53 protein-coding genes (2 of these 53 only partly in view) are annotated in these 57,379 nt (G+C 62.0%); 31 read left to right on the forward strand and 22 right to left on the reverse strand.

The genetic code is table 11. From position 1 onward, the window contains the following. The 4 genes from ABJ363_01515 to ABJ363_01530 all read left to right on the forward strand — a co-directional run. A protein-coding gene (locus ABJ363_01515) for a DUF2066 domain-containing protein (protein MEP4377652.1) crosses the window boundary here: on the forward strand, positions 1-477 show its final stretch. It extends 705 nt beyond the left edge of the window; 477 of the gene's 1,182 nt are visible here — the last part of the coding sequence; its start codon lies off the left edge, out of view; the stop codon is at positions 475-477. A gap of 12 nt (positions 478-489) precedes the next feature. Then, positions 490-1,167, forward strand: coding sequence for a DnaA/Hda family protein (locus ABJ363_01520; GenBank protein ID MEP4377653.1), 678 nt, complete (start codon positions 490-492; stop codon positions 1,165-1,167). Positions 1,168-1,278: 111 nt separating this feature from the next. After that, positions 1,279-3,441, forward strand: a complete 2,163-nt coding sequence (locus ABJ363_01525) for an RNA degradosome polyphosphate kinase (GenBank protein ID MEP4377654.1) — start codon at positions 1,279-1,281, stop codon at positions 3,439-3,441. Positions 3,442-3,474: 33 nt separating this feature from the next. Next, positions 3,475-4,989, forward strand: coding sequence for a Ppx/GppA phosphatase family protein (locus tag ABJ363_01530; GenBank protein ID MEP4377655.1), 1,515 nt, complete (start codon positions 3,475-3,477; stop codon positions 4,987-4,989). Between the two features lie 30 nt (positions 4,990-5,019). Here the strand turns inward: ABJ363_01530 and rnd are convergent, their stop codons facing one another. Next, positions 5,020-6,204, reverse strand: coding sequence for a ribonuclease D (gene rnd / locus ABJ363_01535; GenBank protein ID MEP4377656.1), 1,185 nt, complete (start codon positions 6,202-6,204; stop codon positions 5,020-5,022). Between the two features lie 273 nt (positions 6,205-6,477). Between rnd and aspS the strand changes: the two genes are divergently transcribed. The 8 genes from aspS to ABJ363_01575 all read left to right on the forward strand — a co-directional run bounded on the left by aspS (position 6,478) and on the right by ABJ363_01575 (position 16,055). Then, complete coding sequence (gene aspS / locus ABJ363_01540) at positions 6,478-8,274, forward strand: aspartate--tRNA ligase (GenBank protein MEP4377657.1); 1,797 nt, start codon at positions 6,478-6,480, stop codon at positions 8,272-8,274. A gap of 149 nt (positions 8,275-8,423) precedes the next feature. Next, positions 8,424-9,788, forward strand: a complete 1,365-nt coding sequence (locus tag ABJ363_01545; protein ID MEP4377658.1) for an ATP-binding protein — start codon at positions 8,424-8,426, stop codon at positions 9,786-9,788. After that, positions 9,788-10,732, forward strand: a complete 945-nt coding sequence (locus tag ABJ363_01550) for an O-methyltransferase (protein ID MEP4377659.1) — start codon at positions 9,788-9,790, stop codon at positions 10,730-10,732. The genes ABJ363_01545 and ABJ363_01550 overlap by 1 nt, the downstream gene beginning before the upstream one ends. A gap of 48 nt (positions 10,733-10,780) precedes the next feature. Then, positions 10,781-11,890 (forward strand): DNA cytosine methyltransferase, encoded by a 1,110-nt coding sequence (locus ABJ363_01555; protein ID MEP4377660.1) that lies wholly within the window; start codon positions 10,781-10,783, stop codon positions 11,888-11,890. Between the two features lie 56 nt (positions 11,891-11,946). Then, positions 11,947-12,747: an alpha/beta fold hydrolase gene (locus tag ABJ363_01560; GenBank protein MEP4377661.1), complete on the forward strand. Its 801-nt coding sequence runs from the start codon at positions 11,947-11,949 to the stop codon at positions 12,745-12,747. A 266-nt stretch (positions 12,748-13,013) separates the two neighbouring features. After that, positions 13,014-13,556 carry a VOC family protein gene (locus ABJ363_01565; GenBank protein MEP4377662.1) on the forward strand — a complete coding sequence of 181 codons (543 nt, stop codon included), beginning with the start codon at positions 13,014-13,016 and terminating at the stop codon, positions 13,554-13,556. A gap of 198 nt (positions 13,557-13,754) precedes the next feature. Next, on the forward strand, positions 13,755-15,485 hold the full coding sequence (locus ABJ363_01570) for a DUF4168 domain-containing protein (GenBank protein MEP4377663.1): 1,731 nt from the start codon (positions 13,755-13,757) through the stop codon (positions 15,483-15,485). Between the two features lie 63 nt (positions 15,486-15,548). Beyond that, the gene (locus ABJ363_01575; protein MEP4377664.1) at positions 15,549-16,055 is read left to right on the forward strand and encodes a DUF2937 family protein; all 507 of its coding nucleotides are present in this window, start codon (positions 15,549-15,551) and stop codon (positions 16,053-16,055) included. On the opposite strand, the gene ABJ363_01580 is transcribed toward ABJ363_01575, so the two are convergent. After that, complete coding sequence (locus tag ABJ363_01580) at positions 16,052-17,263, reverse strand: NnrS family protein (protein MEP4377665.1); 1,212 nt, start codon at positions 17,261-17,263, stop codon at positions 16,052-16,054. The genes ABJ363_01575 and ABJ363_01580 overlap by 4 nt on opposite strands. Before the next feature lie 172 nt (positions 17,264-17,435). Here ABJ363_01580 and ABJ363_01585 point away from each other — a divergent pair, with 172 nt between their 5' ends. The 3 genes from ABJ363_01585 to ABJ363_01595 all read left to right on the forward strand — a co-directional run bounded on the left by ABJ363_01585 (position 17,436) and on the right by ABJ363_01595 (position 20,598). Continuing rightward, positions 17,436-18,419, forward strand: coding sequence for an NADPH:quinone reductase (locus ABJ363_01585; protein ID MEP4377666.1), 984 nt, complete (start codon positions 17,436-17,438; stop codon positions 18,417-18,419). Positions 18,420-18,790: 371 nt separating this feature from the next. After that, positions 18,791-19,696: a hypothetical protein gene (locus ABJ363_01590; protein MEP4377667.1), complete on the forward strand. Its 906-nt coding sequence runs from the start codon at positions 18,791-18,793 to the stop codon at positions 19,694-19,696. Between the two features lie 62 nt (positions 19,697-19,758). Then, on the forward strand, positions 19,759-20,598 hold the full coding sequence (locus ABJ363_01595; GenBank protein ID MEP4377668.1) for a DUF1849 family protein: 840 nt from the start codon (positions 19,759-19,761) through the stop codon (positions 20,596-20,598). Between the two features lie 29 nt (positions 20,599-20,627). On the opposite strand, the gene ABJ363_01600 is transcribed toward ABJ363_01595, so the two are convergent. Both ABJ363_01600 and ABJ363_01605 read right to left on the reverse strand, forming a co-directional pair. Further along, positions 20,628-21,950, reverse strand: coding sequence for a DNA polymerase IV (locus ABJ363_01600; protein MEP4377669.1), 1,323 nt, complete (start codon positions 21,948-21,950; stop codon positions 20,628-20,630). Continuing rightward, on the reverse strand, positions 21,947-22,858 hold the full coding sequence (locus ABJ363_01605) for an ROK family protein (protein MEP4377670.1): 912 nt from the start codon (positions 22,856-22,858) through the stop codon (positions 21,947-21,949). Before ABJ363_01605 ends, ABJ363_01600 begins: the two co-directional genes overlap by 4 nt. 154 nt (positions 22,859-23,012) lie before the next feature. On the opposite strand from ABJ363_01605, the gene ABJ363_01610 reads away from it, so the two are divergent. Beyond that, positions 23,013-23,381: a response regulator gene (locus ABJ363_01610; GenBank protein MEP4377671.1), complete on the forward strand. Its 369-nt coding sequence runs from the start codon at positions 23,013-23,015 to the stop codon at positions 23,379-23,381. A 104-nt stretch (positions 23,382-23,485) separates the two neighbouring features. Here ABJ363_01610 and rpmG read toward each other — a convergent pair whose 3' ends face one another. The 6 genes from rpmG to ABJ363_01640 form a co-directional block, all read right to left on the reverse strand. Then, positions 23,486-23,653, reverse strand: a complete 168-nt coding sequence (rpmG, locus tag ABJ363_01615) for a 50S ribosomal protein L33 (GenBank protein MEP4377672.1) — start codon at positions 23,651-23,653, stop codon at positions 23,486-23,488. A 74-nt stretch (positions 23,654-23,727) separates the two neighbouring features. Then, positions 23,728-25,254, reverse strand: a complete 1,527-nt coding sequence (locus ABJ363_01620; GenBank protein ID MEP4377673.1) for a S41 family peptidase — start codon at positions 25,252-25,254, stop codon at positions 23,728-23,730. Positions 25,255-25,383: 129 nt separating this feature from the next. Next, positions 25,384-27,630, reverse strand: coding sequence for a ribonuclease R (gene rnr / locus ABJ363_01625; GenBank protein MEP4377674.1), 2,247 nt, complete (start codon positions 27,628-27,630; stop codon positions 25,384-25,386). A gap of 9 nt (positions 27,631-27,639) precedes the next feature. Next, positions 27,640-30,318, reverse strand: a complete 2,679-nt coding sequence (gene topA, locus ABJ363_01630) for a type I DNA topoisomerase (protein MEP4377675.1) — start codon at positions 30,316-30,318, stop codon at positions 27,640-27,642. Between the two features lie 64 nt (positions 30,319-30,382). Then, positions 30,383-31,504 carry a DNA-processing protein DprA gene (dprA, locus tag ABJ363_01635; GenBank protein MEP4377676.1) on the reverse strand — a complete coding sequence of 374 codons (1,122 nt, stop codon included), beginning with the start codon at positions 31,502-31,504 and terminating at the stop codon, positions 30,383-30,385. 55 nt (positions 31,505-31,559) lie between these two features. Then, positions 31,560-32,234, reverse strand: coding sequence for a glutathione S-transferase family protein (locus tag ABJ363_01640; GenBank protein ID MEP4377677.1), 675 nt, complete (start codon positions 32,232-32,234; stop codon positions 31,560-31,562). A gap of 85 nt (positions 32,235-32,319) precedes the next feature. On the opposite strand from ABJ363_01640, the gene ABJ363_01645 reads away from it, so the two are divergent. Further along, a complete protein-coding gene (locus ABJ363_01645; GenBank protein ID MEP4377678.1) occupies positions 32,320-32,775 on the forward strand; it encodes a MarR family winged helix-turn-helix transcriptional regulator in 456 nt (151 codons plus the stop codon). A gap of 1 nt (position 32,776) precedes the next feature. On the opposite strand, the gene plsY is transcribed toward ABJ363_01645, so the two are convergent. The 3 genes from plsY to ABJ363_01660 are packed head-to-tail and all read right to left on the reverse strand — an operon-like array spanning position 32,777 to position 35,781. Beyond that, positions 32,777-33,469 carry a glycerol-3-phosphate 1-O-acyltransferase PlsY gene (plsY, locus tag ABJ363_01650; GenBank protein ID MEP4377679.1) on the reverse strand — a complete coding sequence of 231 codons (693 nt, stop codon included), beginning with the start codon at positions 33,467-33,469 and terminating at the stop codon, positions 32,777-32,779. Between the two features lie 21 nt (positions 33,470-33,490). Beyond that, positions 33,491-34,798, reverse strand: a complete 1,308-nt coding sequence (gene pyrC / locus ABJ363_01655; protein MEP4377680.1) for a dihydroorotase — start codon at positions 34,796-34,798, stop codon at positions 33,491-33,493. Further along, positions 34,795-35,781, reverse strand: a complete 987-nt coding sequence (locus ABJ363_01660; GenBank protein ID MEP4377681.1) for an aspartate carbamoyltransferase catalytic subunit — start codon at positions 35,779-35,781, stop codon at positions 34,795-34,797. The genes pyrC and ABJ363_01660 overlap by 4 nt, the downstream gene beginning before the upstream one ends. Before the next feature lie 170 nt (positions 35,782-35,951). On the opposite strand from ABJ363_01660, the gene rfbF reads away from it, so the two are divergent. Both rfbF and ABJ363_01670 read left to right on the forward strand, forming a co-directional pair. Beyond that, a complete protein-coding gene (gene rfbF, locus ABJ363_01665) occupies positions 35,952-36,722 on the forward strand; it encodes a glucose-1-phosphate cytidylyltransferase (protein ID MEP4377682.1) in 771 nt (256 codons plus the stop codon). A gap of 43 nt (positions 36,723-36,765) precedes the next feature. Then, on the forward strand, positions 36,766-37,446 hold the full coding sequence (locus ABJ363_01670) for a cupin domain-containing protein (protein ID MEP4377683.1): 681 nt from the start codon (positions 36,766-36,768) through the stop codon (positions 37,444-37,446). 6 nt (positions 37,447-37,452) lie between these two features. On the opposite strand, the gene ABJ363_01675 is transcribed toward ABJ363_01670, so the two are convergent. From ABJ363_01675 to ruvX, 3 genes are read right to left on the reverse strand one after another with little or no spacing between them, the layout of a single operon-like run. After that, a complete protein-coding gene (locus ABJ363_01675; GenBank protein MEP4377684.1) occupies positions 37,453-37,974 on the reverse strand; it encodes an STM3941 family protein in 522 nt (173 codons plus the stop codon). Then, positions 37,971-38,525, reverse strand: coding sequence for a hypothetical protein (locus tag ABJ363_01680; protein ID MEP4377685.1), 555 nt, complete (start codon positions 38,523-38,525; stop codon positions 37,971-37,973). The genes ABJ363_01675 and ABJ363_01680 overlap by 4 nt, the downstream gene beginning before the upstream one ends. Beyond that, positions 38,525-38,992, reverse strand: a complete 468-nt coding sequence (gene ruvX / locus ABJ363_01685) for a Holliday junction resolvase RuvX (GenBank protein ID MEP4377686.1) — start codon at positions 38,990-38,992, stop codon at positions 38,525-38,527. Before ruvX ends, ABJ363_01680 begins: the two co-directional genes overlap by 1 nt. A 241-nt stretch (positions 38,993-39,233) precedes the next feature. Here ruvX and ABJ363_01690 point away from each other — a divergent pair, with 241 nt between their 5' ends. The 4 genes from ABJ363_01690 to gatB all read left to right on the forward strand — a co-directional run bounded on the left by ABJ363_01690 (position 39,234) and on the right by gatB (position 44,213). Next, entirely contained in the window at positions 39,234-40,817 is a 1,584-nt protein-coding gene (locus tag ABJ363_01690; protein ID MEP4377687.1) for a HAMP domain-containing sensor histidine kinase, read from the forward strand. Between the two features lie 70 nt (positions 40,818-40,887). Beyond that, complete coding sequence (gene gatC / locus ABJ363_01695; GenBank protein ID MEP4377688.1) at positions 40,888-41,175, forward strand: Asp-tRNA(Asn)/Glu-tRNA(Gln) amidotransferase subunit GatC; 288 nt, start codon at positions 40,888-40,890, stop codon at positions 41,173-41,175. After that, a complete protein-coding gene (gene gatA, locus ABJ363_01700) occupies positions 41,175-42,647 on the forward strand; it encodes an Asp-tRNA(Asn)/Glu-tRNA(Gln) amidotransferase subunit GatA (protein ID MEP4377689.1) in 1,473 nt (490 codons plus the stop codon). Before gatC ends, gatA begins: the two co-directional genes overlap by 1 nt. 18 nt (positions 42,648-42,665) lie before the next feature. Beyond that, the gene (gene gatB, locus ABJ363_01705; GenBank protein MEP4377690.1) at positions 42,666-44,213 is read left to right on the forward strand and encodes an Asp-tRNA(Asn)/Glu-tRNA(Gln) amidotransferase subunit GatB; all 1,548 of its coding nucleotides are present in this window, start codon (positions 42,666-42,668) and stop codon (positions 44,211-44,213) included. 1 nt (position 44,214) lies between these two features. Here the strand turns inward: gatB and ABJ363_01710 are convergent, their stop codons facing one another. Next, positions 44,215-45,051: a hypothetical protein gene (locus tag ABJ363_01710; protein ID MEP4377691.1), complete on the reverse strand. Its 837-nt coding sequence runs from the start codon at positions 45,049-45,051 to the stop codon at positions 44,215-44,217. A gap of 133 nt (positions 45,052-45,184) precedes the next feature. On the opposite strand from ABJ363_01710, the gene ABJ363_01715 reads away from it, so the two are divergent. The 3 genes from ABJ363_01715 (at position 45,185) to ABJ363_01725 (ending at position 48,190) form a co-directional block, all read left to right on the forward strand. Then, positions 45,185-46,117, forward strand: coding sequence for an AEC family transporter (locus tag ABJ363_01715; GenBank protein ID MEP4377692.1), 933 nt, complete (start codon positions 45,185-45,187; stop codon positions 46,115-46,117). Between the two features lie 134 nt (positions 46,118-46,251). Then, the gene (locus ABJ363_01720) at positions 46,252-47,118 is read left to right on the forward strand and encodes an SDR family oxidoreductase (protein MEP4377693.1); all 867 of its coding nucleotides are present in this window, start codon (positions 46,252-46,254) and stop codon (positions 47,116-47,118) included. 154 nt (positions 47,119-47,272) lie between these two features. After that, positions 47,273-48,190 carry a hypothetical protein gene (locus ABJ363_01725; GenBank protein ID MEP4377694.1) on the forward strand — a complete coding sequence of 306 codons (918 nt, stop codon included), beginning with the start codon at positions 47,273-47,275 and terminating at the stop codon, positions 48,188-48,190. A 343-nt stretch (positions 48,191-48,533) separates the two neighbouring features. Here ABJ363_01725 and ABJ363_01730 read toward each other — a convergent pair whose 3' ends face one another. Beyond that, the gene (locus tag ABJ363_01730; protein MEP4377695.1) at positions 48,534-49,289 is read right to left on the reverse strand and encodes a GntR family transcriptional regulator; all 756 of its coding nucleotides are present in this window, start codon (positions 49,287-49,289) and stop codon (positions 48,534-48,536) included. A gap of 511 nt (positions 49,290-49,800) precedes the next feature. On the opposite strand from ABJ363_01730, the gene dctP reads away from it, so the two are divergent. The 3 genes from dctP (at position 49,801) to ABJ363_01745 (ending at position 52,735) form a co-directional block, all read left to right on the forward strand. Next, complete coding sequence (gene dctP / locus ABJ363_01735; GenBank protein ID MEP4377696.1) at positions 49,801-50,838, forward strand: TRAP transporter substrate-binding protein DctP; 1,038 nt, start codon at positions 49,801-49,803, stop codon at positions 50,836-50,838. A gap of 71 nt (positions 50,839-50,909) precedes the next feature. Beyond that, positions 50,910-51,413 carry a TRAP transporter small permease gene (locus ABJ363_01740; protein MEP4377697.1) on the forward strand — a complete coding sequence of 168 codons (504 nt, stop codon included), beginning with the start codon at positions 50,910-50,912 and terminating at the stop codon, positions 51,411-51,413. 41 nt (positions 51,414-51,454) lie between these two features. Then, positions 51,455-52,735, forward strand: a complete 1,281-nt coding sequence (locus tag ABJ363_01745) for a TRAP transporter large permease (protein ID MEP4377698.1) — start codon at positions 51,455-51,457, stop codon at positions 52,733-52,735. 18 nt (positions 52,736-52,753) lie between these two features. On the opposite strand, the gene ABJ363_01750 is transcribed toward ABJ363_01745, so the two are convergent. The 4 genes from ABJ363_01750 to ABJ363_01765 are packed head-to-tail and all read right to left on the reverse strand — an operon-like array spanning position 52,754 to position 55,721. Beyond that, the gene (locus ABJ363_01750) at positions 52,754-53,461 is read right to left on the reverse strand and encodes a glutathione S-transferase family protein (protein MEP4377699.1); all 708 of its coding nucleotides are present in this window, start codon (positions 53,459-53,461) and stop codon (positions 52,754-52,756) included. 21 nt (positions 53,462-53,482) lie between these two features. Further along, the gene (locus tag ABJ363_01755) at positions 53,483-53,899 is read right to left on the reverse strand and encodes a GFA family protein (protein ID MEP4377700.1); all 417 of its coding nucleotides are present in this window, start codon (positions 53,897-53,899) and stop codon (positions 53,483-53,485) included. A 38-nt stretch (positions 53,900-53,937) separates the two neighbouring features. After that, positions 53,938-54,462: a 3-isopropylmalate dehydratase gene (locus ABJ363_01760; GenBank protein MEP4377701.1), complete on the reverse strand. Its 525-nt coding sequence runs from the start codon at positions 54,460-54,462 to the stop codon at positions 53,938-53,940. Continuing rightward, positions 54,459-55,721 carry an aconitase family protein gene (locus ABJ363_01765; GenBank protein MEP4377702.1) on the reverse strand — a complete coding sequence of 421 codons (1,263 nt, stop codon included), beginning with the start codon at positions 55,719-55,721 and terminating at the stop codon, positions 54,459-54,461. The genes ABJ363_01760 and ABJ363_01765 overlap by 4 nt, the downstream gene beginning before the upstream one ends. Before the next feature lie 443 nt (positions 55,722-56,164). Between ABJ363_01765 and ABJ363_01770 the strand changes: the two genes are divergently transcribed. Together ABJ363_01770 and ABJ363_01775 are read left to right on the forward strand one after the other, a co-directional pair. Beyond that, complete coding sequence (locus ABJ363_01770) at positions 56,165-56,644, forward strand: winged helix-turn-helix transcriptional regulator (protein MEP4377703.1); 480 nt, start codon at positions 56,165-56,167, stop codon at positions 56,642-56,644. After that, positions 56,641-57,379 carry the 5' portion of a nitronate monooxygenase family protein gene (locus ABJ363_01775; protein MEP4377704.1) on the forward strand. The gene runs 239 nt beyond the window's last position, so 739 of the gene's 978 nt are visible here — the first part of the coding sequence; its start codon is at positions 56,641-56,643; the stop codon falls past the right edge of the window. Before ABJ363_01770 ends, ABJ363_01775 begins: the two co-directional genes overlap by 4 nt.

A 57,379-nucleotide genomic window follows, 5' to 3' on the forward strand; every position in this document is an offset into this window, starting at 1 on the left:
CTGCGCAGTGACATCTACAGCGTGCCCGTCGGCCTGCCGGAAATGAGCGTGTTCAGTATTTCCGTTGTCGGGCAGGAGGCCGAGACCGAGGCCAGTGTATTCGCGCGCGCGGTCGGCGAGGTCCGTGAAATCATCGAGGATGAATGGAAGGCGTCGAGCGCGCTTGCCGCCGGGGACATTGCGCAATTGCGCGCCGCGGTGTCGATCACAGATTTGGAAAACTGGATCGATATTCGCGCCCGCATCACGCGGGTGCCGGCGGTCACCGATATTCGGATCATCGCCCTTACGGCCACCTCGGCGGAGATTGTAATCAGTCACCGGGGCGATGAGGCTCGGCTCGTCCGGGCGTTTGAACGATTCGACCTGATTCTCGAGGGCACCGACCCCGGTCAGGGCGACGCCGGTCCGTCGCGCGGACCTCAGGCAGGCCTTCAGGCGCTGGTGACCCACGTCGTGCGTCTCGCAGCCAACTGAGTCAGTCAATCCGTGGGTAAACAACTCGTTTTGGATCTGGGGCATCGAACCGCCCGGGGGAGATCGGATTTTCTCGTCTCCGGCAGCAATGCCGAAGCCGTTGAATGGGTCGACCGCTGGCCGGAATGGCCCGCGCGCGCGCTCGCGATCTGGGGGCCGGCGGCGTCGGGTAAGACCCATCTGGGACATGTCTGGTGCGGGGTCAGTGGCGGCACCCTGATCGGTCCCGACGACGTGCGCATGTCCGACGGATCGGAACTGCGGGCCCGCAACATGTATCTCTGCGTAGACGATGCCGATCAGCTTGCGGGCGATCGGGACAGCGAGGAAGCGCTGCTGCATCTGTACAACTATGTGCTGGAGACCGACGGCGCGCTGTTGCTCGCGGGGCGCGAGGCGCCGGCGCGCTGGAACGTCGGCCTGGCCGACCTGGCATCGCGGCTGAAGGCGCTGTCGGGGGCCGGTATTTCCGCGCCCGACGATGACCTGCTGGCGGCGTTGATGGTCAAGCTGTTTCGCGACCGGCAGTTGCGGGTCGGCGAGGATGTGGTGCTCTACCTGATGGCACGAATGGAGCGTTCCTTCGCCGCCGTTGCCGAGATTGTCGCTGCGATCGACGCGGCTGCGCTGGAGCGCGGCCGCCCGGTGACGGTACCGCTCGCGCGTGAGATTCTTGGCGATTTCGCCTGACGTCAGCCTGTCACCGAACCGTCACGAATTGCGGACATGATGTGATTTCGCTAGCCTAGCAGGCTGTTTGGTGCGCATGTATCTGTAATTCCTAACAAAAATGTGGTCTCCGTGGTCGCTGAAGACACTGAAATTTTACCCGATCCCGCATTTGGAATCGGCCCTGAGTCTCCCGAACGGTTCATCAACCGCGAACTTTCGTGGCTGGCATTCAATGAGCGTGTGCTCGAAGAGGCCGAGAACCCCGAGCATCCGTTGCTTGAGCGGGTACGGTTTTTGTCGATCTCCGCATCGAATCTGGACGAGTTCTACATGGTCCGGGTCGCGGGCCTCAAAGGGCAGGTCGAGGCCGGAATATCCACGCTCTCCCAGGAAGGCCTGACGCCGAGCGAGCAACTGGTCGCAATCAATGCGCGCGCCGGCGCGCTGATGGCGGCGCAGCAGAAAACCTGGCTCACGCTGGTTGATGAATTGCGCGCCAGCGATATTGCCGTTGTCGATCCCGACGATCTCACGCGCGACGAGGCGGCGTGGCTCGAAGATCGCTTCATGACCACGATTTTCCCGGTGCTCACACCGCTTGCCGTCGATCCGGCCCACCCGTTTCCGTTCATTCCGAACTTCGGACTGGCCGAGGCGCTGGAGCTTTACCGGCCGAGCGATAACCGACTGATGATCGGCCTCTTGCCGTTGCCCGGGCAGATCGAGCGTTTCATTCGCCTGCCGGGTGAACGGCCGCGTTTCATCCTGTTGGAAAAATGCGTCACCATGTTCCTCAACCGGATTTTCCCGGGTTTCGAACTGCGCGGCATGGGCACATTCCGGGTCATTCGCGACAGCGATATCGAGATACTGGAGGAGGCGGAAGATCTGGTCCGTCTCTTCGAATCCGCGCTCAAGCGCCGCCGCCGGGGTTCGGTCATCCGATTGACCGTGGATTCCGAGATGCCCGACGAACTGCGCCGTTTCGTAACCGAAGAGATCGGTGTCGACGAAGAGGATGTGTTCGTCCTCGACGGGATGCCGGGCCTCGACCGAACGAAGGAACTCATCGTCGACGACCGGCGCGACCTGTTGTTCGATTCGTTCAATGCACGATTCCCCGAGCGCATCCGCGATTTCGCCGGTGATTGTTTCGCGGCGATCCGGGCCAAGGACATCACGGTCCATCACCCGTTCGAATCCTTCGATGTTGTCGTGCAGTTCCTGCGGCAGGCCGCGCGCGACCCCCAGGTGGTCGCGATCAAGCAGACGCTCTATCGGACATCGGAAGACTCGCCCATCGTCAGCGCCCTGATCGAGGCCGCCGAAGCGGGCAAATCGGTCACGGCGCTGGTCGAGCTCAAGGCGCGTTTCGACGAAGAGGCCAACATCCGCTGGGCCCGCGAACTCGAGCGGGCGGGGGTGCAGATCGTCTACGGCTTCATCGATCTCAAGACCCATGCCAAGATCAGCCTCGTGCATCGCCGCGAGGGCAGTGACCTGCGGACCTACGCCCATTTCGGGACCGGGAACTATCATCCGATCACGGCTCGCATTTACACCGATATCAGCTATCTGACCCAGGATCCCAAGCTGTGTCAGGACGCGTCGCGGGTGTTCAACTACATGACCGGTTACGCCCGGCCGGAAGGACTGGACAAGGTGGCGGTCGCGCCCGTCAATCTTCGCGAGACCCTGATGGCCTGCATCGAGGAGGAGATCGAGCACGCCCAGGCCGGCCGGCCCGCCGAGATCTGGGCGAAGTTCAACAGCCTCGTCGACGGGGATATCATCGACGCGCTATATCGGGCCTCCCAGGCCGGCGTGATGATTCGCCTCGTCATCCGCGGCATTTGTTGCCTGCGCCCCGGTGTGCCGGGCCTGAGCGAGAATATCGAGGTGAAGAGCATCATCGGCCGCTTCCTCGAGCATTCGCGGATCATGGCCTTCGGATCGGGCGCGGAACTCCCGTCGCCGCAAGCCAAGCTCTACATCTCTTCGGCCGACTGGATGCCGCGCAATCTCGACCGCCGGGTGGAGATTCTGGTGCCCATCGAGAGCGGTACGGTGCATCAGCAGATTCTCGACCAGATCATGGTTGCGAATCTGCTGGATCGCGCCCAAAGCTGGGACATGGAGCCGGATGGCACGTATATCCGGACCGACACGAGTGGCGAGCAGGACCCATTCAACGCGCACAACTATTTCATGACCAATCCCAGCCTGTCTGGTCGTGGCAGCGCGCTGAAGAAACCCGGCAGCGCGCCGCAACTGCTTGCGCATCCCGACTAGGCACTTCTCGGCCCGCCGCTTCCAGCGTTAACAATGCATAGCCGCGCGTCGTCCAGCGGTGGTCCGGCGGCGGTCATCGACATCGGGTCGAATTCGATCCGGCTCGTTGTGTTCCGTGATCGCTCGCGCGCCGCGCCGGTGGTGTTCAACGAGCGGGTGACGTGCGGGATTGGCCGGGAACTCGCGGCGACGGGCCGTCTCCACGCCGATGGCGTGGCCCAGGCACTGGCGAACCTGCCCCGCTTTGCCGCGATCGTACGCAGCATGAAAATCGACGACACGATGCTGGTGGCCACGGCGGCCACCCGCGAGGCCGAGGATGGTGCGGAATTTCTCGCCCGGGTCGAGGGCATTTTCGGGCACAAGGTCGCCCAGCTGGACGGCGATCAGGAAGCCCAACTCGCCGCCAGCGGCGTCATCAGTGGACTCCCCGACGCGCACGGCGTGGCGGCGGATCTGGGCGGCGGCAGCCTGGAACTTGCGGGCATATCCGGTGGCAAGGTCGGCGAGCATGGCAGCCTGCCGCTGGGGCCGTTGCGTCTGGCGGCGTCCGGGCTGGACGGTGACGAACTGGAGGGCTACATCGACGAGGTACTGGCACGGTTCGCCTGGGTCGGTGGCGCATTGGACGGGGGTGCGATTTATGCGGTCGGCGGTGCCTGGCGTGCTCTGGCGCGGTTGCACATGGTGCAGACCAAATACCCCCTGCGGGTGATCCACAATTATCAGATGTCGGGCCGGGACACCGCCGATTTCTGTGGCGTTGTTGCGGGACTTGGCGTGGAGAGCTTGTCGCGAATCAGGGTGGTACCGCGCGCGCGCGTCGCCACCCTTTCCACGGCCGCACTGGTGCTGGAGCGCCTGATCCGGACATCGAAAGCCGGCACGGTGGTTTTTTCCGCCAACGGCATCCGCGAAGGTTCCCAGTTTGATGCGCTCGATGCAGACACGCGCGCGGCGGACCCGCTGATCGTCGCGTGTGAGCATCTCGCCGCGCGCGAGAGCCGTGCACTGGGAACGGGCACGGCGCTGTTCGACTGGGTTTCGCCTCTGTTTGAGGGGGAGGACAATGATTTGCGCCGCCTGCGCAGGGCGGCGTGCCTGTTGGCCGATATCGGCTGGCATGAACATCCGGACTATCGGGCCGAGCAGGTCTATTTCCGGATCCTGCGGCTGCCGTTGGTCGCTCTCAATCATGTGCACAAGACCATGATCGCGCTGGCGGTGTTCCGGCGTTACAGCGGCTCCAAGCGCGGTGCGACCCTGCGGGTCGCCAACGCCCTGTTGGGGCCCGATGAAACCGATTGGGCGCGCCGTCTGGGTTCAGCCCTGCGGCTGGCCGAGACCTTTACCGGCGGGAACACCGGATTGCTCAAGGGGGCGAACCTGAAGCTTGATGCCAGGCAGCTCACGCTGACCCTCGGACCCGGGCAGGCCGACCTCTTCGGAGACTTGGTGCGCACCCGCTTCGGCGCGCTGGCGAAGGCATTCGGGGTGTCCGGGGTGATCGAGGGTGAAGGGCTGCGCGAGGTGGTCGGGAAGGGCTAGGCAGCGGATGCCGCGCGTCCGGCAGGCGGGCTATTCGGCCGCTTCTTCGTTTTCGTCGCTGTCCGGCGTGACCTCGACGATCCGCACCTTGCCGTAACCGGCGGCGAGCGCGATTTCTCCCGCCTTCAGGCGCAGGGCGTCATTGCCGAAGATTTCCCGGCGCCAGCCCTTGAGTGCCGCCACATCGGCATTGTCGTCGGCCGCGATGGCTTCCAAATCGGCGACGGTCGCGATGAGTTTCTGGGCGACCTGGTTGGTATCGCATTTGAACTTGAGCAGAACCTTCAGCAGGTCCATCAGCGCGCCCGCGCCCGGTGGCAGGTCCACCGGTTCGGGGATCGTCGGCGCGTGCCCGGGCGCAACGGCCCGGCCTTCGGCGATGGCCGCCATCAGCCCCTGGCCGAGCCGGCCGCTGGCGAAATTCTTGGGGATGCCGCGCACGCGCTGCAGGGCATGTTCGTCTTCGGGCGGGCGGGCCGCGATCTGGGCCAGCACATCGTCGCGCATCAACCGGTTTCGCGGCAGATCACGCGCCATGGCCTCGCGGTCACGCCACGCGGCGACGGCCTGCAGCATGCCCAGATATTTCGGCTGGTTGCGCTTGGGCTTGAGGCGCCGCCAGCCTTCTTCCGGCACAACCTCATACAAAGCGGGATCTGCGAGCTTGACCATCTCTTCCTCGACCCAGGCGAGGCGGCCGTTCTCCTCGATCCGGCGGCGCAGCTTCTCATAGGCCGGGCGCAGATGGGTCACGTCGGCCAGCGCATAGTCCATCTGGGCGTCGGTCAGGGGCCGGTGTGACCAGTCGGTGAAGCGGCTGCCCTTGTCGGGGCGGACCTTCGTCAGCTTGGCGATCAGCGTCTCGTAGCCGACCTGGTCACCGAACCCCGCGACCATGGCCGCGATCTGCGTGTCGAACAGGGGCACGGGCGTCACACCGCCCTCGTGGTGGAAAATCTCGATGTCCTGCTTGGCCGCATGCATCACCTTGAGCACGTTTTCGTCGGCGATCAGGTCATAGAGCGGCGTCAGGTCGATGCCGTCGGCCAGCGGGTCGATGATCGCCTCGTCCTCGGGCCCCGCGACCTGCACCAGGCAGAGGATCGGCCAGAACGTGCTCTCGCGCATGAACTCGGTGTCGACGGTGATGTATTCGGCGGTGGACAGCGCGTCGCAGAAGGCCGCGAGCGCGTCGGTGTCTGAAATAACGTTCATGGGGGGCGGTTCTACAGGGTTTCTCGCGGGTGGGGAAGATGTGAAGCGGGCGGGTTTGAAACCCGCCCCTACATCATCCACTTGTTGTACCCGGTCATTTGGTCAATCCGCTTTCGACCGTAGGGGCGGGTTTCAAACCCGCCCGGGGACGCCCCGGAATGCCCGCTGTGGCCTTGACAGGCGCGGGCGATCCGTGGCCATTGGCGCGACAGGCGGCCCGCGAGCCAAAAGGGGCCGATTTCCAGCTTTTCACCAGCTTCTTCGGGACGAAACATGCATCCCTACCGAACCCATACCTGCGGCGAACTGCGCGACGAGAATGCGGGCGATACCGTCCGCCTGTCGGGCTGGATCCACCGCAAGCGCGACCATGGCAACCTGCTGTTCGTCGATCTGCGCGACCAGTACGGCATCACCCAGTGCGTGATCGACACATCGAGCCCGATCTTCGAGACCGTCGAGGGCGCGCGGCTGGAATCCGTGATCTCCGTGACCGGCCCGGTCGTGGCCCGCTCCGAAGAGACCGTCAACGCGACCATCCCGACCGGCTCGGTCGAGGTCGGCATCGACGAGGTGAATGTCGAGAACGCCGCAGACCAGCTGCCCCTGCAGGTGAATTCCGACGAGGACACGGGCGAGGAAATCCGCCTGCGCTACCGTTACCTGGACCTGCGCCGCGAGAAGGTGGCGCGCAACATCCTGCTGCGCAACGATGTCATCGCGTCGATCCGCCGCCGCATGATCGAGGCCGACTTCAAGGAATTCCAGACTCCGATCCTGACCGCGTCATCGCCCGAGGGCGCGCGCGACTATCTGGTGCCTTCGCGCCTGCACCCGGGCAAGTTCTACGCGTTGCCCCAGGCGCCGCAGCAGTTCAAGCAGCTGCTGATGGTGGCGGGCTTCGACAAGTATTTCCAGATCGCGCCCTGCTTCCGCGATGAGGACGCGCGGGCCGACCGGTCGCCGGGAGAGTTCTACCAGCTCGATTTCGAGATGGCCTACGCCACCCAGGATGACGTGTTCAACGCCATCGAGCCGGTGATCGCGGGCGTGTTCGAGGAGTTCGCGGGCTTCAACCGGGACGCGCCCTGGTCGGTCACCCCGACGCCGTTCCCGCGTATTGCCTATGCGGACTCGATGCTGAAATACGGCAACGACAAGCCCGATCTGCGCAACCCCATCGAGATCGCCGACGTGGCCGAGGTGTTCGCCGGCTCGGACTTCGAGATTTTCGCCGGCCTGGTGGAAAAGGGCGGCACCGTGCGCGCCATCCCCGCGCCGGGCGGCGGTGCGCAGCCGCGCAGCTGGTTCGACAAGCTCAACGACTGGTCGCGCGACGAGGGCGCGCCGGGCCTCGGCTACATCATCCTGGAGAATGGCGAGGGCAAGGGCCCGATCGCCAAGTTCGTGGCCGGTGAACGCCTCGAGAAGCTCAAGGAACTGGCGGGCCTGAAGGACGGCGACGCGGTGTTCTTCTCCGCCGGCGACCCGGGCGAGGCCGCCGACCTGGCCGGCAAGGCGCGGACCAGGATCGGCGAGGATCTCGACCTGATCCCGACCGGCCGCTACGACTTCTGCTGGATCGTCGATTACCCGATGTATGAGAAGGACAAGGACACGGGCAAGATCGAGTTCTCCCACAATCCGTTCTCCATGCCACAGGGCGAGATGGCGGCGCTCGACGCGGACGACCCGCTCGACGTGCTGGCCTACCAGTATGACATCGTGTGTAACGGTGTGGAGCTATCCTCCGGCGCGATCCGGAACCACCGCCCCGACATCATGCTCAAGGCCTTCGAGATCGCGGGCTACGACCGCGAGACCGTGGAGCGCGAGTTCGCCGGCATGTTCAACGCCTTCCGCTACGGCGCCCCGCCCCATGGCGGGTCGGCCCCGGGCATCGACCGCATCGTCATGCTGATCGCCGACGAGCCCAACATCCGCGAGGTCATCGCCTTCCCGATGAACCAACGCGCCGAGGATTTGATGATGGGCGCGCCCGCCGAGGTGGACGACACGCGCCTGCGCGAGCTGCACCTGAAGAAGGTGCTGCCGAAGGGCGAGAAGTAGGCAAGTACCGTTAGTCTTCCCGCTGCCAGCTTTGGCGGTAAAACTCATTCGATTGATTATCTGAGTCTTTTGGCAATCTTTGGTTGTCAATGTATTCTCACGTCAGAGACTCAACGAATTTGGTTCGCGTTTGAAAGCTGGGGGGCACCGTGACAATTACTGAGGATACCAAGGCGTCTGCAAATCCGACCAAGGCGTTCTTTGTGCGAATGATTACCCGCGACATTAGTCTTGAAGACTGCATTCTTGATCTAATTGACAACAGTATTGACGGAGCCTGGCGATCCGAAGGAAGCAGGCCAATTGGCCTTGCCCTGGACGGCGATCTTTCTGCCTATACGATTGATATTACGGCGTCGCCAACGCAATTCACCATTACAGATAATTGTGGCGGTATGAGCCTAAATGACGCGGTCGAGTATGCATTTAGCTTTGGGCGTCGGCCTCAAGAGGAAGCTGATGAGTATAGTATCGGTGTATACGGAATCGGAATGAAACGTGCCGTTTTTAAGTTGGGAACTGACATTCGAATACGCAGTACTTTCGCGGACAATGATGGAACAAGACAATCGTTCGCGGTCCCAATTAGTGTTGAAAAATGGTTGGAAAGCGACGATCCGCCTTGGGATTTTGATCTTGAGGAGGACGAACAATTAGCCGAGAACGGCGTGAGAATCGATGCCAATATTCTCACCTCCAGCGCGGCCAACGCATTCTCCAATCCCGCATTTCTTCAGAATTTGAGTAGAACGATCGCGAGGGACTATTCGCTCCACCTCAGCCAAGGGCTATCTATTCTACTGAACGGAAAGAAGATAGCTGGTTGGCAGATTGAACTGCTTGCCAGCGAAGAGTATGTGCCCGTTCGTATCTCATATGAAGACAAAGAAAACGACGACGAAGTGTCGATTGAGATAATTGGAGGCATGTCAGCCCCACCGCCGGAGGATAGTGATCCTGAAGAGGATGAGCGCGGAGATAGAAGGGATGGCTGGTATGTCGTTTGCAACGGACGGATCGTACTTGCCGCTGACAAAACTGAAGTTTCAGGCTGGGGGTCGGATGATTGGCCACAGTGGCATCGTCAGTATTCGGGCTTTTTGGGGATCATCCTTTTTTCTGCATCGAATGCGGCAGCATTACCGCTAACCACGACCAAAAGAAGCATCGATAGTTCTTCGGAAGTTTATCGACGATCAAAACCGCACATGCGGGAAATATCAAAAAGTTGGATTAATTATACTAATCAGAAAAAGCAGTCTCTTGATGAGGCCAAAGCTAAAGAGGCACAGACGACGCCCGTTTCAATCCGTTCAATTACGGAGAACAAGAAGGTCACTCTGCCCAGTTTCACCGCCCGGCCGGTAGAGCGCGTTGCAAATATCAATTACTCGGTCCCGCTTAAGGACTTAAAGCTACTAGCGAAAGCGTTTGGCCGAATTAGCATGTCATACAGAGACGTCGGAATAAAATCGTTCGAGTACTCGCTCGATGATTTGGTTGGAGAGGATTGATGGCGTCTTTCGATTCAATCAACTACAGCCTACGGCCAAGTAAAACTATTCAAAGACAACTGGTTTTTGATGGTATTCGAATGCTTAAAATTCATTTGAACTTGGATCAACAAGTGTTCGTTGGATTTGGTTCCATCTGGTTCACGGACTTTGTCATGGCGCACAATCAGCTTCTGATTAAGGACATGTACTCGATCGAAAGCGACGATATTGGGTTTCGTCGTGCTCTGTTTAATGCACCGTATTCAACGGTGTCTGTGTGCCATGGACATTCTTCGGCTATTTTGCCTGAACTGAATGAGATACCAGAAATTCGTGGCCGTCCCTGGCTAGTTTGGCTCGATTACGACTATCTTTTTGATGAGTCTGTCCGCGACGATATTCGAACGGTTATTGAGCGCGCTCCTGAAAATACGATCCTCCTCATAACGTTCAACGGTGTTGAAGGAAAATACGGCGTATCAGCAGATAGGCCCGATCGATTGCGGGAAATATTTGGTGATTTGGTGCCAGACGACCTTTCGCGACGCGCGTGTAAAGGCGAGAGAATGCAGGAAACGTTGGCAGAATTCGCACTAGGCGCGATGGCATCTTTGACGTCGGAGCTATCTCGGCCTGGAGGCTTTACACCGGCATTTCGAGTAATCTATCGGGACACGACTCCGATGGTTACTGTGGGTGGCGTTCTGCCTGCTCTCGGCGCTGCTGCGATCAGCGACGATTTCGTAGGGAAAGAAGAATGGCCTTGCCTAATTGACGAGCCCATTATTGCGCCACACTTAACTGTTCGCGAAGCGACAGTCCTTCAGTCGCTGCTGCCAAGTGATAGTAATCTATCACGGGATGCTGTTCGGGAACTGGGCTTCGATCTAGAGCCTGAACAAATACAGGCATTCCAAAAATATTATAAGCAATATCCAGCATTCGCCCAAATTGTTACTTAGTTGCGAACGGATTATTTACTATGCCAATATTGAATTTGGGTTCGGTATATGTGCTCATCCCATGAATTGAATAAGAATCCTCGCATTGTCGACCTGTTTTGTGGCGCCGGCGGGTTTTCGTTGGGTGCGCATATGGCAGGGTTTGAAGTTGCTGCTGCTTATGACATCGATCCCATTCTGACATCGTCGTTCAGGAAGAATTTCGTGTCGACTAACCTGTTGCTTAAGGACATATCTATACTTCGCGGCGATGAGGTTCGAAAGTCAGCGGGCGGGACCGTAGATGGAATTATTGGCGGGCCTCCGTGCCAAGGATTTAGTGATATTGGTCGACGTCTAACTGACGATCCACGGAGAGAGCTTCTTGGGCACTTTTTTCGAGTGGTTAGAGAAGTCAGACCGGCATTTTTTATTATGGAGAATGTACCTGGTCTCCAGTACACGGACGCGCGTGGAGTTCTAGAAATTGCGCTGAAACAAGTGGAAGAATTTTACGAAATTTTCGGGCCGAATATTTTAGATGCATCAGATTTTGGCGCGGCTACGAAGCGTTCTCGCTTGTTCGTGATTGGTATGCACAAGGGCCGAGCTGATCCTATGCAGATGAGGGATATTGTGGAGCACAAAGCTGTGCCTTCCTCAGTTGAAGCGGCGATCAGCGATCTTCTTCATTCTGTTGAAATTGGTGAGCAGGATGGATTCGATTGGTGGCGAATTGAGAAAAAGGGTAGGCCGACTGACTATGCGCGACTACTTCGATCAGTTGATAGGGAATTTACGGGACATAGGAAAACATCCCACTCGCAAAAAGTGATTAACCGATTCAACGAGGTTCCTCAGGGCGGGAAGGACATAGTTGGCCGACATCCTAGATTGGCCTGGAATGGGCTTTGCCCAACGTTGAGGGCAGGAACAGGTGCAGATAGGGGCTCGTATCAATCAGTTCGCCCGATACATCCTACAGAGGACAGAGTCATAACTGTTAGAGAAGCTGCGCGACTTCAGGGGTTTCCGGATATCCACCTTTTCCATCCAACGATTTGGCATTCGTTTAGAATGATTGGAAACAGCGTATCTCCAATAATCGCGAAGGCTATTTTGCAGGCAGTACGATCAAAGTTTGATACTGCAGAAATGCAACTTGTTGCTGCCGAGTAGACTAATTGGCAAAGATATCCTCGGAATTATTTTTCTCGTTTTATGGTCCCTTCCAAATGAACATCACCCTCAACGAAATCGACTTCCGCTACGAGCTCGACGGGCCGGAAGGCGCGCCGTGGATCGTGTTTTCGAACTCCCTGACCACCGACGTCACCATGTGGGACACGGAAGTGGCGCAGCTTGCTGATCGCTACCGCATCCTGCGCTACGACACGCGCGGCCACGGCCAGTCCTCGGGCCCGGAAGGGCCCTACAGCTTTGAATTGCTGGTCGGTGACATCATCGCGCTGATGGATGCGCTCGGTGTGGACAAGGCCCATTATGTGGGTCTGTCGCTCGGCGGCATGGCCGGTCTTGGCATGGCCATAGAGCATGGCGATCGCCTGCTCAGCCTCGCGGCGTGCGACGCGCGACCTTACGCCGACCCGGAGTGGGCGGCGCCCTGGGTCGATCGCATTGCGCTCGCCCGTGACAAGGGCATGGAGGCGCTGGTGGAGCCCACCGTCGCGCGCTGGTTCACCGAAGACTTCCAGGCCGAGGCGGCGAACGCGCCGGTGCTCGACCATGTGCGCCGGATGATCCGCGAGACCTCCGTCGAGGGCTATACCGGCTGCGCGGGGGCGCTCCAGGGTCTCAACTATCTGCCCCGGCTGGGTGAGATTTCCGTGCCGAGCCTGTTCATGACCGGCAAGTCCGACGGCAGCACGCCGCCGGCGGCCTCACAGCAGATGCACGCCGCGGTGCCGGGCTCCCAATGCGTGATTCTGGACCCGGCCTCGCACATCTCGAACCTCGAGAACCCGGCGGCATTCGACGCGGCGCTGTTTGCTCATATCGAGGCGGCGGACGCCTGACGTGAGGCGACTTAGGCCGCATAATTCTCGTCATGCCCGCGCAGGCGGGCATCCATAAACGCTGACGCATGACCGGGCATGGTCCCGTGTCTATGGGTTCCCGCCTTCGCGGGAACGACGACCGAGAGATAAAACAAGCAGCCGCAACGCGTCGACATTCGCGATGGCGGGACGAGAGATGCCCGGATCAAGTCCGAGCATGACGAGACCATGGTGCTGGCTTATTATCGTTCAACGGAACGCAATTTCCGCCACAGGAGGCACCCATGACCGGCGCACCCCGGCTCCGCCATCTCGGCATCTTCACCAACGACATGGACGCGATGCTGGCGTTCTACACCGATGTCATGGGCCTGACGGTCACCGACCGGGGCGAGTATGGCGATCCGGTGCAGCGGATTGTGTTTCTGTCGAGCGACCCGGGCGAACATCATGAGTTCGTGCTCGCCGACCCCCCGTCGGGGGACCGCGAGACCGTCCATGTGCAGCAGATGTCGTTCCTGCTCGATAATCTCGACGATCTGCGCGTGATCCACGACAAGATCGTCGCGGCGGGGATCAGCATCGACCGGACGACCACCCACGGCAACGCCTGGTCGGTCTATTTCCACGATCCCGGCGGCAACCGGGTCGAGTGCTACGTCCACACGCCCTGGTACATCCCCCAGCCCCACGCCCACCCGTTCGATCTGTCCCGGTCCAACGCGGAAATCATGGCCGAGACCGAGGCCCATTGCCGCGAGGACGGGGGCTTCATGATGGCGGCCGACCGGGAGCGGAAGATGGCCGCGATGATGGCGGCGAACTAGGGCAACAAACCCGTTTCGTCATGCCCCGACGTCTTCCACCACGTCATGCCCGGACTTGATCCGGGCATCTCATGCGCAAGCCGCGATTATCTAAAACTTTCCCAATTCTTAACGCTCCTCTAAGCCTGCCTGCGTGAGGCTGTCCCTGCGAAGCCGCGCGGTTTTTCCGCGCCAACAGGAAACAGGGGAGACGGGTCCATGACCGATCGGGTCACAGGCTGGCTGGCCGCAATTGCGGGCGCAGGCGCCGTTCTGGCAGCCATGATGGCGATGAGCACATCGGTCGCGGTTGCGCAGCAGACGGCAACCGACAATCCGCAACAGGCGCGCATGGCCCCGCCGGACATGCTGTCGACGGCTGCGCCCGGCGCCGCGGCGGGCGCCTATGATGCCCGCACCCTGGATGCCTTCGCCCGGGCGACGCGGATCGTCGGCGCGCTGCGCAACGAATACACACCCAAAATCGCGGCGGCCAACATCGCCGGGCGGCCGGACCGCGCCGAGGCCCTGTTCGACGAGATGCGCGCGCGCATGCATGACGCCATCGACGCCACGGGCCTGACCATCGAGACCTATGAGGCCATTGCGTCACGGGCCGAGCATGACCGGGCCCTGCGGGCACGGATCGAGGCGATCATGACGGGCGCCCGCCCGCCCGCCGATCCCGGCCTGGGGGTCCGGGCGCCCCAGCGCGCGCCGGTCACGCCGGTCTCGCGCGAGCCGGACGAGACCGAAGACGAGGCCGCGCTCGCGGCGGCAAGAGGCGAGATCGAGAGCCTGCATCGGCGGCTCGATACCGAGCGTTCGCGCGCCCGGGTGGCCCAGGAGCGTGCCGCGGAGGACGCGGCGGCACTGCGCCTGTCGCTCGAAGGGGCCATCGAGCGCCTCACACGGCAAATCGAGGCGCAGGTGACGGACCGGGCGCCGGACGAACAGGTTCGCGCCGAGGTCGAGGCGTTGCGGATGGCGGCGATGCGCGGTGAGCTTGCCCGCGCTGCGCTGATGCGCGAGATCCGGGTTCTGGTGCGGCAGTTCGCGTCGGCAGGGGCGGCGATGGCGGCGCTGGAGATGGATATGTCGGCGGAGCCGGCACCCGATATCGTGCCGCTCGTCCGGCTGGAGGCCCGTCCGGTGTTGCTGGCGGGGAGCGTGCCGACATTGGCGCGCGACCTGACGGCGGTGCAGTCGCGCGACGGGTTGCGGGCGCGGCTGGAGGCGGAGCAGACCCGCAATCTGACCCTGCGTGCGCGCCATGCGGCAGAGCGCGTCGCGTTGCGCCGCGAGATAGAGCGGATCGGCCGTGACCTGGCGGCCGCGACGATGGCGCTCGAGGAGATATCGCGAGCGGGATTGCAACCCGCGTCCACGGAAAATGCCAGCCCGTTGGTTGCGGTTGCCGACCCAGGCCCGGCCCGCGTTGCCGGGGCGTCCACGATCGCGGCCGCGGATCAAACCTCCGACCCCATGCATGATCGGGAAATCTATCCGGAAACGATGCAGCTGAACGTGCCCCAGGACCAGATCGATGCCGGGCCGGTCGAACTCGCACAGCCCGAACGCGTACGGGCCGAACTTCCGCGACCCGAACTCCCGCGACCCGAGCTCGATGTCCCGCAAACGGTGGCGCCGGCGCTGGAGGCGCCGATGGTGCCGGCCGCGCCGGTGATCGGGAACGGCGCGTTGCAGGCGGGAATCAGGGCCTATGAAACCAGAAACTATACCCGCGCCTACGAAGTCTGGCAGCCGCTCGCCGAGGCGGGCGAGGCGAGCGCCCAGTTCCACCTGGGCGCCCTCTATTTCGAGGGGCGCGGCGTTCCCCGGGACCTGACGCAGGCGCGGCGCTGGCTGCAACGGGCGCTGGATCAGGGGCAGGAACGGGCGCGGTTTCTGCTCGGCCGGGTCGAGACCCAGCTGGCCCGGGCCGGATAGACGAAAGGCGCGCGGGGGATTGTAGTTCATCTCTCTGCCGCAATTGTCTCTATACTCCCCGACATGCGGTGGGCATGGGCGAAAATCCTGACATTGATTGGCGCGGCGATCGCGACGCTGGGCGCGGCGTCCGCGGCGCAGGGCCCCGCGTTCGTGCAGGTCTATCTGCAGCGCCTCGGGGGCCATATCGACGAGGCCCGGCGCACGCTGGGCGAACTGTCCGATGGCGACGCGGCGCGGATCGTCGGTGACGGCCCGTCCCACGACCGGCTTGTTGGCGCTTTCGCCGAACGCCTCGGCGATCTCGAGGCATCCCGCAGCCTGATCGAGAGCGCCTCGCCATTGTGGCGCCCTGTTGCTCTGGCACTGCACGGCGACCGGGACATCGCGTCTGCGGCGGCCGAATCCTTTACCCCCGCATTACCGCTGGATGTGACGAGCCTGCTCTATGCCGTCGCCGGCCTGGTTGTCGGTCTGCTGGTTTGGGAAATTTGTCAGTGGCCTGTGAAGGCGAAGCTGCGCCGGCGCAAGGCGCGCCAGCAACGGCTCGAAAATTCGCGTGGCAGCTAGCGTGGTCGCACGAAGATGGCGCCGGCGTGAACCAGAACGAAGCCGAGGAATGCCGCGATCCAAAAGGCCGCCGAGACCATCAGATGCACCGTGTAGGTCTCATCGTGGAACGGTGCGCCGACGCGTATGAGGGCTGCAAGCGTGATTGCGATGAAGACCAGCGTGGCGATCGTCCCCGCCGTCAGTGAGCGCCCGGAATGGCCGCGGATCGCCCGGCTCATCACAGCCAGTGTCATGGTGGCGATCGCGCCGACGGTGAGGGCGTGAATGCCCGCGCTTGGCGGGACATGTGCGGGCCAGAAGATGCTCGCCGCGATGAGCGCAAGGGCGAGCGCGACCCAGCCATAGCCGATATGCAGCACCGCGAGGAGCGGCTCACGCCAGGTCGAAAGGCCCCGCCAGCGCGCGAGCCGGACGGCATGCAGGGCCGCGGCGATAGCGAGAAGGCCGCCCGTCACGGGTGATTCCGGCGCAAGAACCCACACCAGCAGGGAGATGACGCCCATGCCCAGCGCGGCCTTGTCGAAGGCGCCGAACGGTGCGGGCAACCGCTTGTCCGCCGCCTTGGCCAGCCAGTTGCGGGTGAAGCTGGGCACGACACGGCCACCGATCAGCGTGATCAGGGCCGCGAACAACGCCAGCGCCAGCCGGGTGCCGATTGGTTCGGGGTCAATTCCGGCGATCGTCTGGCCGGCATAGCCCGCATGGCTCAGCGCGTTGGCCAGGGCCAGGACCCCGATGGCCGCGACGAGCGGCAGGTTGCGCCAGTTCTTGCCGGCCGTGATTTCCCGCAACACGACGGCAAGGAACATGAGCAGGAAAGCGAGGTCGATCACCGCCGTTGCGGTTGGGCCGAGAGCGTCGGAGAACCAGATCGCCAGGCGCCCCGCGACCCAAAGCCCGGCCAGCCCGGCGAGCGGCCAGCCCTGCAACGGGAGCCGTCCCGTCCAGTTGGGAATCGCCGTCAGCATGAACCCGGCCACGACGGCCGCGCCATAGCCGAAGAGCATCTCGTGCGTGTGCCAGTTGAGGGGTGCGAGCGCGCCGGGGCTTTCGAGGATGCCGAGGAAGGCGTGCATCCAGATCAGCAGTGCGGCGACCGCCCACAGGCCCGCGAGCAGAAAGAAGGGCCGGAAGCCCTGGGACAGGACCGGCCAGCCCTGCCAGGTCCGGTAGCGCGGGACGGGTTCGTGGTCGGATTCGGACATCGGTGATCTCTGAACCTGTTGCCGGTCGGAAACGGTCGTTGGTTGTCTGCGGTCATCGTACCGCGCGCCGCCAGCCGCCATACGCGACGAATGGTCGCCGGGATGCTGGCGTTGGAACAATCGGCACATGTAACATGCGTCGCAAACAACAATTCGCCTGGGGGAAAGCATCATGCGCGCGGCATTCTATGACCGGCTGGGTTCGGCAAGAGACGTTCTGACCGTCGGCGAACAGCCGACACCGGAGCCGGGCCCGGGCGAGGTGCGCGTGAAGCTCGCTACCTCCGGCGTGAATCCGTCCGACTGGAAGGCCCGCGCGCGCGGGCGCGGGGGTGTTATCCCGTTTCCCCTGATCATTCCCCAAAGCGACGGCGCCGGAACCATCGATGCCGTCGGCGACGGCGTGGATAGCGGCCGGGTCGGACACGATGTCTGGCTGATGAACGGCCAGTGGCAGCGCCCGTTCGGGACGGCGGCGGAATATATCTGCATGCCGGAGAAATACGTGATCGACCTGCCCGCGGGCACGGATATGGCCGACGCGGCCTGTTTCGGCATTCCGTTCCTTACCGCCCATCGGGCCGTGATGTTCGATGGCGATGTCGCCGGTCAGACGATCCTCGTGCAGGGCGGGGCCGGTGCCGTCGGCGATCATGCGGTACAGGTCGCCAAGGCGAACGGCGCGCGGGTGATCACCACGGTCAGCTCCGACGAAAAGGCGGCGTATGTGCGCAACGCGGGTGCCGACGAGGCGGTGAACTACCGGACCGAGGACGTACCGGCGCGCATTCTCGAGCTGACTGACGGCAAGGGTGTGGACCGCATCGTCGAGCTGAACCTGTCGGCGAATGCGCCGAGTTACGGCCAGATACTCGCGCCGCGCGGGACCGTGATCATCTATGGCACGGTCGATGCCATGGCGAGCGTCCCGGCCCAGGACTTCATCGTGAAGGGCGCCAATCTCAAATGGTTCATCGTCTATTCGATCACCGATGCCGAACGGGACGAAGGCGTCGCGGCGCTGAACAAGATGCTTGCCGACGGGACCCTGAATACGACCATTGCGGCACGTTTCCCGCTTGCGGAAATCGCCGCCGCCCACGAGATGGTCGAAGCCGCCAAACATATCGGCAATGTGGTGCTCGATATCGGCTAGCCGTCCAGCCGGGGCCGTCCGCGCTCAGGTGACGCCATTGTGGCCGAGCAACCTGCCGCTACGCCACCAATGACCGTTCGCGACACATATGGGCCGGCAACGACAGCTATGCTCGCCTGCAAGACGATGTATTCGAAATTCATCATAACTAATTGATTTATAAGGTAATTAATTTCCTTAATTGACGTCGCGCGTGGACATCATAATGTACTGATTTTATTGAATTTAATAAGTTAACGGCACGGATGGTCCGATTTTCATAAGCCAATAATATCAATGAATTTAATATTTTAGAGGCATCTGCTAATTTTTCACTATGCAACGCGAGTCGCGCCGGGTCAGTATCCCGTCACGAGGATTGGGAGCTTGCGATGCGAAAAAACCTGGCCATGATTGGATTGCCGCTTTTGTTGGGCGGATGTGGATTGCCACCGGCGCTTTCGGCGGCGTCCTGGGCGCTTGACGGGGTCAGTTATCTGGCCTCGGGCAAGAGTGTCACGGACCACGCCATATCCGAGGTCGCGCAACAGGATTGTGCCCTGTTCAGGGCCGTCCAGGGCCGCGAGATTTGTGAGGCGGAAACGGACGATTTGCAGACCGCGGAAGGCCCGCAAACCCCGGACGCGGTAGATCCGGCCGGCGATGACCCCTGGAATGGCGATGATGCCGAATTGTTGGATGATCCCTTTGTGGTCCCGGTTGAAGTGGCTGGATTCGTTGAAGGTTTCGGTCCGGGCACGGTGGTGGTGAGTGACCGAATGACTGCACAACCGACGGCCGCGGCGTTCGTGCCGGCGGCCGCACAATGGCTTGAGACGCCTGCCTCGGCCGGCCGTTTCGCCGACGCGGCACCGAAATCCCGCCCGGCCTATCAGAACACCCCGATCTACGATATTGCGCTTTCGAGGCCACAGCCGCCGCAGCGGCCGCAATCCGATAAACCGGCCTCTGCCCTGTCCCATGCCGTTTCCCATCCCATGTCCCATGCCGTGTCCGTGGTGGGCAGCTTCAGATCCTTCGAGAACGCCACGAAACTGGCCGGCCGGTACGCGTCCCTGGGCGCCGAAGTGCGTTCGATGCGCATTGACGGTCGGGTCTGGCACCGCGTCCTGGTAGATGCGCCGTTGTCGGCAGTCCGGCCGTTGGGTGCGGAGGATGCCTGGGTTTTGCGGGTTTGCAACGCCGACGGCACCCTGCCGCCTTGCGGTTCTGTGACATTCAGCAATGCCGCGGTGGCCGCGCCGAACGGCGCCGTTCGGACGGTGCAGGTCAACTAACCGAATTCAACACGCTGTGTTGCGTGAATCCGCCGGTATTTTCCGGTTACAATGGATTCATGATGACTTTCCGGATCAAGACCCTTCGATACGCACTTGCCGGCGGATTGCTGGCGGCAGTGCTGCTTCCCGATACCGCCGGGGCGGTGGTGATCCATGCGTCACACCGCGCCTTCTATGAAATTCGCATCGGCCGCGTGGACGCGGGCTCTCAAATCGTCGACGCGCGCGGCCGCATGGTGGCGGAGTGGAGCCGCGCCTGTGACGGCTGGGCGTCCAGCCAACGCCTCGTCGTCAGCATGGCGCCCGGCGAGGGCGAACCCATAAACTCCGAAGTCGTGATGACGAGTTTCGAGGCGCTGGACGGCACCCTGTTCAGCTTTGATACCGAAACCCGGATCGGCGGTGAGACGGTCGAGGCAGCGAAAGGAGCGGCCGAACGGGCCGGGCCCGGCAAGGCCGGTCGCGCGATCTACAACGTGCCGCGTGGCATTGCGGTGGACCTGCCCGCCGATACGGTCTTTCCGTTCGAGCATACGATTGCCGTGATCGAAGCCGCGGAACAGGGACAGTCACGGGCATTCAGCCATTATTTCGATGGTTCCCAGCCCGAAAACGCGCCGATGGCGGCGAATTCACTCATTCTAGGAAAGGCACGAGACGCCGCCCGTGGCGGTGAGAATAATTTCGGCGCATTGAGCGCGCATAAATGGTGGCCTGTTCGATTGGCGATGTTCGCCAGCAGCTCAGGCAAGGGGCTCAACGAGGAACCGGAATTCGAGATGACCCAGATTCTTCAGTCCAATGGGGTCGTGCGCCGGTTCGAGTTCGACTATGGCAAGTTTTCCCTGGTCGCGGCGCTGGTCGAAATCGAAGAGATTGAACCGCCCCGCTGCAACTAGCGTTTCGTTTCAGATCGCCGGTGCGGGACTCAGCGCTTGGCGCCGGGTGTTTCGCGTTTCTTGCCGCGAATGGAGCGCCCTTTTCCGATCGCGTCGCGACCCAGTTTACCGCGGACCTGATCGATGACCGCTTCCACCTTCTTGCGGTGATCGGCGTCGGGGTCGGCGAGGTCCGGCGGGTCGGCCTCGAGTGGGTCTGCGAAATTCGATAATCCGACGCCAATCAGCCGGAACGTGCTGCCCGACGGGGCGGCACCGATCGCCCGATCGAGCAGCGGCACCGCCGCGCGATACAGCGTCTCGGCCAGCTGGGTCGGTGCGGGCAGCGCGTGGGACCGGGTCAGAGTCCTGAATTTGGATGATTTCAGCTTGAGCGTGACAGTCCGACCGGCCAGGTCGCGCGCTTTCATGCGGTCGGTGACCTTCTCGCAAAGCGGCCAGAGGCGCGTTCTGAGCGTTTCGGGGTCGGCGATGTCTTGCGAGAATGTGGTCTCGCTCGACAGGTTTTTGGGCAGCGAATGGGGTGTCACGGCCCTTGAGTCCTCGCCGTGGCTGAACCGGGCCAGGCGTTGGCCGATGGCGCCGTAGCGTTTCATCAGGCGGGCTTCGTCGTGGGCGCGTATCTGGCCGATGGTGTGCAACCCGTCCGCGGTCAGTTTTCGGTGCAGGGCCTTGCCCACCCCCCAAATCCGCGTCACCGGCAGCGTGTCGAGAAAATTCAGCGCCTCGCCCTGGCCAATGACCGCGAAACCGCGTGGTTTGTCGATGTCGGAGGCCAGCTTCGCCAGGAACTTGTTGTAGCTGAGGCCGACCGACGCGGTAACGCCGATCTCACGTTCGATCTGGTTGATCAGGCGGATCAACGACTTTGCCGGGCTCGCCTGGTGCAGCTTCTGGGTCCCGGTCAGATCGAGGAATGCCTCGTCGATTGAGAGCGGTTCGACCAACGGCGTGATCTCGCGCATCAGTTCGCGGATTTGCCGCCCGACGGCGCTGTATTTTTCCATGTCCGGGCGGATCACCGTCGCGTCGGGACAGAGCTTGAGTGCCTGGAACATCGGCATCGCCGAATGCACACCCTTGATACGGGCGATGTAGCAGGCTGCGGAAACGACGCCGCGCTGTCGGCCGCCAACTATGACCGGCTTGTCGCGCAGGGACGGGTCGTCGCGTTTCTCGACGCTGGCGTAGAACGCGTCGCAGTCGATATGTGCGATCGACAATGTGTCGAGTTCGAGGTGCGTCAGAATCCGCGGCCCAGCGCAGGCCGGACAATGTCGGGAATCGGGAGGTACCGTTGCCGCACAATCGCGGCAGAGGCCCGTGCGCGCGCCCTGGCTGCTTTCGGTCATGCCGGGACACCGATGGCAGGCCAGAGCCACGCAGCGCCCCGTACGCCGCTGGAATCGCCGTGCCGTGCCTGGCGGATCGGGGTTGAGATCGAATCGGAGAAGATATGGCCGCCGATCAGGTCGGGGAGATGCGCATAGAGACACGCGATGTTCGACAGGCCGCCGCCGAGGACGATCACATCGGGGTCGATGATGTTGATGATCATCGCGAGGCCGCGCGCCAGCCGGTCTTCAAGCCGCGCGAGGGAGGCCGTGGCGGCTGCGTCGCCCGCGGCGGATGCGGCCACGATGTCCGCGGCTGCCAAGTTATTCCCGGACTGTTCCGCGTGATCGCGTTCGAAGCCCGGTCCGGAGACGAATGTCTCGATGCAGCCGCGTCGACCGCAGAAGCAGTCGCGTCCGGGAAATTCGTCCGCGGTCATCCAGGGCAGGGGCGTGTGTCCCCATTCGCCGGCGATGGCGTTGCCGCCGGCGATGATGTGGCCCCGGTTCACAAGACCACCCCCCACGCCGGTTCCGACGATCACACCGAAGACGGTCTCCGCGCCCTGTGCTGCACCGTCCGTCGCTTCCGATATCGCAAAACAATTCGCATCGTTTGCCACCCGCACCCGCCGGTCGAGATGGTTTGCGAGGTCCCGGTCAAAAGGCCGGCCGATCAGCCAGGTCGAGTTTGCATTCTTGATCAGCCCCGTGGCCGGAGAGATCGTTCCGGGTATGCCGATCCCGACCGGTGTCGCGGTTTCGGGTGCGGGATCAATCTGCACGATGAGATCTGCGATAGCCGCGAGGGTTGCCGCGTAGTCGTCGCGCGGCGCCACCACGCGTGCGCGCGCGACCTCCGTGCCGGAATCGTCGAGCACGATTCCTTCGATTTTCGTGCCGCCGAGGTCAATTCCGATGCGCATGTCGATGGTGGTCGAGGCTAGCAGTGGACTTTTGGCCCATTATTATCCATTTTCTTCGGCGAGTCCGCGCCAGGTCGGGGGAACGGACGGCTCATGGGGATGACTATGGGAGTGTTGCCCGGCATTTGTACGCATAAACAATGTCAGGCTGGGCATGTCCAAGACCGTTCTCATCGTCGAAGACAATGAACTGAACATGAAGCTCTTCCATGATTTGCTGGAAGCGCAGGGGTATGAAACGCTCCAGACCAAGGATGGTCGCGAAGCTCTGAAGCTCGCGCGCGAACATCGACCGGACCTCGTTCTGATGGATATCCAGTTGCCGGAAGTCTCGGGACTCGAAGTCACGAAGTGGATCAAGGAGGACGAAAACCTCCGTGATATTCCGGTGATCGCCGTGACGGCATTTGCCATGAAGGGCGATGAGGAAAAAATACGCCAGGGCGGCTGCGAGGCCTATATCGCCAAGCCGATCTCGGTCTCGGAATTTCTGGAAACGGTGCAGAAATTTATCGACGCCTGACGCGGCCATTGCGCGTCGCAGCCATAATCTGTCCATGAAAAAAAGCCGCCCGATGGGCGGCTTTTGCGTTTTGACCTCCCGGCATGGCCGGGCGCGCCAATTCGCTATTTCATCTTTTCTTCCTTGAACGTCACATGCTTGCGCACGACCGGGTCGTATTTGCGCATCTCGAGCTTCTCCGGCTTCTGTCGCGGGTTCTTCTTCGTGACGTAGTAATAACCGGTGTCCGCCGAACTGACGAGTTTCACAAGGATGGTAGCGGGTTTCGCCATGGTCTTTGTCCTGTGGCTTGAAATCTGGCCGGGAAGATACCGTGCAACCCGCGCAAGTCAAGCGGTGAAGGCATTTATCGCTGTGCGACTGCCGTGTTGGCCTGGTGCAGCAGGGACGCATAGAGACCCTGATCCGCTAGTATCGCGCTCGCCAGTGCAACGTCGACATCCGGTGAGCCTCCATCGGACGGGCAAATCTGGCGCAGCCCGATCCGGTCGGCGGTGTCGGTATTGCCCGTCGCGCGCCAGTTTCCGAGCTGCCCGGCAAGCACATTTTCCCCGTCGCGCACGGCCGGTACCAGTGCCGCGGCAGATTTCAGATCCCCCCCGCCATGGGTGCACACCGTCGGCAGCACCCCCAGGTCATGAATGCGATACCCGGAAGGTGCGAGAATCCGCGACCAGGTAAGCGTGATTTCGCCATTGTTGGGCAGACGCAACACGGATTGTACCGTGCCCTTGCCGAATGAATTGGTGCCGATCACGATCGCTCGGCCCTGATCCTGCATCGCGGCGGTGACAACCTCGGCCGCGGACGCCGAGTTTCCGTTGATCAGGATCACGACCGGGCGTTTGGCGGTCTCATCGCCCTGCGATGCCGCGAATGCCTGATGGCTTCCGGGATGGCGGCCGCGGGTCGCGATGATGTTGCCGGTTTCCAGGAAAATGTCCGCGACATCGATGGAAACATCGAGCCGACCGCCCGGGTTCGAGCGGAGGTCAAGGACGAAACCGTTCGGCGGGCCGTCAGGACTGCGCATCTGGAGTTGCACGTTTCGCCGCAGGTCCTTCGCGGAGTCCGCGTTGAAGCCGATCAACCGGATGATCGCGATACCATTCTCGCGCCGCGTCTCGACAGTCTCGGGAACCACATGCTGTCGCGCCAGAGAGATTCTGATGGGCGCGGCGGCCCCAACACGCGCCACGGTGAAGGTCACGGCACTGTTGATTGGCCCCCGCAGGGCCTCGACCAAGCGGCGTTGGGTCCAGCCGTCGATCGGCTCCCCCTCGACATGCGTGATCCGGTCCTGCTCGCGCACCCCGGCCTTGGCCGCCGGGCCGCCATGGTTGACCGACAGGATCAACGCGTCCGCTTCTTCTTTGGCAATGGTGATTCCGATGCCGCCAAATCCGTCGCGAAAGGCGCGTTTCTCGGTGGCGGTTTCGGCATCGTCGTAGCGGGAAAATTTGTCCAGCGGTGACAGGATACCGTCGAACACGGCCTTGAATATCGTTTCTGCCCGCGCGTCCGCCAGGGCGGGTGAGGCCGACCGCGCCACCGCGATTGCATCGACGGTTGCCTGGCTCCAGGCCTCGGGGTCGTCGTTGCCCGGCGCGGTCAGGCGACCGACCGTCCGGTTCTGATAGCGTATTTCGATGCTTCGGTTGGCCGGACGCACATCGAGATTGGGATCGATCTGATGTAACCCGGCCAGTCCGCTGATGCTCAGATCGCGCAGCGAGACATCGGTGATATAGCGGTCGTTGATGAAGCTATAGCCGGTGTCGAACATATCGCGGCTGTAGAGTTCCGAATACTCCGGCGTGCCCTTCGGACCGATCTGGCCGCATGCGGCCAACACGAGCAGGGCTGAAACCAAAGCGGTCCGCCGAGCCGATGCAAAATATCTCATCAAGTCATTCATATACTTCACATATCGCGCGCATGGCGCCCGGGTAAAGGGCGGATGTTGATCGCCCATAAGGTATCGCAAACGAGTACCAATTGGTTAACGCCGCCGCTGTCGCTTTTTATGGCGTTTGTCGGGGCGCTTGCGGCCGGACCGGCCTTTCCGCGGGGCGCCTTGCTTTTTCTCGTTTGAAGACGCGCCACCGTCCATCAGGTCGAAAATGGATGAGCCGCGCAAGCCGTCGGCCTCCGCCACCCGAATTTCGACGGCATCGCCCAGCCGATAGGTCCCGCCACCCGGCGATTCGATTGACTGGGTGCGCGCATCGAAGCGGGGGCGGCCGCCCGGGAGCCGCGATGCTGGGATGAAGCCCTCCGCGCCTTTGTCGTCGATCGCAACAAACAGGCCCGAGCGGGTGACCCCGCGAATGGTGCCGGTGAAGTTGGCGCCGATATGGCCGGCCAGAAACGCGGCGGTATAGCGGTCATTCGCGTCGCGCTCCGCAACGATCGCGCGGCGCTCGGTTTTCGAAATATGAGCGCCGAGTTCCTCGAACCGGTTGGCCTGGTCGTCATCGAGGCCACCATCGCCCAGCCCCAGTCCCCGGATCAGCGCGCGATGGACCAGCAAGTCGGCATAGCGCCGGATCGGCGAAGTGAAGTGGGCGTAGTCGCGCAAACCGAGCCCGAAATGACCGAGATTGTCGGGGCTGTAGGCGGCCTGCATCTGCGCACGCAGGATGAGCTCGTTGACGGAGCGTTCATGTGCCTCGCCGCGGACCCGGGAAAGGATGCCGTTGAAATCGCCCGGCCGCGATATCCCGCCGCGGGGGATCTTGATGCCAAATCCGTTCAGGGCCTCGCGCAGGTCCTCCAGCTTTTCGAGCGACGGTTCGTCATGGACGCGGAACATCACGGGCTGTCCGCGCTTTCCAAGTTCACGCGCGGCGGCCACGTTCGCGGCGATCATGAATTCCTCGATAAGCCGGTGACTGTCGAGGCGGATCACCGGCACGATATCCGTGACCTGACCCTCGTCATCGAGGACGACCCGGCGTTCGGGCAAATCGAGATCAAGTGCCCCCCGGACACGGCGGGCTTCGGATAGAGCCTGATAGGCGCCGTAGAGGTTGGCGAGATGGCCCGGCTGGATGATGTCGGTGTCGGCATCGCGGGCGGCCTGGACTTCTTCATAGGTCAGGCGCGCCGCCGAGCGCATCAGGCCGCGGCGAAACTTGAACGAACGGAGGCTGCCGTCGGGGCCGACCCAGAGGTCGGCCGCCATGCAGGCGCGGTCTTCGTCGGGGCGGAGCGAACACAGGCCGTTCGAAAGCGCCTCGGGCAACATGGGGACGACCCGATCCGGAAAATAGGCGGAGTTGCCGCGTTGGTAGGCCTCACGGTCGAGCGCGCTATCCGGTGTGACATAGGCGGCGACATCCGCGATCGCGACGATGATGTGCCAGCCGCCGTCCGAGCTTCGGGTCGTGTCGGGCTCGGCGAAGACGGCATCATCGAAATCGCGCGCATCGGCGCCGTCGATCGTGATCAATGGCAGGTCACGCAGATCCACCCGGTCACCCAGAACGGGCGGTTGTGCGTTTTCCGCATCGGCGACCACGGCATCGGGGAACCGGTCCGGTATGCCGGCGCGGTGGATCGCTATCCGGCTGATGGCACCGGGGGCATCGCCGGCGCCGATATTCTCGACGATGCGTGCCTGGGTCATGCCCTGACGCCGGGCCGGCAGGGTTTCGATCACCACCAGGTCCCCGTCCGCCGCCGGGGCGTTGCCTGTCGGGGTGACGGCGAGTTCGTCGCGCCGGCCCCGATCAAGCGAGAGAATGCGGCCGCCGTCCTGCCCCGTGCGGTATTGGCCGATGATGGTTTCGGCCTCGCTCTCAGCCGCGCGCAGCGGCTTGGCGGTGTAGCGGTTGTTGCCATGCGGCGACAGGCGGGCCAGGAACCGGTCGCCGAGGCCCGGGGCCGCCATGTTGCGTGGCGCACGCAGGACCTCGATCTCGGGCAGAGGCGCGTTGGCGGCATGTTCGACGGGCCGGACCCGCAACTCGCCGTCCGAATCGACTTCGACGACTTCAAGCATCGCGACCGGTGGCAGGGCGTCGGCGGGCCGCCATCGCCGTCCCTGAACGCGTTCGATGCGACCGGCGTCTTCAAGTTCGCGCAGGCGGTGGCGAAGTTCCGTACGCTGGCTGCCCTTCAATCCGAACGTGCGGGCGATTTCGCGGGTGGGCTGGGCGTCGGCCGCCGCCCTGAGGAGGTCCAGAATCGCATCGGCATCGGGCAGGGTGCCCGCGTCCGTTTCGCTGGAATTGCGCCTGGCCAAGCCGGTTTGCTAGTCCGCGCTGGGCGCGGCGTCTGCTTCTTTGGCGGCGGCTTTCTTGGCGGCAGGCTTCTTCGCCGCGGTCTTCTTTGCGGCCGCCTTTTTCCTGGCGGGCTTTTTCGCCGGCTTCTTTTTGGCCGGCGCGGCCTTGGCTTTCGCGGCCCGGGCGGCGATGAGTTCCACGGCGACCTCGAGGGTCATGTCCTGCGGGTCGACATCCTTGGGAATCGTCGCATTGATCTTGCCGTGTTTCACATAGGGGCCGTAGCGGCCGTCATGCACGGTGACGGGCTTCTCGTCGTCGGGATGGTTGCCGAGTTCCTTGAGGGGGGCGGCACGGCCTCGACGGCCCTTGCCCTTTTCGGCCAGCACCGTGACGGCACGGTTGAGGCCGACCGTCAGCACTTCGCGCGGATCGGGCAGTGAGGCGTAGACGGTGCCGTGCTTCACATAGGGGCCGTAGCGGCCGATGCCGGCCTGGATCACGACGGCATCTTCGGGGTGCGGGCCGATGTCGCGCGGCAGCGCGAGCAGGCCCAGCGCAAGCTCGAGGTCGATTTCATCGAGGGTATAGCCATCGGGGATCGAGGTCCGCTTCGGCTTGGTTGCTTTCTTGCCTTCGCCTTCGGGCTCACCCAGCTGTACGTACAGGCCGTACGGGCCCTTGCGCAGGGTCACATCCTTGCCGGATTCCGGGTCCTTGCCGAGTTCACGCGGGCCATTGGCCAGGTCGGCGGTCTCGTCATCGCCGCCATCGACTGCCAGCTTGCGGGTGTATTTGCACTCGGGGTAGTTCGAGCAACCGACGAATGGGCCATGTTTGCCGAGACGCAGGCCGAGCCGTCCCTCGCTGCAGGCCGGACAGACGCGTGCATCGGTGCCGTCATCGCGGGTCGGGAAGAAATGCGGTCCAAGTTCTTCATCGAGTGTATCCAGAACCGAACGAACACGAAGCTCCGCGGTGCCCTCGATGGCGGCGGAGAAATCCTGCCAGAACTCGCGCAGGACGGCCTTCCAGTCGATTCGTCCGCCCGAAATATCGTCGAGGCGTTCTTCCATGCTGGCCGTGAAGTCGTACTGCACGTAGCGTTCGAAGAAGCTGCTCAGGAAACTGGTGACGAGGCGCCCCTGATCCTCAGGTATGAACCGCTTGCGGTCGAGCTGGACATAGTTGCGGTCCTGCAGGACCTGGATGATCGAGGCATAGGTGGACGGGCGCCCGATCCCCAGTTCTTCCATCGACTTGACCAGGCTCGCCTCGGAGTAACGCGGCGGCGGCTGGGTGAAATGCTGTTCCGGCGACACTTCGCGCACCGCGGCGGCCTCGCCCTCGTCGAGCGCCGGCAGACGGCGTTCGTCGTCGTTTTCGCCGCTCTCGCCGTCGCCGTTCGTCGGCTCGTCCTTGTCCTCGCGGTACAGCTTCAGGAAACCGTCAAACGCGATGGTCTGGCCGTTGGCGCGAAGCGCCAACTGCGCGTCGGACGAGCGCAGCTCCACGGCGACGCGGTCGATCTGGGCTTCGGCCATTTCCGAGGCCATCGTGCGGCGCCAGATCAACTCGTAGAGGCGGAAGAGATCGCTATCGAGGGTGTTCTTCAGGCTGGCTGGGCGGCGGAACAGATCGGTCGGACGCACCGCTTCATGGGCCTCCTGGGCATTCTTCGCCTTGGTCCGGTAAACCCGCGGTTTTTCCGGCAGATAGTCGCCGCCGAAATCCTGATCGATCAAATCGCGGCACGAGGCGATGGCCTCCTGGCTCAGGGTGACGCTGTCGGTTCGCATATAGGTGATGAGGCCGACCGTCTCGCCGTCGATCTCGACGCCCTCGTAGAGACGCTGGGCGACCCGCATTGTCTGGGAGGTGCCGAATCCGAGCTTGCGCGAGGCCTCCTGTTGCAGGGTCGATGTCGTGAAGGGCGGCTGGGGATTGCGCCGGGTGCGCTTCTTCTCGATCGATGCAATCTTGAAGCTGGCGGCCTCGACGTCGCTTTTCGCGGCGTTGGCAGCGCCTTCGTCGGCGATATCGAACCGGTCGAGCTTCTGGCCGTTCCGCTCGACGAGGCGGGCCTGGTATGGCGCGTTCTGGGCGCTGGTCAACCCGACTTCGATGGACCAGTACTCACGGGCCTTGAAGGCCTCGATCTCGGCCTCTCGCTCGCAGATCAGGCGCAGCGCCACCGATTGCACGCGCCCGGCCGAGCGCGACCCGGGCAGCTTGCGCCAGAGTACCGGCGAGAGGTTGAAGCCGACCAGATAGTCCAGCGCGCGCCGTGCGAGATAGGCCTCGACGAGTTCGTTGTTCAGGCTGCGCGGATGATTGAAGGCATCCTGGACGGCACCCTTGGTGATCTCGTTGAACACCACGCGCTTGACGTCGATGCCGTCGAGCAGGCCGCGGTCGCGCAGCAACTGCTCGATATGCCAGGAGATCGCCTCGCCCTCGCGATCCGGGTCGGTTGCGAGATAGAGGGTGTCGGCGCCGTCGAGGGCATCGACGATGGCGCTGACCTGTTTTTCGGAGCGGGCGTCGATGGCCCAGTCCATGTCGAAATCCTCATCCGGCCGGACCGAGCCGTCTTTCGGCGGCAGGTCGCGCACATGTCCATAGGATGCCAGCACGGTGTAGGCATCACCGAGATACTTGTTGATGGTCTTGGCCTTGGAGGGCGATTCGACGACGACAACGTTCATGCAGGGAGGATTCCGCTTAATCTTCGTTGGCTAACAAGGACGTTTGCATGCGATCCACAATTCGTCAGCAGGCCGCAACACGGTTGCCCGGATGCCGTTCCAAACGTCCCGCCAATTCGAGTTCGAGCAGGATCGTCCGGACGACAGGGGCGGTTAATTGGCACCGCCGCACGATTTCGTCAACCGCGACGGGCTCGGGCGACAAACATGAAATCACGGATTCACGGTTGTCGGTCCCCGAATAATCGAGATCGAGAACCACTGCGCGGGTGCGCGGCGACACGGCTTCGTCATGTGACGTCGCCGGCGAGACCATGGGCCGGACGGCCTCCAGCACGTCCTCGGCATCGCGGACCAGGACGGCGCCTTCACGGATCAGATGGTTGGCGCCGAAAGCGCGCGGATCGAGCGGAGAACCGGGGACGGCGAGCACCGCGCGGCCCTGTTCGCCGGCCAGGCGGGCGGTGATGAGAGAGCCTGATCGTTGCGCCGCTTCGACCACGATGACGGCCAGGGACAATCCCGACACGATACGGTTGCGGCGGGGAAAATGGCGTGCCTGGGGATTCAGACCCGGTGGCATCTCGCTGACGATGGCGCCGGTCTCGATAATATTTTGGTAGAGGTCGTCGTTTTCCGGCGGATAGACCACATCGATCCCGCCCGCCATGACGGCGATCGTCGTGCCATTTCCGGAAATCGCACCGGCATGCGCGGCCGTGTCGATGCCGCGCGCCAGGCCCGAAACGATTGCGACAGCCGGGTCGGCGGAGAGTTCCGAGGCGAGTAGTTCGGCGATCCGTCGCCCATTGGCCGAGACGTTGCGGGCACCGACGATGGCGATCCCGGTTCTGGCGAGCGACGCGGTGTTGCCGCGCACAAAGATTACAGGTGGTGCGTCGTCGATGGCGGCAAGCGCGGTTGGATAGTCGGGTTCACCGAGGGTCACGGCCTGCGCATTCAGTTCGTCGAGCCGCGCCAGTTCGGCATCCGCGTCGGCGGCGGTTGTTATGTTGAGGTTTCGTTTGCCCGCGCGTCCGGCGAAATCGGGCAGCGCTTCGATCGCGTCCTCGGCGGAGCCGAAATGCTCCATCAATTCGCGCCAGGTGACCGGGCCGATGCTTTCGGTCCGGATCAGGCGCAGCCGGTCGCGGCGCTCGGTTGTTGAAATCGTCTCGTCATTCACACGCGCGAGGATGGCCCGTGCAAAGATGAGCGGTCAACTCGCTGTGCCGGTCGGATTACTCCGCAGACGACATCATGGTCGACAGATAGCTGTTGCGGTCGCGCAGGAACGTCATCAGCCGGTCATGATAATCTTTTGCGACCGCCGTTCGAACCGAAGGCCGGCCTGTAAGTGCAGCCCGTAGGGACTGAGTTCTCGGCAGATTGTCGAAGAAACCGAACTCGCCAATGACATCGAACGTGTCGAAATATCGGAACACCGGACCAAGTGCCGCATCGACCAACGAGAACGTATCCCCGTCGAACCAGGGTCCGTCGCGCAGATGCGCCTCCATTTGTGTGAACTTTGCCATCAGACGCAGACGGCTCTCATCCAGTATTTCCGCGCTCGGCGCACGGTAAAACGTGGCTATGTCATTGAGTGCCGCCGAGCTGAATTCTATCCATGACCGGTGCTGGGCGCGCCTGAGCGGATCGCGCGGGTGGAGCGGTTGAGGCTGGGTTTCCTCCAGAAATTCGACGATTACGGCGGATTCAAAAATTGTTGTGTCGTCGACCCGCAACAATGGCACCTTTCCCAGCGGCGAGATGGCCTTGAACCAGTCGGGCTTGTGACCCAGATCGACATCCACGCGTTCGAACGGGACATTTTTCTCGGTCAGTGCAATCACCGCCCGTTGCACATATGGACAGAGATGGTGAGACACCAGTTTCAACGATTTCCGTGACATCGGGAGGTCTCCATGAAATAGTTTATGCAAATGCATGTATTAAACAGATACATGTAAATACATGTTTCTAAGTCAAGGATTGCGTATGGCGACATCGCCCGACGAGTTGACGGTACGCAGCTGGACACAACTGGCGCGTACATCGCGGATCGTCACGGAATCAATCGAAACCGACCTCCGGGCAGCGGGATTGCCTCCGCTTGGTTGGTATGACGTGTTGCTGGAGCTTCAGCGAGCCGAAGACCAAACGTTACGTCCGTTCGAACTCGAAGAACATCTTTTGTTGGCTCAGTACAATCTGTCACGCCTGATCGATCGTATTGCCGCCGAGGGATATGTGCGCAAGCAACCGGTCGCATCGGATCGGCGGGGACACGAAATCGTCCTGCTTCCGTCGGGCGCGGCGATGCGCGAACGCATGTGGCCGGTATATGCAGCCGCAATCGAACGGCACATCGGGAGCCGTTTGGACAAAGACGAGGCGGCAACTCTCGTCCAGATTCTGGGTCTTTTGTTGCCGCAGGGCGGCGCGGCGGACTGAATTAGGGCGTGTCGCGCGATTTTAGTCGAATGCGGGATTCTTCGCCCTTGAGGAGCCGGCGGATGTTGCCGGCGTGGCGGATCCAGACCAGCAGGGCCAGGAAGATAGCGATCCCGCCCGCCTGGGGTTCGCCGAGCCACCAGGCATAGGCCGGCGCGAGCGCGACGGCGACGAGCGCCGAAAGCGAAGAATAGCGGAACACAAGCGCGACGATGAGCCAGGTCGCCAATGCCGCGAGCCCGAGCGGCCATGTCAGGCCGAGCAGCACGCCCAGGGTCGTTGCCACACCCTTGCCGCCGCGAAAACCCAGCCAGACGGGGAACAGATGGCCGAGGACGACCGCGAGCGCGGTGAAGAAGCTGACGTCGGGGCCGAAAAAAACGTAGGGCAGGAGGACGGCGACATAGCCCTTGGTCCCGTCCAGGAACAGGGTGGCGGCGGCGAGCTTCTTGCTGCCCGTGCGCAAGACATTGGTTGCGCCGATATTGCCGGAGCCGATCCGGCGAAGATCGCCCTTACCGGCGAGTTTGGCCAAGATCAGGCCGAACGGGATGCTGCCGAGTATGTAGGCCCCGACGATCGGCGGTAGGAACCGCTGCCAGCCATAGATCAGGTTCTTCCAGTCGGGGACAGAGAATGTCGCCTGGAAGATGCTCCAGTAGAAGATGATCGGACTGGCGCCGTCTTCGACCATGCGTTGATTCCGCGGTTGGGTTTACGACGCAGTAGTATAGATGGTTCGGCCGTCGACGATGGTGCGGATCACGCGCCCTTGAACGAGCCTGCCATCGAAGGGCGAATTCTTCGATTTGGAGGTAAAGCTGTCCGGCTCGATCCGGGAGGGTCGTTCCGGGTCAAAAATCACAATATCGGCCGCCCCGCCCACATGCAGCCGGCCGACGGGCAGTTTCAGGAGTTCGGCCGGGCGGGCGGTGACCTTGCTCAGCGCCGCCGCGAGATCGAGATGGCCGTTGTGGACCAGCTCCAGGGTCAGGGCGAGGAGGCTCTCGAGCCCGGCAGCGCCGAATTCCGCCTGTTCGAACGGCAGGCGTTTCGATTCCTGATCCTGGGGAAAGTGATCCGACGCGATACAGTCGATGGTGCCGTCGGCGAGCCCGTCGACGACCGCCTGCCGGTCGTCCTCGGTGCGCAACGGCGGCGACAGCTTGGCGAAGGTCCGGTATTCGCCCACCGCCAGCTCGTTCAGCGCAAAATAGGGCGGTGCCGTGTCGCAGGTCACCCTGAGGCCGTCGGCCTTGGCGGCGCGGATCTTCGCGACGGATTCCGCGGTGGAGATATGGGCGGCGTGGTATCGCCCGCCGGTCATTTTCACGAGCGCGAGGTCACGGTCGATCATGATCGTTTCGGCCTCGCGCGGAATGCCGGGAAGGCCCAGCCGCGTCGCGAGCTCGCCCGACTGCATGACCCCGCCGTTTGAGAGGCTCGCTTCGTCGGGATGCTGCACGATCAGCGCGTCGAAGGCCTGCGCGTATTTGAGGGCCCGCGACAGGGTCTTCGCATTCGCGACGGCACTGCGACCATTGGTGAAGGCCACCGCGCCGGCCTGCTTCAGCAGGCCCATCTCGACGATTTCGTCGCTGTCGGCGTTGCGCGTCACCGTCGCGTAGGCGAATACCTTGACGAGTTTGACGTCGCGCGCGCGCCGGGCAACGAATTCGAGGACCGAGGCATCATCGATCGCAGGATCGGTGTCGGGCAGGGTGACAACGGCGGTGACGCCGCCGGCGGCTGCCGCGCGGCTGCCGCTCTCGATGTCTTCCTTATGCTCGTTGCCGGGTTCGCAGAAATCGACCCGCATATCCACGAGACCCGGGGTCAGCACCGCGCCCTCGCAATCGACGATCTCGGTGCCCGCAGGCATGCCCGTGGCAAAAATATCCGGTCCGATCGCCATGATCCGCGTGCCGTCGGTCAGGACCCCGCCCCCGGTGCTGGCGGGCGTATCAAGGCCCGACGCCGGGTCGATCACCCTGGCGTTGGTATAGGCGACTTTACCGGTCATGGGGTGGCCACGAGCCTTTCGCGCGTCAGGACATCGAGACATGCCATGCGAACCGCGACACCCATCTCCACCTGTTCGCGGATCAGGGAGCGGTCGATATCGTCGGCGACATCGGAATCGATTTCCACGCCCCGGTTCATCGGCCCCGGGTGCATGATCAGCGCGTCCGGCTTGGCGTGCTGCAGCTTGTCATAGTCGAGGCCGTAGAACTCGAAATATTCATGTACGGACGGCACGAAGGAGCCCTCCATGCGCTCGCGCTGGAGACGCAGCATCATCACGATGTCGCAGCCTTCCAGGCCCGCGCGCATGTCGTGGAAGACCTCGACCCCCAACCGTTCCATCGCCGCCGGGATCAGGGTCGGCGGGGCGATAACCCGCACCCGTGCGCCCATCGTTTGCAACAGGTAGATGTTCGAGCGCGCCACCCGGCTGTGGGCGACATCGCCGCACAGGGCGACCAGAAGCCCTTGCAGGGTGCCTTTGCGCCGCCGGATGGTCAGCGCGTCGAGCAGCGCCTGGGTCGGGTGTTCGTGGCTGCCGTCGCCGCCATTGATGACGGCACAGTTCACCTTTTCCGACAGGAGCTTCACCGCGCCCGCATTGGAGTGCCGGACGACGAGCGCATCGGCGTGCATGGCGTTCAGGGTCATCGCCGTATCGACGATTGTCTCGCCCTTTTTTATCGAGGAATTGGCGACCGCGATGTTGATGACATCCGCGCCCAACCGCATGCCCGCCAGTTCGAAACTGGTGCGGGTCCGTGTCGAGTCTTCGAAGAACAGATTGATCAGAATCTTGTCGCGCATCAGGTCGAATTTGGGGCCGCGCGCGCGGTTATGTTCCGCGTAGCGGTTCGACAGATCGAGCAGGTAGGTGATCTCGTCCGGCGACAGATCCTGGATGCCCAATAGATGACGATGTGGAAACGGGAATTCCGCTGGCTGATCTTGAGCGGAGAGGCCTGTGGTGGCTGCAGTCATTAAAGCGGGAATATAGGGACGGGACTCACGATATTGCAAGGCGTTGTTATGCACCGATGCCGGAAGCCCGCCACGGACGCTGCGGATTTCTGGCGACGCAACCCCGGCTCTGCTAGAAGGCGAGGACGGAACCGGGCGGCCATGATGCGGCCAAGGGGGGAGACCGGGCGATGAAAGCGGTGATACTGGCTGGCGGGCGCGGGACGCGTCTTGCCGAGGAAACGGAGCTTCGACCCAAGCCGATGATCGAGATCGGCGGGCGTCCGATCCTGTGGCACATCATGAAGATCTACGGGCATCACGGGATCACCGACTTCGTGATCTGCCTCGGCTACAAGGGCTACCTGGTCAAGGAGTATTTCGCGAACTATGTGCTGCATTCCTCCGATGTCACGGTCGATCTCGCGACGAATGAAATTCGCTATCACAACATGACCGCCGAACCCTGGACGGTCACCCTGGTCGACACCGGCGACGACACCCAGACCGGCGGGCGTATCGCGCGCGTGGCCGAACATCTGGATGGTGAGCCGTTCTGCCTGACCTACGGTGACGGCGTCGCGGATATAGACGTGGCCGCCAGCGTCGCCTTCCACAAGGAACAGGGCGCACGTTGCACCATGACGGCCGTGCGCCCACCGGGACGCTTCGGGGCGGCCGAAATTGAACGTGGCAAGGTGACGCGTTTCGCGGAGAAACCGCGCGGCGATGGCGGCACCATCAATGGCGGCTTCTTCGTCTGCGAGGCGAGTGTGCTCGACCTGATTGACGGCGACTCCACCGTTTGGGAACAGGCACCCCTCAACAGCATGGCCGAGGCCGGGGAGCTCGGAGCCTGGCGCCATGACGGGTTCTGGCAGCCGATGGATACCCTGCGGGAGAAAAATCAGCTCGAGGCGCTGTGGGACGCGGGCGACGCGCCCTGGAAGGTCTGGGATTGAACGCCTGCCGGCGGCGCTTAGGTTCCTGTCAGGAGTGTAGTCCATGGAAGTAAACGCCGATTTCTCCCAGCGAGTCGTGATCGATACCAATGCGCTGGATTGGATACCGTCGCCGCTCGCCGGCGTGGACCGGCGCATGCTCGACCGGGTCGGCGACGAGGTGGCCCGGGCGACGAGTATCGTGCGCTATGCGCCGGGCAGCGCGTTCTCGCCCCATACACATTCCGGCGGCGAAGAGTTTTTCGTCCTGGACGGGACCTTCTCCGACGAGCATGGCGATTACGGTCCGGGCTTCTATGTGCGCAACCCGGTGGGTTCGGCGCACACGCCATCGAGCGACGGGGGCTGCACCATTTTGGTCAAACTCCGGCAGATGGACCCCGACGATCAGGACTTCGTGCGCATCGACACGGCGAACGGTGACTGGCAGGTGACGGAACGGGATGGGGTCGAGATGCTGCCGCTCCACGAATATGGCGACGAGCGGGTCATGATGTTTCGTTTGGCACCCGGCGCGTCTGTGCCCCTGCACGGCCATGCCGGCGGCGAGGAGTTGCTGGTTGTTGAGGGCGAACTGGCCGACGAGCATGGGCGTTATCCGCAAGGTACCTGGCTGCGCAGCCCGCCGGGCACCCGCCATGCGCCGTTCAGCGATGCGGGCTGCGTAATCTATGTGAAGCTCGGCCATCTGGCCGAGGTGCGTGGATTGAACATCGACGCCTAGTGCGAGTTACGCGCTGCTGAATCGGTCGTGGTAGCGCTCGGTCTCGCGCTGGACATCGTCCAGTCGTCGTCCGAGGAAAGTGGCCGGGATGTTGACCGGCGACTGGGAAATCCCGGCCAGCGCGCGCACCATCCAGCGCCGGTGGGGCGGCACACGGGAAATCACCGCGCCGGGATCATGGGGCACCACGCCGATCAGCCGTGCCAGATAGGTGCGCCGCGGCGCGATCCGTTCGATCTCCGACCAGTTCATCCAGCCGACCGCGAAGGGTGAGGCGTTGTCGAACAGTCCGTCCCGATTTAGCACCACCACCGGCGCGTTCGAGATCAGGCGGTAGGTGGCGTAGATCCCGCTCGCGCCGAAGGCGATGAGCCCGCCGGCCCCGACCAGCTGTGCATAGATGTCCGGGGTCAACAGGAAGAACACAGCCGCGACGGCGAACATGGCAGAACCGAAGACGGTCGCGAGGGTCTTCGACCGGGTCGGGTAGACGATTATTTCCGGGAAGTCGTTTTTCTTCACGCTCATGGCCGCGGGTTTCCAAACTTGCGGTGATAATGGGCCAGAATGCCGAGCAGGTGGTCGCGGTTGATATTCAGGCGCCAGGTGTTGAGCTTGATGATGTTCTTCGCGAAGGCGGAATCGAACCAGATCAACCCACGGCGCAGCGGGTGCATCCGCGCCATGATGGCCTTCTTGTCGTCGACCAGCACCCAGACCACCTGCTTGTGGGGCATGCCGCGCACGTCGCGGATCTCTCCCCAGCTGATCGTGCCCATGTTGAAACATTCTGAGGGATCGGAGATGCCCGTTTCGTCGACCCTGAACTGTGGTTGTCCGTATAGCCGCGCATGCAGGCCCAGCAGTATCCAGACGGTCGCGACCAGGCCACCGCCGCCGCAGATCACCAGGGGCAGGGCGGTTATGTCCTGTCCGCTCGCGCCCGTCAGAATGCGGAACACGACCCAATAGGCGCCGCCTGTCATGGCGCATATGAACAGCATCGTTGTGGCGAATTTCGACCCCGACGGGCCAATCGTGATTTCGGGGAATTCTTCGATATCGGGCTTGTCGCTCATCAGCTGTTCCGCAGGTAATCGAGATAATTCTGGAGAATGATCGAGGCGGCCATCTTGTCGATGACCTCGCCGCGGCGTTTTCGGTTCATGTCGGCCTGATCGATCAGCACCCGCTCGGCCTCGGCGGTGGTCAGGCGCTCATCCCAGAAGGTGATCGGAAGATCGACCTTGCCGGCCATGTTGTTGGCGAAGGCGCGGGTGGACTGGGCGCGGGGGCCTTCCGAGCCGTCCATGTTGCGCGGCAGGCCGAGGACCAGGCCGCCGACCTCTTTCTCGGCAATCAACGTCAGAAGCTTTTCCGCATCGGCGGTGAATTTGGTGCGGCGCAGGGTCTCCAGCGGTGAGGACACCATGAGCATCGAATCCGATACCGCGAGACCGATGGTCTTGGTGCCGAGGTCAAAGCCGAGCAAGCGTCCGCGTGGCGCCAGGGCGGATTTCATCTCGTTGGGTTCGACGATCAGCATGCAAACTGTTTAGGCGTCGCACGGTGGCGTGTCTATCGTCCGTCCAGCCTTGGAGACGCTGCGCCCGCTGTTATCCACCGGCTGGCTGTCGGTCGACAACTTGTCGTTAACCATTGCGATGATACGTTGAAAATCAGGAGTTTCTTAAGTAACCTGCCAGTGTCTCGGGGGAGGCGCTTTAAGCCATTTGGTTTGGAAATCTGCCGTTATGCGGTCCCTGAGGACGTTGCCTGACCTATTCTTGTCACACAGCCTGACCGGCTTTGTTCGGCTGGGCCGCTTCGGTATTCCGGTCGGCTTCGCGCTGATCGCCGCGCCGGTGTTTCTGGCCGTCGGTTTTCTGGTCCTACGCGCAGAACAGGACACAGCGACAAATGCGCTTGTTCGGGCCACGGAGGTTCAGAATGCGGGCATCGCACGGACGCTTGCGAATGCTCATGCAGAGCCGATCTCTTATCTGCTTGCCTTCGATATCGGCGATGCGCCGGAGTTATTGCCCATCGGGCTGCGGCGTTCGGGTCTGACGCCGCTCATCGAAGCGAGCATACGTGACACGAATGTCGTGGACGTCAGACTCTACGACAAAGCCGGCATCACCCTGTTCTCGCTTGATCAGAGTCAGTTGGGCCAGGACATCTCGGCCTGTGAGTGCTTTCGCGAGGTGATGCAGGACGGTACATACAGCGAGCTTATACATGTTGGTCCCGAGGGCCATCTTCATGAAAACTCCCCTCATTCGCACGGTTCGACCGAGTTTGATCATCTCTCGACCATGCTTCGCCTGAATGTGCTGACTCCCCATTTGGTCGCAACGGAAAGTGTGCTCGAGCTGCGGTCGGATGTGACGGGCCTCGTCGCACCGATCATTGCAGCTCAGCGGGAAACCAGAATGGAAGTCGGTATTCCGCTCGTGGCGCTTTATATTCTCATGGTGGCGCTGGTCACATTCGGCCATGCGACGGTTGTCCGGCGGGATCGGCAGGCGGCGATGTTCGCAGCGCGTGCCGCCCAGAGCGAGGCGTCGGACCGGGCGAAGTCCGAATTCCTGTCGCTGATGAGTCACGAGCTGCGCACGCCCCTGAACGCCATCGTCGGGTTCTCCCAGCTGATCTCGGACTACAGCCGCAACCGGTCCGATGAAGAAGCGGTTGGGTGGGCTGACGCGGTCCATGACAGCGGCCTGCACATGACCCGGGTGGTGTCCTCCATTCTGGATATCACGGCCCTTGAGCTCGGCGAGTTCGAACTCGATCGCGAGATTTTGTGCCTGCCCGATATTGTCGATGCCGCCGCAAAGGCGGTTCAGCCGGCCTTCGATACGGGGCTTGTTACCTTGACGGTTCAACACGACGGACATCGGAAAGCCGTTCATGGCGACGCGCAGAAGCTGTGTGAGGTGTTCGAGAATTTGCTTTCGAATGCGGCGCGCTTCACACCGGCGGGCGGTACGGTGGATGTCACGCTCGATTCCAACCGTGACGGGTTCGTGTCGGTAAAAATCCGCGATACCGGTGCGGGCATGACCAAAACCCAGATAGAGCAAGCGCGCCTGCCCTTCCAGACGAACTGGAGCGGCCTGTCCCGTGAAGCCGACGGTGCAGGTCTGGGGCTGACGATCGCCGACCGGGTCGTGAAACTGCTCGGCGGCAGTCTCGGCATCGAGAGTGTCGAGCATGAAGGCACGCTGGTCACGGTCTCCTTGCCCGTTATCAGGCCCGACAACGCGAATGACGCCGAAGTGGATCCGATCCCATTGCATCGCTTGGATAATCCGAAAACCGCCGATCCCGCTGGTGACCTGTTCGGTCGGAAAATCGTTGCCTGACAGGATTGCCGCGTTTCCGTCGCGGTGATAGCTTCCGCGCCGTTTCCGAACTTTAACCCTCCGGTCTTTCATGGCGCTCGATACCGACACCGTTCGTCGCATTGCGCGGCTCGCCCGCATCCACGTCGAAGACGCGGCGCTGGCGCCGCTTGCCGACGAGCTCAACAACATCCTCGGCTGGATCGAACAGCTCGACGAGGTCGACACGGACGGTGTCGATCCCATGACCAGCGTGGTCGAGATGGTCCAGCGCCTGCGCGCCGACGAGATGAATGACGGCGATATTCAGGAGGACGTGCTGGCCAACGCGCCGGACCCGGCGGACGGGTTCTTTACCGTACCGAAGGTGGTCGAGTAATGAGCGCGTTGACCGACCTGACGATTGCCGCCGCGGGCGCGGGCCTCGACAAGGGTGACTTCACCGCCCGCGAGCTGACCGATGCGTATCTGGCCGCGATGGAAGATGCGCGCGCGCTCAACGCCTACACCGCCGAGACCCCGGAGCGGGCGCAGGCGATGGCCGACGCATCGGACGCGCGCCGTGCCAAGGGTGGTGTGGCGGGGCCGCTGGACGGTATCCCGCTGGCGATCAAGGATCTGTTCTGCACAGAGTGCGTGCTGTCCACGGCGGGCAGCCACATCCTCGACGGGTTCGAGCCACGCTACGAATCGACCGTCACCCGGAACCTCTGGGATGCGGGTGCGGTCATGCTCGGCAAGGTGAACATGGACGAGTTCGCCATGGGCTCGGCCAACGTTACCAGCCATTACGGGCCGGTGATCAATCCATGGAAGGCCGCCAGCGGCGACGCGGCGGGCAAGGATTTGGTGCCCGGCGGTTCGTCGGGCGGCTCGGCAGCGGCGGTTGCCGCACGGATCGCGGCGGGCGCGACCGGCACCGACACGGGCGGCTCGATCCGCCAGCCGGGTGCGTTCTGCGGCATCGTCGGCATGAAGCCGACCTACGGGCGCTGCTCGCGCTGGGGCGTGATCGCGTTTGCCAGTTCGCTCGATCAGGCGGGACCGCTGACCCACACGGTCGAGGATTCCGCACTCATGCTGACGGCCATGGCGAGCTTTGACCCGAAGGATTCGACCAGCGTGGACCAGCCGGTGCCCGACTTCGCCGCGGCGCTGACGGGCGATATCCGGGGGCTCCGGGTCGGCGTGCCTGCCGAGTACCGGATGGATGGCACCCCGCCCGAGATCGAAGCGCTCTGGCAGCAGGGCATCGACTGGCTGCGCGACGCGGGCGCAGACATCGTCGACATCTCGCTGCCCCACACGAAATATGCGCTGCCGGCTTATTACATCGTCGCACCGGCCGAAGCGTCCTCGAATCTGGCCCGCTATGACGGCGTGCGCTACGGGCTACGGATCGCGGGGGAAGATCTCGCCGACACCTATGAGCGGACCCGCGCCGAAGGCTTCGGCGCGGAGGTGCAGCGCCGGGTGATGATCGGGACCTATGTGCTCTCGGCCGGCTACTACGATGCCTATTACCTGAAGGCGCAGCGGGTGCGCACGCGTATCGCTGATGATTTCCGCGCCGCCTGGAGCAACTGCGATGTAATCCTCACCCCGACCACGCCGAGTGCGGCGTTCGCCATCGGCGAGAAGATGGATGACCCGATCGCCATGTATCTGAACGATATCTTCACCGTCCCGGCCTCGATGGCGGGGTTGCCGGCGATTTCGGTCCCGGCCGGTCTGTCGGGTGACGGGCTGCCGCTGGGGCTGCATTTGATCGCGCCCGCATTCGGCGAAGAGACGCTGTTTCGGGCCGCCGGCGTGCTCGAGAGTGCCGCAGCCTTCGACGCGCGTCCGTGAGTTAGACTGAGAAACGATATGAGCGACGCGACCGACACCGCCGACGAAAACATCCCCGAACATCTGGTGGCGCATTTCACGTCCCGGGTCGGCCACAACTCCGACGACCTGATCGAGGGCGAGACCGGGCCGTGGGAGATCGTCATCGGCATGGAGGTCCATGCCCAGGTGATTTCTGAATCCAAGCTCTTCTCCGGCGCGTCCACCGAATTCGGCGGTGAGCCCAACAGCCATGTGAGCCTCGTCGATGCGGCGATGCCGGGCATGCTGCCGGTGCTCAACATCGCCGCCGTCCGCCAGGCGGTGCGCACAGGGCTGGGCCTCGAGGCTGCGATCAACCTGCGTTCGGTGTTCGATCGTAAGAATTACTTCTACGCCGATTTGCCCCAGGGCTATCAGATCAGCCAGTTTTCCGATCCGATCGTGGGGGAGGGGCGCGTGTCCGTTGATCTGGAAGACGGCGAGAGCTTCGAGGTGGGCATCGTGCGCATTCACCTGGAGCAGGATGCGGGCAAGTCGATCCATGATCGCCACCCGACCCAGACCTATATCGATCTGAACCGCTCCGGTGTGGCGCTGATGGAGATCGTCTCCAAGCCCGACATCCGTTCCGGCGAGGAGGCGGCAGCCTATCTGGCGAAGCTGCGCTCGATCCTGCGTTATCTGGGCACGTGCGACGGCAATATGCAGGAAGGCTCCATGCGCGCCGACGTGAATGTCTCGGTGCGCCGGCCGGGCGAAGACCTCGGCACGCGCTGCGAGATCAAGAACGTCAATTCGCTGCGGTCCGTGCGCGAGGCCGTGGATTACGAGGCGCGGCGCCAGGTCGAGATCCTCGAAGAAGGCGGCGAGATCGATCAGGAGACGCGCCTGTTCGACGCCGACCGGGGCGAGACGCGCTCGATGCGTTCCAAGGAAGAGGCCCATGACTATCGTTACTTCCCCGACCCGGATTTGCTGCCGGTCGTGATCGAGCAGTCGTTCGTGGACGAGATCAAGGCGAGCCTGCCCGAGCTGCCCGACGCCAAGGCGGCGCGGTTCGCCTCGGAGTTCGGCCTGAATGCCTATGATGCTGGTGTACTCGTCGCCGAGCGGGAGACGGCGGAATTCTATGAAGCCGTGGTCGATCCGGATGGTGCCAGGCGCGACCCAAAGATCGCCGCCAACTGGATCTCGGGAGATTTCTTTCGGCGCCTGAACGCCGATGATCTGGAGATCGCCGACAGCCCGGTCTCGGCCAGCCAGCTCGGCGGGCTGCTCGACCTGATCGCCGACGGGACCATTTCCGGAAAGATCGCCAAGGATGTGTTCGATGAGATGTTCGACAGCGGCAACGATGCGGCGGACATCGTCGAAGCCAAGGGCCTCAAGCAGATTTCGGACTCGGGCGAGATCTCAGCCATCGTCGATCAGATTATCGCCGACAACCCCGCCCAGGCCGACGAGTATCGGGGCGGCAACACCAAGGTCGCAGGCTGGTTCACCGGCCAGGTGATGAAGGCGACCCAGGGCAAGGCGAACCCGCAGATGGTCAACCAGCTGCTGCAGGAAAAGCTGGGCGGCTAGGTCAGCCTGCGCGCGCCCCGTCGCTGAAAGTTGCGCTTTCTGCCGGCCCGCCTTCCGGCGTGAAGGTTCCTTCGCCGTGGGGCTTGCCGGCCCTGGTCGGCCCGACGAACCGGTCGCCGTTCTTCCAGATGTACAAGACATTGCCGACGGGAGCGCCGCTTTCGAAGTCACCTTCAATCCGGTCGCCGCTCGGAAACGCCATGATGCCGGCCCCATGCGGCCGATTTGCCCTGAACGCGCCCGTGTAGGTTATGCCGGGGCGCTGCAGAATGCCCTCGGGGGTGACATGATATGTCAGCGCCAGTTTCCCATGGCCTTCGCGCAGGCCATCGGCGAACGCGCCTTCGTATCGGCTCGCCGCGATGCGCGGTCGAATTGTCTCCGTCACCCCGTGACCGTGCCGTTCTCCGTCATGGAATGAACCTTTGTAGGTGCCGGCAACTTGGCCGCTGATATCGAAATACTCGACCGTGGCGTCGCCTTCCCGTTTGCCGTCGACCATGCGCCCTTCGAATATGCCGCGCAGCCGCCCGTCATGTGTCCAAACAAGGCTGCCTGGCCCCGATACTATCCGGGTCCCGTCCGATCTGGTGGCGCACGCGCCAGCCCATTCGGCGTTCGTGCCGCTGCTGCTGGTGTCGCCCGGTATCCAGACGCGGCACTGCTGTTTTCGGGTGGATATCCAGATACCCGCCTTGAGTGCACGCAAATCGACCTTGTCGCCGCTGTCCGCGTTGCGGACCACCTGTCCGGGTGAAACACCATCCGTGTTGCATCCGGCCAGCACGAGGATGCCGGCGCTGAGCGCGAATTGGCGAATCCGGCTTCGAAGGTCCATGCGTATTTCCCGCGTGCTTATGAAAATGTCGGAAGCGTTCTCGGTCAGTTTGCAGTAGTCCTGGGGTTCCACTCAACACTCTTGCGCGGGCCCGGCCTTGATTGAGGCCTGCTCGAAAGTCACGCTCTTCGGTATGAACACCGTCTTCGCCATTGTGCTGCCCATCTTCGGACTGATCGCCCTCGGGGTGATCGGCGGGAAGTCGCGTTTCTTCCCCGAGAGCGCGGTCAACGGGCTCAACAATTTCGTGTTGTATGTCGCCGTCCCGGCGCTGCTGTTCCGCACCATTTTGCGCGCCGAGCCGCTCGAGCATCTGAACATGGACGTGGCCTACGCCTATTATCTCGGCTCGTTTGCGATGCTGGGGGCGGCCATGCTGTTCGGGCGCGGCGTGTTCGGGCTGCGCGACGGGGAGCGGGCGTCGTTTGCCATGGGCACGATGTTTGCCAACACCTCCCTGCTGGGCATCCCGATCATTTTCGCCGCCTACGGCGAGGCGGGGCTGGTGCCCCTGATGGTCATCATCACCTTCCACTCGCTGGTCTTCTCGACGATCTTTTTTACCCTGCATGATCTGGGCAAAGCCGGTGCGGTCGGCTGGCGCGGGACGGCGCGGCTCGCCGGGCGTTCGATCATCACCAACCCGGTGATCATTTCGATCGCCGTGGGTTTCGTCTGGTCCGTTTTCGGTCTGGGGCTGCCGGGGCCCGTCTCGACGATCATCGACATGCTCGCGGATGCCACCATCCCCACCGCGTTGTTCGCGCTGGGGGCGGTGCTGGCCGGGTTCAAGGTGGCGGGCAACATCCCGCAGGCGGCGACCATGGCCGTGGCCAAGCTGATATTGCACCCGCTGGTCGTGTTCGTGGTCGCGCGCACCCTGTTCGACCTGTCGGACCTGGAGCTAACAGTCGTAACCATCACCGCCGCGCTGCCGGGTGGGTTGATGGTGTTCCTGATTGCCCAGTCCTACGGCGTGTATGTGGCGCGTGCCGCGTCAACTCTGGTGATTGGCACCGCGGGGTCGCTGATCACTGTGTCTGTTCTGCTGGCGTGGTTCGCATAGCGAACAAGTGTGCGACTTGTGTGCTTGATCCCACGGGGATGTGAACCAGATCACCTTCCATACGTCAGCGTATGGTCGTAAGGCAGCTTGTCTGACGTTCGGGCATTCGAACCATTGAACAGGGGACAGAAATCATGATCGGTGTCATCGGGGCCACAGGCTCCACCGGCCGCGCGCTTGTCGCGGCCCTCAAGGAAAAGGGCGCGGACTTCCGCTGCCTCGTGCGTGATCCGGCCGCGGCGGCCGAGAAACTCGGCGACGATGTCGCGCTGGTGCAGGCCGACCTCGCCGATGCGGCGAGCCTCGAGACGGGCCTCGCGGGCTGCGACAAGGTCTTTCTGCTGTCGGGCCATAGCCCGGTGATGGTCGCGCAGCAGATGAACGCCGTGAATGCGGCCAAGTCCGTGGGTGCGACCCACATCGTCAAGCTGTCCGGCGGCAGCTTCATCATCAAGGAAGACACGCCGGCCAAGATCGGCCGCGGCCATTGGGAGATCGAGGAAGCGATCAAGACCAGCGGTCTCGACTGGACGTTCCTGCGCCCCGGCTTCTTCATGCAGAACTTCCTGAACATGGCCGAGGCGATCAAGGCCATGGGCAAGGTGATGATGCCGCTGCCCGCCGATGTGGGACTCGGGATGATCGACGTGCGCGACACCGCGGACGCGGCGGCGGGAATCCTCACCACCGACGGCCATGCCGGCAAGGTCTATGAACTGTCCGGCTCGGATGTCAGCCCGGCGGAGGCCGTCTCCGCCATCGGATCTGTGATCGGCAAGGAGATCACCTTCGTCCAGGTACCCATGGAGGGCGCGATTGGCGCCATGAAGGAGCGCGGCATGCCCGACTGGCTGGTCGATCATCAGAGCACCCTGATGGGAATCGCCGCGAATGGCGACATGGCGAGCTATGGCAACGATTTGATCGAGACCCTGGCCGGCCACGCGCCGCGCACGCCGGCGGATTTTGCCCGTGACCACGCGGCGGCGTTCGGCGGCTGACGGATTTCGTCAATCGAACGACGAGGAGGGCGGGCGCCGAGCCCGCCCTTTTTGCTGCCGGTCGCTATTCTTGACTTGCGGGAGCGGGGTATTAGGTCTTATATAAGACTAATATGTGCACGAGACCATGACAATAAGGATGACGGAGGCCGCCATGAGTGCCGTTGAGACCCTTACCGGAACCGAAGACGCCGACCCGAATGCCGCGCCTTCCAAGTACCAGTTTCTGCTGATCCCGCCGTTCCGTCTCCCGAGCAAAACGAAATGGGGCTACCAGACCCTGCATCTGGACGGTGAGCTGCCGAAGAAAGAGCGCCTGATGAATGCCGACATGGTGCTGCCCTATCTCGGCGGCATCGACTGGGACCTGCACCCGGGCGCCGAGGCGACCTATGGCGACTGGCCGGTGGAAACCCGCGAGGAGTTCGCCTACGCCTCTGATGCGCGGCTCAAGAATATCCGCATTGCGATCGAGACCGGCAAATATAACGGCATCGTGCTGCTCGGCGGCGGCGAGCCGGGCTTCCTCGAAGCGCGCGAGATGTGCCGCAAGGCGGGGATCGTGTGCACGGGCAACGCCCATTCCCAGATGTATCTGGCGACGATCCTGGGCAACAAATATTCGGTGATCGACATCGCCGGCGTGCACAATGTCTACTATCGCGACCTGATCTATCAGCACCAGCTGCAGAATCGCTGTGCGTCAATCCGTAACATCGGCATGCGTCTGCCTCGCCCCGGTGCAGAGGACGGACCCCAGCTGCGCGCCGAGCGCGAGAAGGCGCTGGCGGGCGAGAAATCCCTGGCGGTCGACAATGCGGTCGAGCAGGCGGAAAAGGCGCTGATGGAAGACGGCGCTGAGGTGATTACCCTTGGCTGTTCCGGCACCTTCTGGCTCAAGCCGTTCATCGAGAAGGGGCTTGCGGAGCGGGGTTGGGAAGTGCCCGTGCTCGAGGGTTATTCGTCCTCGATCGCGCTGGCCAAGCTGATGATCGATCTGGGGGTGAACGCGTCCGGCATCACCTTCATGGAAGATCACCCCAAGCGGCTGCCCGAGAAGTTCATCGTCTGACGTGTAGAAGCTGACTCAAAATCTGTTTCTCGCAAGGGAGTGGGAGTTCAAGTCTCCCCGGGGGCACCAATGTTTTCGGTACGTACTGTTGAATCTCGTGCGCTTCCCGACATTTGTTAGATGTCAAAGTACGCGCGGATGAAGGTTTGGAATGCGGCGGCACTCCCGATTGTTGGAGGGCAAAGCTCGCATATTTAGAGGTGGCTCTAGATCTGAAGGGCTGATCTATTTGAGCGCGCCCCCGCCTCAAATCGCCGATATTTTTCTTAGTATCTCCTGAGACTGTCGGAGAAACCCGCTGAACTTCCGGGTTTCTCGGAAGTTCAGCGTTTACGATGGTCGATTAGCGTGCAGCCGTTTGGACACGCGTCGAGATGGTATACCGGTCAGCCGGATGGACGGCGATGACGTATTGGAATGGCTTGCCGTCCTGGCCGATGTACCAGCGTTGCATTTCGAGAGCCGGAGATCCTGGAGATGCGTCAAGGCGACGTGCCTCGTGATCGGCCAGCGCGATTGCCCGAACCTCCTGACGGAGCTCGATGATACGTTCACCATACCGTTCCTCGATTAGCTTGCCGATGAAACCACGATATTTCCCGATTTCTGCGGCAGCGCCGGCATATATGTCGGCGATATAGATCGTGTTCCACGCAAGTGGCTGCGCTGTTTGCGTGGTACCGGTAAGCCGCAGAGCTTCGGTTTTCACGAAACGCTGGCCGGCTGTGCAGCCGATCGTCACCGCCAGTTCCGGATCGATTTCGAGAGTGTGTTGGCTCACATCCACCAACCTTGTCTTGTCGGCGTATTGCAGCAGATCGTCGATCGAACTGAACTGTTGCTGGTAGAGACCAGTCGGTTCGCGCGCTAAGACGGTCGTGCCCTTGCCTTGCTGGCTCGCGACCAGCCCAAGCGATTGCAGACGGCGCAGCGCTTCTCGCACAGTGTGCCGACTGACTCCGAACCGCTGGCCAATTGCCGTTTCGCCGGGCAGATATTCACCTGGCGCGAACACGCCATCACTGATCTCTTCGGCAAGCCGGCGTGCGACCTGCTCGTAGCGTGGTGCGCCGCGCACTGCACCCGGCGCGAGGCTCATACGATACCTCCGGAATGCGTCTGTTCGATAGCAGGGCCCCGCTCTGCGATTAACGGGTTGTGGGGCACCTTGCACATTGCCAGCCAGAACTTTCTCTTATTGCGCATCGGACAAATCCAGCTGTCCGCGGTCATGAAGGGCAGGCCGGACACCAGCGACCGACAGACAACGTGTGCGGCCTATGCCTGATCGTGGCTGGCACCGAGATGCCCAGTTGCCAGATAGTCTAGATGAAACAGCACAGTATCGACAGCGCAACGTCGGCGTCGCGGTTATATCGACTTTGGAACATAGGTTATGACTTGACCGGTTGTCCGTACAAGTACAATCTGTATCCGTAATCTGTCTATCGGCGGTGGGATGACTGTCTGGGGTGCTGGAACTACTGGATAAGGAAATGGGGTGTGTTCGGTACACCTTGTGACGCTGCTGTTGCGGTGAGGCGCGCGTGCTGCCGCGACGATGACAATTCGGGTCAAACGAAACAACAATACTAAGGGAGTCATACGTTATGCCGATTTCAAAATTGCCGAAGTTAAGTTTGATTGCCACCGTAGCGGTTGCGATTGCGTCGGTTGCGACGACCATGAGCGCGTCTGCGGGCGAAAGATTTCGTATCTCGCTCGAGACTCCGCCCACACATCATCGAAACATTGCAATTCGGCAGTTTGTTGACCGGTTGTCCGAGACAGCTGGGGACCAACTCGATGTCGAACTCTTCGAGTCCGGCCAGCTGTTTGGCGGTGGTGATGTGCCGCGCGCACTCGCGCAAGGCACGCTTGAAATGGGTGCCCCGGGCATGTGGCAAAATGTTAAGTTCGTGTCGAACGCTGGTGTCATGCAGCTACCGATGTTCTACGGCGCAACGCGAGATCAAATTCATGCGGTGATGGACGGTGAACTCGGCGATGAGTTGGTCAAAGAAATCGAATCCAAAATGAAGGTCGTGATCATCGGACCTCAGTTGGACCATGGCTACGCCAACATATACACGGTCAACACGCCCATCCGTTCGTTTGACGATCTGAAAGGTCTGAAGCTGCGCGTTGTTGGCGGTTTCGCCAATACCCGTCGATACCAGGTGCTCGGCGCTGCGCCGGTTGGCGTGCCTTGGCCCGATACGCCACTGGCACTGACGCAAGGCACTGTGGAGGGGCTGTTCACGACCCACGTGACGGTGGCGAGCGCCAAACTCTGGGACGCCGGCATCAAGTATGCCTTCGAGGACCAGCAATGGTTCGCACAATATGTGCCGATGGTTAGTCGCAAGGTCTGGGACGATTTCGATGAAGCGACGAAAGCGGCCGTTATCGATGCCTGGGCAGAGACGATCAACGGTATGCGCGAGTTTACCGAAGCCAACCAGGGTCGGGCGCGTAAGCAGCTTGAAGGAAATGGTATCAATGTCGTCCAGGCGACACCTGAGCAGTTGAGCGCAATGCGCACACGGCTGCTCGCTGTACAGAACGAGATCGTCGAAAAAGGCAAGATGGATGCCGACTATGTGGCCCGCGTGAAGGCTGCGCTCGACGCCGAAATGAGCAAATAGCGCAGCGACTATATTTGCCGGTGCGGTTGCGCTTTCAGGCGCAACCGCACCGGTGGCAGTGCGAGGCAAACATGTCAAAGATCGAAGCATTGGTTGCGGCCCTACTGGCAACCGCGGGGCTGCTGTTGATCGCGTACGAAATGGCGGCACGGGTATTTGTGCCGGAATGGGCCGTCGACTGGGGCCAGGAGTTGACGATCTTTCTCATCGTCTGGGCGATGTTGTTAACGGGCGGTATCCTGGTGCGTGAGAATGCGCATATTCGGGTGGACCTCGTGTTGCGCGTCCTGACACCGCGCTGGCTTAGCGCAGTTGAAATCTTCAATTGCACTGTCGGCGTGGTCTTCTGCACGGCGATGGCTTGGTTTGGGTACGAAGTGGTGCAGTTTGCCATCGAATTTGGTGAACGTAGCGAGACTTCCCTGCAGATTCCGATGGCGTTCTATTTTTCTTGCTTGCCGGTCGCCATGGCTCTGATGGCATTGCGCTACGTTATTCGGCTCTTCCAGATGATACGTGATTTTGGCGCTCCTACACCAATCGACGAATTTCACCACCTCCCATCTGCAGACTGATCTGCGGCCCGGTTGCAGGCTGGAGCTGAAGGAGCCCCTCGATGCCATTTCTTACAGCTTTCGGCGTGCTCTTCGGCGCACTTGCTGCGGGGATGCCGATCTTCCTCGTGCTTGGCGCGACCTCGCTGTTGCTCTTCTGGATCGAAGGCGAGCCGCTGATTGGCGTGGCTCAGGTCGTTGTCAATCGGCTCAATTCGGCGGCGCTGATTGCCGTGCCGTTTTTCGTGATCGCGGCAACCTTCATGGCCAAGGGCGGCGTCGCACGGGCGCTTGTCGATTTTGCCAACGCCTGGGTTGGTCGCCTGCAGGGCGGTCTCGGCCTGGTCTGCGTTGTCGCAACCACAATCTTTGCTGCGATCAGCGGCTCCTCAGTCGCCACGGCGATGGCTATGGGCACGGTGCTGGTGCCGGCAATGATGCAGGCGCGCTACGAACGCCATTTTGCGCTCGGTGTTGTCGGGGCGTCGGGCACTCTCGGCATTCTGATTCCGCCGAGCCTCGGCATGATTATTTTTGCCTTGGTCGCCGACGAATCAGTGCCTCAGCTGTTCCTTGCTGGTGTCGTGCCGGGCCTGATTCAGGTTGCGCTATTTGTTGTAATTGTTCTCGTATACGCCCGCCGAAAGAACTATCCGGCTGGCGAACCGATGTCGCGTGACGAGTTCATCGCTGTCAATTTGCACGCATTGCCGGCGCTCACGCTGCCGGTCATTGTGCTGGGTGGTATCTATGGCGGTTTCGTGACCGTGACGGAGGCGGCCGGCCTTTCGGCGATCGTGGCGATAGCCCTCAGTGTCTTGGTCTACAAGGAATGCCGACCGGGTCAGATCCTCGAATTTATGGCGGACGGCGTCAAATCAGCTGGCTCGATCATCATTATTGTTGCGGGCGCAATGCTGTTCGGCCACTGGATTATTGAATCCGGCGCCCCGCACACTCTTGTGGATTGGGTTATCGATCAGGAAATCGAGGCTTGGCAGTTTCTGCTGTTCATGAACGTTATCATGCTGATCCTTGGCACGTTTCTTGAGGGCATTTCGATCATCCTGATCACCGTGCCGCTCGTTCTGCCATTGCTGCAAGCGCTCGGTATCAGTCCGATCCACTATGCGATCATCGTTACGGTTAACCTTGAGATAGGCCTGTTGACCCCGCCAATCGGGCTAAACCTGTTTGTTCTCTCGTCAATTTCAAAGGCGCCGGTCACTGAGGTGGTGCGTGGTGTCTTGCCGTTCTTCGTCGGTATGTTAGCCTTTTTGATGCTGATCACCTTTGTGCCGGTGTTGTCCACTTGGCTTCCCGGCCTCGTTTTCGGGCGATAGTTCCTAACAGAAAGCAGACTACTTCGTATGGCGGGTTGGTGATTGGCCGAAATAGTTCGCGTGTTGTTCGGATGTGAGCGGTTCACGGCGCTGTTTGTTGCTCAAGATCATAAGTCCTTCCTGCACCGCAGGCCGGTTGGCGATTGTGTTGTACCAACGCTTGAGATTGGGAAAATCGTTGAGGTTCTGTCGTTGAACCTTGTGGTTGATCATCCAGGGGAATGTTGCGATGTCGGCGATCGTGTAGTTGTCCCCGGCGAGGTAGGCCGAGTCGCGTAGTCGGCGGTCGATGACGCCATAAAGCCGAGCAGTCTCGTTGACATATCGGTCAATAGCGTAGGGAATCTTCTCTGGCGCATAGTGGTCGAAGTGGTGGTTCTGACCTAGCATGGGGCCCACGCCGCCGACCTGAAACATTAGCCATTGCAAGACATTGTAGTGGCCGCGTGGGTCCTCACTGGCGGATGGCAGTAGGCTTCCGTTTTTGTTTGCCAAATAGATCAGGATTGCACCTGACTCAAAAATCGATATCGGTACGCCATCCGGCCCGTCATCGTCGACGATCGCCGGAATCTTGCCGTTCGGGCAGATATCTAGGAAATCAGGCTGGTGTTGATCACCGGCACCGATGTCGATGGGCTGGATCGTATAGGCCAAATCGCATTCGGCCAGCATGATGTGCAGCTTTTTGCCGTTTGATGTCGGCCATGTGTAGGCATGAATCATTTTACGTTCGTCCTGCGGGGGCTAACCGGGTTGGGTGTCGTTGACTTCGGCGCCGTCAGGAATGTCGACCCATCGCTGCTTGCTGGAGACCCAGAGATGCCGCTCCGGTTGCAAGTCTTGCGTGTTGTCGAGAGTGCCTGGTTTTAGTGCGATGACCCCGGGCTTTTCAGGCTGGTTGTATATTCGGCTGCCGCATTCCGGGCAAAAAGCACAAAGTTTTTTGCGGCCGGATGGCGCTTTAAGACTGATTGTCTTCAACGCACCGGCCGTGAGTTGAAAACCAGCCGTCGGGACCTGCAGGCTGAGGCCAAAGGCGCTGCCAGACTGGCGCTGACAGTCAGTGCAGTGGCATGCGATCAGTTGCTTTGGCGATTCGGTCAGGACATAGCGGATATGGCCACATTGGCAGCCACCGGTTTGTTTCGCCGTGTCATTCATGGTGTTTCTCTATGTCGAAGCTTGCTGTTGATCGGGTGTCACTGGCGGGCGCGGGCTTCCGCGACTCGCCGAGCTACCATCGGTTTCCAGCCACCGAGGGCGATTGTTTCGAGCAGTTTCGATGGAAGCGGATCGTATTGAATCTCGGTCTCGTGTGTCAGATTTCGGAATAGGCCGCTCGCGAAATCGACCTCAAGGTTGTCGCCGTTCTCGCAAGCGGCTGTCACACCCGGGCATCTCGGCAGGAACGGCAGGCCCGCGTTGACTGCCATGCGAAAGCTGCTATGCGGGATCGACTCGACCACCAGACCAAGTCCGTTCGCCTGGATACCGATCAGCCCCTGGATGTGGGGGTTGCCCTGGGCAAAACGCTTGCCGGCGACAAGGATGTCTCCAGGTGCGACCTGCTTCTGCATTTCAGGGTCGTATCCTTCCATGAAATAGGGCCGCAAAACATCGGGGTCTGTCTCACGCTGCATGGCAAAACGCAGCGGCATCAGATCGCCGTCGACGCCGATATTGTCACCGACCTTCCAGCAGCGTCCGCGGTAAATCCAGTTCATGACTGAAGCAACTCTCGTGGATCGACGATCTTTCCGGCGATGGCCGACGCAGCAACCGTCAGTGAGGAAGCAAGGTAGATATCCGCAGTCTCTGAGCCGAGTCGGCCGTAGTCATTACGCGTGCCGGTGTTGATTGACACTTCGCCGTCGGCTGTCGGGCCGATGCGGCCGGCGGCGCAGGTGCCGCAGCCAGGTGCCGTCACCATCGCACCTGAATTCAGGAAGATTTCTGTCAGGCCTTCAGCCGACGCGCGAGCGGCGATCTCCAGCGTTCCGGGAGTGATAAACAGACGGACATGGTCCGAAATTCGACGTCCCTTCAGCAAGCGGGCAGCATCACGCAGATCTGTCAGTGTTCCGCCAGCGCAACTGCCGATTGATGCGTGATCGATCGGCGTGCCGGCGACTGCAGAGACGCCGACCACATTGTCCGGCGTGGGCGGGGCGGCGACCTGCGGTTCGAGTAGGCCAAGGTCAATATCGTAGCTCGCAAGAAACTTCGCATCGTCGTCGCTGCGCATCTCGTTGAGTGGGCCCTCAACGCGGTCGCGCAGATAGTCGAATGTCACCGCATCGGTCTCCACGACCGATGATTTGGCGCCGATTTCGAGCGGCGTATTGCAGAGGATCATGCGCTGGTCGATGCTGAGATCAGCGAGCGCTGGTCCACCATACTCGACCACCGAGTAGTCGATAATGTCGGGGTCAAGATCGCCAATCAGGCGTTGTGCTATATCGCGAATCGCGATGCCGTCGGGCAGCGATCCGGTCAGGTTCACCCGGACAGTTTCCGGGACTCGGCACCAGCAATTGCCAAGTGCGATGACCTCGCTGATTTCAAAAGCCATGGCGAACGCAAGACAGCCAACTGCACCGAAATTCGTCACATGTGGGTCATAAGCAAGAACGAAGCCGCCCGGTTTGATGAAGCCCTTCTCGACCGGGAGGATATGGCCGTGGCCTGGTTCTGACGTGTCGAAGTGGTGCCGGATACCGTATTTCTTGGCGATGGCACGCGCCTGTTTCTGACGCAATGCCGCTTGCGGACTAACTGCCACTGGCTCGTGGCAGGTCGACATGATCATGTGCTCGGGATCGTGGACGCGGTCGATGCCCAGATCTTGTAGGGCACGGTCGAAATTCACGATATACCAGTCATGTACGGTAACCCAATCGCCCTCCGGGTAGACGATCTCGCCGGGTGTCGCGGCGCGTCCCAGCACGCGGCTGAGAATTTTCTCGGTAATTGTCTGACCCATGGGCAGGTTCCGTCCGGTACAACCGCTAAAACGCGGGTGGGATGATAGTCATCCGGATGACCGTACAAGTCCAGAGGCAATATGTGAAATAGTGCATATTTTTGGGAATCAACAATTCTCATCGGCCAAGTTCGACTAAGGCTAGAATTTGATCACGCCGATACTGACAGAGACAAAGTGCAGGCCTGATCGTTGAGGCTCGCGAATGACGAAATGTGTAAGCACTAAGTAAGCAGGCGGCGGAGAAAGAGATAGTATAGGCAAGGCCGAACAAGCTGACTAAATACCTGTAAAAAATGGATAAAACGTAATCTTTAGTGCGCGATAGGACTGCGTAGAAAACGCCTTTTTGCGACTTACGCCTTGTGGTGGTTCGCGGGCAGATCTGTTGACCACCCGAGGCGAGGCCGGTATCACTCACTTCAATAATTGAAGTGAGTGATATGAGCCGGTCCGATCTCGCCTCCCAGGTTTGTACCTACGCCCGCACCATCGAGCTGCTCGGCAACGAGTGGACCTTGATGATACTGCGCGAGCTGTTCCTGGGCAGTCGCCGGTTTGATGATTTGCGGAGCCAGACCGGCGCCTCGCCGCATACCCTGAGCCAGCGCCTCAAGCGACTGGAGGGCGCCGGCATTCTGCGCCGCGAGGCCTATAGCGAACACCCGCCGCGTTATGAATACCGCCTGACGGCCATGGGGCGTGATCTCTGGCCGATCATCATCGCGATCAAGCAGTGGGGCGACAAATGGTTCGAGGGTGACACCACCCATGTCGAAATCACCCATAAGGATTGCGGCGCGACCGTGACGCCGCGCATGACCTGTCCGGATTGCGGCGCGCCGATGCACGCCCATGATTCCGAACCCCGTCTTTCCACCGAATATGAAAACGAACGCCGCGTCGCCGGGAGGCAGACATGAAAACACGTATCACCGAAATGCTCGGAATCGAGCATCCGATCATCCAGGGCGGCATGCACTATGTGGGTTTCGCGGAACTCGCCGCCGCGGTCTCGAATGCCGGCGGGCTGGGCATCATCACGGGCCTGACCCAGAAAACGGCGCCGGACCTCGCCAACGAGATCGCGCGCTGCCGCGACATGACCGACAAGCCCATCGGGGTCAACCTGACCTTCCTGCCGATCGTTGACGAACCGGACTATCCCGGTCTGATCCAGGCGGTCATCGACGGCGGGGTCAAGATCGTCGAGACCGCCGGAAACAACCCCGCGAAGTGGCTGCCGGTCCTCAAGGACAACGGCATCACCGTGATCCACAAATGCACGACCGTCCGCCATTCCCTGAAGGCCCAGGAGATCGGCTGTGACGCCGTTTCGGTCGACGGTTTCGAATGCGGGGGCCATCCCGGCGAGGACGACATCCCCAACATGATCCTGCTGCCCCGGGCCGCCGATGAGCTCGAAATCCCCTTCGTCGCCTCGGGCGGCATGGCGGATGCGCGTTCGCTGGTCGCCGCGCTGGCCATGGGGGCGGATGGCATGAACATGGGCACGCGCTTCATCGTGACCAGGGAAGCGCCGGTGCATGACAATGTGAAGGCGGCGATCGTGGCCGCGAGCGAGTTGGACACGCGCCTGGTGATGCGGCCGCTGCGCAATACCGAACGTGTTCTCACCAACGCGGCTGTCGAACGCC

It is taken from the genome of Alphaproteobacteria bacterium, assembly GCA_039980135.1.
GTDB lineage: Bacteria > Pseudomonadota > Alphaproteobacteria > UBA6615 > UBA6615 > UBA8079.

Bases quoted from the DNA above. Each gene is read 5' to 3' on its own strand.
- ABJ363_01595 (MEP4377668.1), top strand. From the start codon at position 19,759: ATGACTTTCCGGATCAAGACCCTTCGATACGCACTTGCCGGCGGATTG.
- ABJ363_01680 (MEP4377685.1), bottom strand. From the start codon at position 38,525: ATGAGCGACAAGCCCGATATCGAAGAATTCCCCGAAATCACGATTGGC.
- ABJ363_01765 (MEP4377702.1), bottom strand. From the start codon at position 55,721: ATGGGTCAGACAATTACCGAGAAAATTCTCAGCCGCGTGCTGGGACGC.
- ruvX (MEP4377686.1), bottom strand. From the start codon at position 38,992: ATGCTGATCGTCGAACCCAACGAGATGAAATCCGCCCTGGCGCCACGC.
- ABJ363_01660 (MEP4377681.1), bottom strand. From the start codon at position 35,781: ATGACTGCAGCCACCACAGGCCTCTCCGCTCAAGATCAGCCAGCGGAA.
- ABJ363_01560 (MEP4377661.1), top strand. From the start codon at position 11,947: ATGAACATCACCCTCAACGAAATCGACTTCCGCTACGAGCTCGACGGG.
- ABJ363_01590 (MEP4377667.1), top strand. From the start codon at position 18,791: ATGCGAAAAAACCTGGCCATGATTGGATTGCCGCTTTTGTTGGGCGGA.
- ABJ363_01720 (MEP4377693.1), top strand. From the start codon at position 46,252: ATGATCGGTGTCATCGGGGCCACAGGCTCCACCGGCCGCGCGCTTGTC.
- ABJ363_01580 (MEP4377665.1), bottom strand. From the start codon at position 17,263: ATGTCCGAATCCGACCACGAACCCGTCCCGCGCTACCGGACCTGGCAG.
- plsY (MEP4377679.1), bottom strand. From the start codon at position 33,469: ATGGTCGAAGACGGCGCCAGTCCGATCATCTTCTACTGGAGCATCTTC.
- topA (MEP4377675.1), bottom strand. From the start codon at position 30,318: ATGAACGTTGTCGTCGTCGAATCGCCCTCCAAGGCCAAGACCATCAAC.
- gatA (MEP4377689.1), top strand. From the start codon at position 41,175: ATGAGCGCGTTGACCGACCTGACGATTGCCGCCGCGGGCGCGGGCCTC.
- ABJ363_01725 (MEP4377694.1), top strand. From the start codon at position 47,273: ATGAGTGCCGTTGAGACCCTTACCGGAACCGAAGACGCCGACCCGAAT.
- aspS (MEP4377657.1), top strand. From the start codon at position 6,478: ATGCATCCCTACCGAACCCATACCTGCGGCGAACTGCGCGACGAGAAT.
- ABJ363_01570 (MEP4377663.1), top strand. From the start codon at position 13,755: ATGACCGATCGGGTCACAGGCTGGCTGGCCGCAATTGCGGGCGCAGGC.
- ABJ363_01770 (MEP4377703.1), top strand. From the start codon at position 56,165: ATGAGCCGGTCCGATCTCGCCTCCCAGGTTTGTACCTACGCCCGCACC.
- ABJ363_01670 (MEP4377683.1), top strand. From the start codon at position 36,766: ATGGAAGTAAACGCCGATTTCTCCCAGCGAGTCGTGATCGATACCAAT.
- gatC (MEP4377688.1), top strand. From the start codon at position 40,888: ATGGCGCTCGATACCGACACCGTTCGTCGCATTGCGCGGCTCGCCCGC.
- ABJ363_01755 (MEP4377700.1), bottom strand. From the start codon at position 53,899: ATGAATGACACGGCGAAACAAACCGGTGGCTGCCAATGTGGCCATATC.
- pyrC (MEP4377680.1), bottom strand. From the start codon at position 34,798: ATGACCGGTAAAGTCGCCTATACCAACGCCAGGGTGATCGACCCGGCG.
- ABJ363_01750 (MEP4377699.1), bottom strand. From the start codon at position 53,461: ATGATTCATGCCTACACATGGCCGACATCAAACGGCAAAAAGCTGCAC.
- ABJ363_01610 (MEP4377671.1), top strand. From the start codon at position 23,013: ATGTCCAAGACCGTTCTCATCGTCGAAGACAATGAACTGAACATGAAG.
- ABJ363_01760 (MEP4377701.1), bottom strand. From the start codon at position 54,462: ATGAACTGGATTTACCGCGGACGCTGCTGGAAGGTCGGTGACAATATC.
- ABJ363_01575 (MEP4377664.1), top strand. From the start codon at position 15,549: ATGCGGTGGGCATGGGCGAAAATCCTGACATTGATTGGCGCGGCGATC.
- ABJ363_01740 (MEP4377697.1), top strand. From the start codon at position 50,910: ATGTCAAAGATCGAAGCATTGGTTGCGGCCCTACTGGCAACCGCGGGG.
- rnd (MEP4377656.1), bottom strand. From the start codon at position 6,204: ATGAACGTTATTTCAGACACCGACGCGCTCGCGGCCTTCTGCGACGCG.
- ABJ363_01715 (MEP4377692.1), top strand. From the start codon at position 45,185: ATGAACACCGTCTTCGCCATTGTGCTGCCCATCTTCGGACTGATCGCC.
- ABJ363_01605 (MEP4377670.1), bottom strand. From the start codon at position 22,858: ATGCGCATCGGAATTGACCTCGGCGGCACGAAAATCGAAGGAATCGTG.
- ABJ363_01640 (MEP4377677.1), bottom strand. From the start codon at position 32,234: ATGTCACGGAAATCGTTGAAACTGGTGTCTCACCATCTCTGTCCATAT.
- ABJ363_01675 (MEP4377684.1), bottom strand. From the start codon at position 37,974: ATGAGCGTGAAGAAAAACGACTTCCCGGAAATAATCGTCTACCCGACC.
- ABJ363_01565 (MEP4377662.1), top strand. From the start codon at position 13,014: ATGACCGGCGCACCCCGGCTCCGCCATCTCGGCATCTTCACCAACGAC.
- ABJ363_01585 (MEP4377666.1), top strand. From the start codon at position 17,436: ATGCGCGCGGCATTCTATGACCGGCTGGGTTCGGCAAGAGACGTTCTG.
- rfbF (MEP4377682.1), top strand. From the start codon at position 35,952: ATGAAAGCGGTGATACTGGCTGGCGGGCGCGGGACGCGTCTTGCCGAG.
- ABJ363_01555 (MEP4377660.1), top strand. From the start codon at position 10,781: ATGTGCTCATCCCATGAATTGAATAAGAATCCTCGCATTGTCGACCTG.
- ABJ363_01710 (MEP4377691.1), bottom strand. From the start codon at position 45,051: ATGGACCTTCGAAGCCGGATTCGCCAATTCGCGCTCAGCGCCGGCATC.
- ABJ363_01550 (MEP4377659.1), top strand. From the start codon at position 9,788: ATGGCGTCTTTCGATTCAATCAACTACAGCCTACGGCCAAGTAAAACT.
- ABJ363_01730 (MEP4377695.1), bottom strand. From the start codon at position 49,289: ATGAGCCTCGCGCCGGGTGCAGTGCGCGGCGCACCACGCTACGAGCAG.
- ABJ363_01745 (MEP4377698.1), top strand. From the start codon at position 51,455: ATGCCATTTCTTACAGCTTTCGGCGTGCTCTTCGGCGCACTTGCTGCG.
- ABJ363_01645 (MEP4377678.1), top strand. From the start codon at position 32,320: ATGGCGACATCGCCCGACGAGTTGACGGTACGCAGCTGGACACAACTG.
- rpmG (MEP4377672.1), bottom strand. From the start codon at position 23,653: ATGGCGAAACCCGCTACCATCCTTGTGAAACTCGTCAGTTCGGCGGAC.
- ABJ363_01600 (MEP4377669.1), bottom strand. From the start codon at position 21,950: ATGACCGAAAGCAGCCAGGGCGCGCGCACGGGCCTCTGCCGCGATTGT.
- dctP (MEP4377696.1), top strand. From the start codon at position 49,801: ATGCCGATTTCAAAATTGCCGAAGTTAAGTTTGATTGCCACCGTAGCG.
- gatB (MEP4377690.1), top strand. From the start codon at position 42,666: ATGAGCGACGCGACCGACACCGCCGACGAAAACATCCCCGAACATCTG.
- ABJ363_01530 (MEP4377655.1), top strand. From the start codon at position 3,475: ATGCATAGCCGCGCGTCGTCCAGCGGTGGTCCGGCGGCGGTCATCGAC.